We start from the raw sequence: 57,671 nt of genomic DNA on the forward strand, positions 1-57,671 counted from the left end.
TCAGAATCTCACTTCATTTGGAGTAGGGTATTTTACCATCAATCCCTTTTTAAAAGACGGAGGTTTTTTCGACGAAGCTTTTTTGAATGCTCAACCTGCAGCATACGAAACGGATTTTATTCGGCATGTACACTTCGATAGTTCGCTGACAATAATCATCAATGGCAAAAAGAAAACAGGAGTGGTATTAAAACCGGGAGAATAATTTTCTTTTCAATCTTAGATCTTGGTACAGTAATATTTATATGCGAAAAACATGTAGTTTGCTACTGTTTAAGGAAGCTGTAAGTGTGTTAAGTATAGTTAAAATATACACTTTTATGCAGCGTTTTGCTTCTTCACCAATCTATTTCAATGTGTATACGAGATCTCAACTACACAAATTACACTATTTTTTAATTATTAAGAAAGAAAGTTATTATGAAAAGATTTTCCATTTATGTAGTAAGCCTGATGTTGTCAGGCACATTTTTTATTGCTTGTGACGATGATGAAAGCAATGGCAAATTGACTTTTGACAAGAATAGCGTTGAAGTGTTTGTCGGTGAGGAAACTGTTATGAAGGTTAGAGGTGGAGTAGCTCCTTATACAGCGACACCGGCCGATGAGACAATTGCCGAGGCAACAGTAGACGGCGGTGATATAACGATCAAGGGAGTGAAAGAAGGCACGACTACCGTAAAAGTAACGGATAAGAACGGTCTTGAGGCTACCATAGCCGTTGAGGTGAAAGAAGATCCCTATGAGAATGAAAAAGGAGATGCCACCGTGCGGATCAAATGGGATACGTACGAGAAGATAGAAGGCAGGGATGAAGGAATCTTTTTGTTGACCAAAGCAGAAGACAAGACGGTTACTTTTTCCTGGACAAACGAAGAGGAAGTTGAGTCTCTGGTGTTGACGTTTAAGGATACCGAAGATAAAATCGGTGCCGAAGGTAATGAAGAAGAAAGCGCTTCCGGAAAAGAGGATGCAACTCCTGTAGGTAAACTGACGGTAACCGTTGACGGAGAAAGTACCGATTACGATGTAACTTCATTTAGGCTTGTGCAAGCCAAACCGGCCGACGATGAAGAAGGAACTCCGATTACTTATTGGATTGCCTTTACGGCAGACAATAAATCAGGACTTGCTGTTGCTCCGTTGACAGTAGAGACGGAGTAAGCTAAAGTTTTATTTTTTCTTTACCGGTATCTTCTTCCAATGCATGCTATGAAAGAAGATACCGGTTTTTTGGCTCTTTCCGGCGATCCTCATATTGTCTATTCCCTTTTCAATCAAAACAAAAAGTAGCTGAAATTGTTAAAAGGATAGTCGATTCAATTATTCGCAAACAACGCATCTATGAACAAAATTTACCTTACATTGCTCCTTTTGGCCTATGCTGCAGGAGTTTTTTCCCAGAATAACCTTTCGATGAATAAAGACCGTTATGAAGACGAATGGATAAAAGTGGTCGAATTTGAACAAAAATCGCTGCCTCGATCGGCTTCGAAAGTTGTAGATAATATTTTACGCAAGGCGATTGCCGAAAAAAACAGTCCTCAGGTAATTAAAGCGCTCATTCATAAAGGAAAATATGAATTGACTATAGATGCCGAAAACGATACGATTGTATTTGTGAAGCTGAATGAGATGCTTTTAAGGAGTACGGATAACATTGAAAAATCGGTCTTGCATTCCCTATTGGGCGAGCTTTATTTGCAGTATTATCATAAATATCGGCATGAAATTGACCGCCGGACTATTTTAACAGGGTATGTGCCTTCAAATATGAAGGAGTGGACAAGGAATATTTTTTTCGATAAAATTGTTGAGCATCTGAATACTTCGCTTGCCCCTCATGCTGAATTGGAAAGAACGAAAGTGGAAACGTATGCAACCGTGGTAGAGTTGGGAAAAGATTCTCGTCGGTTTTTCCCTTCAATGTACGATTTTTTGACACGGCGTGCCATCGATTTTTTCAAGCAGTTGAGTGGGAATGAAGATTTAAGCATAACGCTGGTAAAGAAGAATATTCAGCAGGAATTGCTATTCGCCCCGGCTGAAGTGTATATAAACTTGCCGTTTGATCCCTCCTCAACCGACTATCATTTATGGACATTGGAAACTTATCGTAAGTTGTTGCGATCGTTGCTGGAGTGCAAGATGGACGAATCTGTGCTGCTTGTCGAGTTGGACAAGCTCGAGCATTTGCGAAATTTGCCGTCGGCCTTTGATAACTATGCCTTACCTGCGTTGGAGAAACTGCTCTCGCGATGGGAAACCAATCCGATGAGTGTGGAGATTATCGATAAAATAGCCGATTTTTACCTGAATACATCCGTTCACACCTTGGCTTATCGTGCTGACGATTCGGTTCAAGTTGCAAAAAACAAGAAGGCATATGAACTTTTAAAAAAAGGGATAGAACAATTTCCCCGGTATGAACGGATAAGTATATTGCAAAACAAGTTGAATGTTCTTACGCATCCTTCACTGGTTGTTGAGGGGAGAAAAACATTTACTCCACGTGGCGAGAAGAAACTGAAAGTAACGTATAGGAACCTTCAGAAAGTAACGGCTAAACTGTATTGTATTACTGCACCTGTTTCATACCGTAGTGATGAGGGATTGATGAAAAATGAAAGAAAGGTGTTTGTTAAAGATATAGTATTTGAGTTGCCTACCCTTGAGCCTTATCGATTTGGGGAAGCGTCGTTTTTTGTCGATATACACGAGTATGGGACGTATAAACTGGAATTCGAGACAGATAAAAAAACGGACGACAAAGCTGCCTGTTATTTCTCGGTTTCGGATTTGTCCTCCTTTTCCCGAGCATTGGATTCGAATAACTATGAGTTTTTCGCGGTAAATAGAGTAACCGGAAAACCGATAAAAAAGGCGCAGATTCATCTTTATTCACTGAAAGGGGATTGGAAAAACCGCTATTATCGGAAAGAGAATGTGCTGATAACCGATAAGTCGGGTAGGGCTTCGTTTAACTTATCGAATAAAAAAGAGGGTAGGGATCTATTTTATCGGGTGGTTTCGGGAAAGGACAGTTGCTCTTTGCTTTCCCCCGTGCCCTATCGGTATGAGCAATATGTATCCGGCGAAAGTAGTCGCGAAACGGTCAATTTGTTTACCGACAGAAACGTGTATCGTCCGGGGCAGACGGTTTTTTTTAAGGTGATCGCTACGCGAACGGATGGGAGAGCTGCTGTTTTGCATCAAAATAAAACGTTAGAAGTTGTTCTTAAGGATGCCAACATGCAGGAAGTGGCAAAACAGCGGTTGAAGACTAATGAATTTGGTTCAGTTGCCGGAGAATTTGTACTTCCACGTCATGTGTTGTCGGGATATTTTCAACTTGTTTATGAAGATCAAGTGGTAGGATTCAGGGTGGAGGAGTATAAACGTCCTACTTTTGAAGTGATCTTCGATAAAATCAGCCAAACCTATGCTTTTGGAGAAGAAATTACGTTGAAAGGCAAAGCCGAAAGTTTTTCGGGAATAAAAATCCGGCAGGCAGGTGTGAATTATCGCATTCTTCGTCGACAGCCTTGGTGGCGATCGTTGGTTAGTTCTTCTGAATATTTCGATGGGGGTACAGTGGTTACCGATGAAAGGGGTGAATTTGAAATACGATTTATTCCCCGCAAGTCGGATGTCGATCCTGTTTTTCCTGCCGTATATACTTTTTCGGTGGAAGCGGTGGTTACCGATATCAATGGTGAAAGTCAGAGGGGAAATTATGATATAGTCGTTGGCGATGTTTCCATGATGTTGGACATCGAGATGACGGAGAAATGGGAGAAGAACGAAGCCCCTCAGATCGTTTTTTCTGCCAAAAATCTCGACGGAAATGAAATTGCGACAAAAGGAACCTATCGGGTTTTTTCCTTGTCGGAAAACGACTCTATTTCCCAACAAGTATTGGAAGGCAATTTTGTAACCGGCGAACAAATGGAGTTGAGGGCGAAACTGGGTCGATTATCTTCGGGAAAATATTGTATTCGGTTATTGGCAGAAGACGATAAGGGAAATACGGTGGAAGCAGAAAAAAAGGTGGTATTGTTTTCTTATGCCGATAAAAAACCGCCTTATAAAACCAATGAATGGTTGGTGGAAAAAAATACCACTTTTGGTGAAGGAGTAAATTCAGAAATTATCCTCGGAGTTTCCGACAAAGATGTCCCTGTTTTGTTTGAAATATGGCAAGGGAACAAGCTGCATAAAAGGGAGTGGGTTACCTTGAGCGAAGAAAACAGGACATTTCGTATTCCTTATCAAGCTCAATTGAAAGATCAGGCGTCGGTTGTTTTTACCTACATAAAAAACGAAAAATTTTATTCTCATCGGGTAGATTTGCAAGTTGAAAAAGAGAAGAAGGAATTGGGGGTAAAACTATCCGTTTTTCGCGATAAGATACGACCCGGCACACAGGAAGAGTGGCGATTGACGGTAACTGATGTGGATGGGAAACCGGCAAGGGCTGAAGTATTGGCTTCCATGTACGATTTCTCGTTGGATAAGATTTATCCGACTACAGCTTGGGAATGGAAAGTATCGGATGGGAGAGAGGCAATGAATAGGGTCCCGCTTATTTACAAGGATGTTTCTTTCGATAACGAATTTGTCACACAATATTTTCCGTTTGATGAAATAAAGATTGTGCCTTTTGTTTTCGATACCTTCAATTGGTTCGGATTCAGTTTGTTTTCGAGAAGTGATTTTATGACCAGGGGATTAACTTCGGATATAAAAGGGAATTTGATGGGAATGGCTTCAACAAAAAAAAGCAGGGGTGACAGCGAGGTGTTTTTTACATCTGCTCCTGAAGTGAATTTTCAATCCGATAGGGTGGCAAAAGGATCAGAGGAGAAAGCGGAGCCAATAGGGGGACAGAGTAAATTGCCCGGTTTCACGGATATTTACCAATCGCGGCGAAATTTCAATGAAGCAGCATTCTTTTTCCCTCAACTGCGGACTGACGACAAAGGCGAGACACAGCTGGCGTTCACGGTTCCCGAAAGTAATACCCGCTGGCGTTTTCGGGTGCTGGCTCACGATAAAAAGTTGAACGTCGGACAAATCGAAGCATTTGCCGTATCGCAGAAAGAGTTGATGGTTACGACCAACATGCCGCGATTTTTTCTTCAAGGTGACAAGACGGGAATCTCGGCAAAAATATCGAATCTTTCAGACCGTGATATCGCCGTGAATGTAAAAATCGAATTTTTCAATCCCATGACCAACGAGGTAATAAGCAACATTGCCGTTCAACAGGAGGTACAAACGTTTTCGCTTGCAAAAGGAGCTTCTTCTGCTGCATCGTGGATGGTTGACGTACCGGCCGATATCGATGTTCTTGGCGTGCGTATAATTGCCGAAAACGAATCGTTCAGCGACAGCGAACAACATGCCATTGCCGTGCTTCCCAATCGTATGCTCGCTACAGAAAGCATGCGCTTGGATGTACAGGCCAATGAAACCAAGGAATTTACAATGGATCGGTTGGCAAATCGTTCTTCCGATACTGCCCGGCCTTATCGTCTCACGTTGGAATTTGCTTCCAATCCGGCCTGGTATGCCATACAGGCGTTGCCGGTAATGAGCAATCCCGAAAGCGATAATGCAGTGAGTTGGTTTGCTTCGTACTATGCCAATACCTTGGGTTATCATATTTCGCAGGCTTATCCTCAAGTTGCTGCCATGATTGAGGTATGGAAAAAACAATCGTTTTCGGAAGAAACTTTTCTCTCGAATCTTCAAAAGAATGAAGAACTGAAAAATGTTTTGCTGGAAGAAACTCCATGGGTGTTGGAAGCTAAAAACGAAGCAGAGCAAAAGGAAAAACTGTCGTTGCTGTTCGATCCCAATCGTTCAAATCTGATCACTCGACAGGCTGTCGATAAACTTCGTGAGTTGCAGACTTCCGAAGGGGGATGGAGTTGGTTTAAAGATTTTCGCTCAAGCCGCAGCATCACGCAATATATTCTTTACGGGTTTAGTCAATTGAAAGAACTGAAGGCTGTCGAGTTTACCGACGATATTCGTACGATGCAGGCTAAAGCCGTTTCGTACATCGATTCCGAAGCGTTGCGAAGTTTCGAACTTTTCAAAAAGCAGGATAAGAATTGGAGAAACATCAAAACTATTTCTACACCCGATTTGGAATATTTATATGTTCGATCAGCGTATACGCAGTATGCATCGAGCAAAGAGGTACAAGAAATGGTCAATTTTTATACGGGGACATTGGTAGATAACTGGACAAAATACGGTTTGTATGAGCGTTCGCTTATTGCCTTACTGATGTCACGCCGGGGCAAGCAGTCTGTGGTGACCGATATCTTGAATTCATTTCGTGAACATGCTACGGTTAACAATGAAATGGGAATGTTTTGGGCAAACGACCGCAGCAATGTATTCATGTCGCAGTCGGCAATTTCGGTACATACGTTTATCATGGATGCATTTCGTATTGGTGGTGCAAAATCCGGTGAAATGGATAACATGAAACGTTGGCTTTTAAAACAGAAGCAAACAGAGATTTGGGAATCTACCCATGCTACAGTCGATGCCATATTCGCACTGCTGAGTACAGGAGGTAACTGGTTTTCTTCTCAGGGAGAAACCGCTATCAAGATAGGTGAAGAGGTTGTTAAATCCGATAATCAAGAACAAGGCACGGGTTATTTCAAAAAATCGTGGAATGGATCGGAAATTAAACCCGAAATGGGGAAAATTCAGATTGTTCATCAGGGGAATACACCTGCATGGGGTGCATTGTATTGGCAGTATTTCGAGGAAATCGATAAGATTGCCAATACCGATGCTTCGCTTGATATTGAAAAAGCATTGTTTATTGAACAAACAGGAGTATCGGGAAAAGAACTTGTTCCTGTTACGGAGAATCACCCTTTAAAAACAGGAGACAAGGTGGTTATCCGGCTTACCGTTCGCACCGACCGTGATATGGAGTTTGTACACTTAAAGGATCTGCGTGCTGCCTGTTTCGAACCGATCGATCAAATTTCGGGTACCTATTGGCAGGGAAAAACACGGTATTATCGGACTTCGAAAGATGCTTCCACACATTTCTACTTTGATCATATGCCTCGTGGTACATATGTTTTCGAATATGGAGTCTTTGTTAACAGAGCAGGCAGTTATTCGAATGGAACAGCAACCATCCAATGCCTGTATGCTCCTGAATTTACCTCGCATACATCGGGAATACGAATTAATGTTAAAGAATAATCGGTGTTTAAACTTATTGGTTATTTTTGTATCATAAAATACAACAAGAAAGAATTTTTTTTAATTAAATAGAGGAATGAAAAAGCGGGGTTTATTGCTTATAGTTGTTATGTTGACAGTTGGATTAGCTTTTGCACAATCCAAACCTGAAGCCAAATTCGACAAAACACAGCACGATTTTGGTTCGATTAAAGAAGAATTGGGGGCGGTAACGACACTATTCGAATTTACCAATGTGGGAGCAAGTCCACTTATTATTCAACGGGTTTCGGCATCTTGTGGATGCACTACACCAAGTTATCCGCGCGAACCTATTTTGCCGGGCAAGAAAGGTGTAATCTCGGTGAAATATTCCACGGTTGCTCGTCTGGGTTCTTTTAATAAAACGATTGCCGTGTACACCAATGTCCCCGATACGGTTTACGTGTTGACTATTAAAGGAAATGTAATTCCAAAGAGACAATAAATTCCTTTTTAAGATTTGGGTAATACAAACCGAATGGCGTATCTTTGCAGACAGATTGTGCTATTCGGTTTTTATGTTTTTATAAAACAAATGCTATGAAACATCCCGAAAATGATCCTGCTTATAAAGGGTTAAATGTGAACAAGGGTATTCCTCAACCACCCAGTATAAATCCGTATTTGAAAAAGAAGGCAAAACGGCGACAATATACGGTTGACGAATATGTTGACGGTATATTGGCCGGGAATATACCGATATTGAGTCAGGCGGTAACGTTAGTAGAAAGTTCAAAACCCGAGCATGAGGAAATGGCTCAAGCCATCATCGAAAAATGTTTGCCGCATTCCGGAAATTCTATTCGGGTAGGCATCACCGGCGTTCCCGGCGCAGGGAAAAGCACTTCTATCGATGCTTTAGGGATGTATTTGATCAATAAAGGGAATAAATTGGCTGTGCTTGCCATTGATCCTTCGAGTGAACGATCGAAAGGGAGCATTTTAGGGGATAAAACCCGCATGGAAAAGCTCTCTGTTCAAAAAAATGCATTTATTCGTCCTTCTCCTGCAGCCGGTTCGTTGGGTGGTGTTGCCCGAAAAACGCGAGAAACCATTATTCTTTGTGAAGCCGCCGGATTTAACTATGTTTTTGTGGAAACGGTTGGAGTAGGGCAATCGGAAACCGCCGTGCATTCAATGGTCGATTTCTTTTTGTTAATCCAGCTTGCCGGTACGGGAGATGAGTTGCAGGGCATTAAACGCGGGATTATGGAAATGGCCGATGGTATCGTTATTAATAAGGCCGATGGAGACAATATTGAGAAAGCCAAAATGGCACAACGACAATTGCAAAATGCACTGCATTTGTTTCCGGTTCCCGAATCGGGATGGACTCCACGCGTACTGACCTATTCGGCTTACTACAATATCGGGATTGAGGAAATTTGGGATATGATTCACGAATACATCGATTTTGTAAAGGGAAATGGCTATTTTGAGCGTCGCCGAAACGAACAGGCCAAATATTGGATGTATGAAACGATTGACGAGCAGTTAAAAAATAATTTCTATCGTAATCCGGTTATCGAAGAGCTTATGCCCCGGCTTGAAAAAGAAGTGCTTTCGGCGCAGAAAACTTCATTTGCCGCAGCTAAAGAAGCGTTGGACATCTATTATGGAATGCAAAAAAGATAAATTTTGGGACAAAAATGATCCCGACTTTTTCTGACGGGTTTCATCGAGCATTTTATTCGTGAAGATTCGCAGTTTTTTAAAATTGTATGTGTGTTTTTTTGAAAGAATGGAGAATTTATTTACTTTTGTGCTTCCATTACATTCTTTGCATTTATAAAGAAATTTACCTAACGGCGCACTCTTCTAACGGTTAGGAATCCTGCTTCTCACGCAGGCAATAGCGGTTCGATTCCGCTGTGCGCTACATTTTTCAATATATTTCCTCTTCTTTGTTTATTTGTTAATTTGATTCTCTTGAAAAAGAAATTTATATCGGTTGTTACTGTATGTTTTAATGCTCAAAGTTTAATAGAAAAAACAATTCAGAGCGTAATTTCTCAAAATTTTATAGAAAAGGAATATGTTATTATTGATGGCGGTTCCACCGATGAAACAAAAACTATCATTCAATCGTATTGTCGGCAAATTGATGTGATAGTTTCAGAACCAGATCAAGGAATATACAATGCCATGAATAAGGCTATTGATCTTGTTTCCGGTGAATGGGTAATTTTCATGAATGCAGGAGACCTTTTTGCAGACAATAAAGTTTTAACAAATATCAGTACATACTTAGATTCAAATATTGATGTGCTTTATGGTAACATATTAGTTGAAAAGGGGGGAAGATTAATAATGAAAGATTCTCCTTCAAATATAAAAAATATTCATCGAATGCCGTTTTGTCATCAAGCTGTTTTTACACGTTTATCTTTGCTTGAAAAATATCATTTCGATGAAAAATATGCGTTATCATCCGATTTTAAATTTTTCAAGCAATTAATTCGTGATGGTGTATCTTTTCGAAAAATTGATATGCCGATAACTGTCTACGATAAAAAAGGATTATCCCATGTACAACGTTCTAAAGGATTGTCCGAGAATATAAAAATAATAAAAGAATTGGATAGTGTATCGGATAAAATGCGTTTTTTGCCTCGTTTATATTTTGTGAAAACATGGAATAATTTAATGTGTGCTTTTAAATAAGTGATCGATAAGCAGTCATAAGTTGATGTGCTATTTTATCGTCAGTGAAATTCTCGGCATGAGCATAACCCGACGAAATCATTTGTTTTTTGAAATCAGCATCGGATAAAACTCTTTCTATAGCGGCTCCTAATTCCTCGGCGTTGTGAGGATCAATATACAGGGAAGACGAACCTCCTGCTTCTTCTAAGCAGTTACCTTTAGAGGTTATTACAGGTACTTTGCAACATAAAGCTTCCAAGACAGGGATACCAAAGCCTTCAAAGAGAGAAGGATAAATAAAAATTTCTGCTTGGGAATATATTGCCGGAAGATCATTTGTTTGGACATTATGAAGGAAAAATACCTGAGAAGAAAGGTGATATCGCCGTGCTGTTTCAATGATTTTTTGTTTATAATCGGTTGGATTTCCAATAATGACGAGGGGGATGGAAAGATGACTGCAATGCATGGCTTCAACAATAAGCGCTGCATTTTTACGTTCTTCGATAGCTCCGACATTGAGTAAAAAATGGGAGGGTAAACTATATTTTTGTCTAACTTTTTCTTTTTCAGATTCTGAAACAGGCTTTCTGAAAATGAAATTGCACCCTTGGTAAATAACGGTTATTTTGTTTTCCTCTATTCCAAAAAATTCGATAAAGTCATTTTTTGTTTGGTTACTTATCGCAATGATTTTATCGGCAACTTTGCAAGCATATTGGTTTTTCTTTGTGAAAATATGGCGATAGGAAGCAGAATAAAATTCGGGGTATCGAAGAAAAATAGCATCATGAACCGTGACTACTGATTTAACATTTGTCTTTTCTATTCCGATAGGCAACTCTTGGCTGAGTCCGTGATAAATATCGATTTTTTCTTTTTTTATCTGACTGCAAATTCCTTTGCTTCTCCAAAGAGAAGGGAAGGTATTCCAAAACCATCCTTCCGGAAGAATTTCATTCATGTTTTTCTGCAAGGGCAACAAAGAGGTGTTTACCTGTTTTGGATTGAATAACACATATCGATTCTCAGGATAATATTCGGAAAGGATGCGTACCGTATCCCGGCTGTAATTACCAAGTCCTCTTGCATTGTGGTATGCTCTCTTGGCGTCGAATCCGATGTTCATTATTCACAAATTGATGAATGTGTCGATTCCCTAGTTTCCCTCTTCCTGCTCCTCAACTTCTTCCATATTATGGAAAACGTTTTGAACATCATCGTCATCTTCAAATTTTTCGAGTAGTTTCTCGATTTGTGCGCGTTGTTCCGGATTTAATGATTTGGTTTCTTTTGGGAAACGTTCAAATTCAGCTGATTGAATTTCAAAACCATTATTTTCAAGATAAGATTGAATGTCGGCATATGATTTAAATTCGCCATAAAGAACAATTTCATTTTCATTTACTTCCACTTCATCTACCCCATAATCGATAAGTTCCAGTTCAAGGTCTTCCAGGGAAATCCCTTCTTTGGGTGCAATTCTGAAAATGCATTTACGGTCGAAAAGAAATTCAACACTGCCTGATGTACCTAATGAACCGCCGTGTTTATTGAAATAGCTCCGGATATTGGCTACTGTGCGTGTAGGATTGTCGGTAGCCGTTTCAATGAGAATAGCCACGCCGTAAGGACCATATCCTTCATAAACCATCTCCTTGTAATCGGAAGCGTCTTTTTCCGAAGCCCTTTTTATTGCCCGTTCGATGTTATCTTTCGGCATATTCTCTTTTTTGGCTTGTTGGATCAAAACCCGCAGACGGGGATTTGTATCGGGATCGGGCCCTCCTGATTTTGCCGCAATCGTGATTTCTTTTCCCAGTTTGGTAAATACGCGAGCCATGTTGCCCCAGCGTCTCAGTTTTCTTTCTTTACGATATTCAAATGCTCTTCCCATACTCTTTCAGTTTTCAGTTTTCAATTGCTAAATTTCCCTATTGGGAAAGGTATTTCATGTGGTGTTATTTATTGGATTTTTGAATTTTCTTTTTTCAATAATTTATATCTAACCTGTTTATCACAAATCAAGGGTGCTAACGTAAAACGGCATTCAACTCTTTTTCAAGATCCATTCTTATTTTTTGCATAATGGCATCAATTTGTTGGTCGGTAAGCGTTTTTTCCTTGTCTTGCAGCACAAAATTTATGGCATACGATTTTGTGCCTTCGGGGAGATTGTTTCCTTCATATACATCGAAAAGGGAAACTTTACTCAGCAGTTTTTTTTCGGATTTGCGCGCTACCTGCTCGATTTGTGCAAAGGTAACCTTTTTATCCACAAGCAATGCCATATCACGGCTCACAGCCGGGAAGCGGGTTATTTCGGAAAAACGGACAACCAGATTTTTTGTTTCTTTCAATAAGGTATCCATATTTATTTCGGCAAAAAAAACATCCGTATCGATGTCGAATATTTTCCGCATTTTTGTTGATACAATTCCCCAGCTGCCAATCCTTTTCCCCTTCTTGCGCATGTTCATTCCTGTGGCAAAAATATCATTTTGGAAGGGCTCATGAATAATTTCATCGGCTATTCCCAGTCTTTTCAGGATATTTTCTATATGAGCTTTTAGTTCGAAAACCGAGCTTTCGGCATCAGGTGCAGCCCAATTTTTGTGGGTGCGTTTGCCGCAAATCCACATTCCCAAATGGGTCTCTTCGGCATAAGGTGCTAGAAGATCGTTTTCATTTTTCTTTTTCGGATCAAAGAAATAGCAGTTTCCGAATTCATAAAAGCGTAAATCGTTGTGTTTGCGGTTACGATTGTAAGCAATACTTTCCAAGCCGCCAAAAAGAAGGGTTTGACGCATTACGCTGAGATCATTGCTTAGTGGATTAATAATGGTAACGCACCGGCTTGCAGGAAAGGTTTCGGTGTTTTCGTAATAGGTTTTTTTTGTGAGTGAATTGTTCATAATCTCATAAAAACCCACAGCTGTGAGCTGATCCGAAATCAATGTTTGTATCTTGTGTTTGCGGTCGACAGCCGTTTGAAAGGAAAGATTTGATTTTAGCGAGCTGCTAAATCCAATATTATCGTAACCATAGATACGCAAAATATCTTCTATCACATCCACTTCGCGAAGTACATCCACACGGTACGTGGGTATGCGCAGTGTTAATTCACTTGCCGTTTCCTGTTCTATTTCTATTTCAAGGCTTTCGAGAATGCTTTTGATCGTTTCTTCCGGAATTTTTTTCCCAATAAGAGAGTCCGCTTTTTCGTATCTTAAAATCACCCGAGGCTTTTCGACGTGATGAGGATATATGTCGCGGATTTCACCTTCTATTTCTCCTCCGGCAAGCTGTTTTACCAACAAAGCAGCGCGCATAAGTGCATAGACCGTATTATTAGGGTCAGTGCCCCGTTCAAACCGGAAAGAAGAATCGGTATTTAATCCATGACGTCGAGCTGTTTTACGTATCCATGTGGGATTAAAATAGGCAGATTCCAAAAAAATATCTTTTGTATTTTCTGTGACTCCCGATTTTAAACCGCCGAAAACGCCGGCAATGCACATTCCCTCTTCTTCATTACAAATCATCAGGTCTTTGTCGCTCAATTCATATTCTTGTCCATCGAGGGCGATAAATTTTGTTTTATCGGGGAGGGTGCGTACAATGATTTTGTTGCCGGTGATGTATGCGGCATCAAAAGCGTGCATGGGTTGTCCTGTTTCATATAAAATATAATTGGTGATGTCAACAATATTGTTGATTGGACGAAGTCCGATAGCCTCCAGTCTGTTTTTCAGCCAATTGGGGCTTTCTTTAACTTCTACACCGCGGATTGTTAAACCCGAGTAGCGGGGGCAGGCTTCCGTATTTTCTACAATGACGTCTATCCCTCCTTCTTTTTTATCGATTTTGAATTCGTCAACCGAAGGTTTTGTAAGTTTATACGGTTTCCCGGCTTGTTTTAAGTAGGCAGCCAGATCGCGTGCCACCCCATAATGGGAAGCAGCATCCGATCGATTGGGTGTAATATCCACTTCGAGCACATAATCGGTTTCTACGTTATAATATTCTTTTGCGGGAATACCGACTTTTGCATCGGGGGGTAGTACGATAATTCCATCGTGTGATGTTCCGATGCCGATTTCATCTTCAGCACAAATCATTCCGAATGACTCTTCACCGCGGATTTTGGATCGTTTAATGGTGATTTCTTCTTCTCCCATATAAAGTTTGGTCCCGATTGTGGCAACTACCACTTTTTGTCCTGCAGCCACATTGGGCGCTCCGCAAACGATTTTTAGCGGTTCGCCGTTTCCAATGTTTACGGTTGTGAGATGTAAATGATCGGAATTGGGATGAGGGATACAGGTCAGTACTTCACCGATAACCAACCCTTCCAATCCGCCTTTAACAGATTGAAATATGTCAACGCTTCCTGTTTCGAGACCGATTGAAGTGAGCGCATCGGCGGTTTCACGGGGTGACAAATCGAATTGCAGATAATCTTTAAGCCAGTTGTATGAAATATTCATGCGATTGATTGTATTTAGCAATATTCACCGGGACGAATTAACGTCATCATGTGAATAATAAATTTCAGCCTTTTTGAAAAAGTGCTCAAAATTACAAAAAAACGGCGGAAATAGGAAAAATAAACCAAAAAACCATATGGAACGCAATTGTCCATATGGTTTGTCTTGGTAAGCTATTATTTTGGGAAGCCCATTCTTCCGAAAGAGCATATCCTGTATCAATATCCTCTGATCGCTTTAATTCCCGGAAGGACTTTGCCCTCGATCATTTCGAGCAATGCACCGCCGCCGGTGGAAACATAGGAGAACTTGTCGGCGAGGCCGAATTTATTGACACAAGCCACTGTGTCTCCTCCTCCGATGAGAGAGAAAGCGCCTTTTTCGGTGGCTTCAACAATAGCTTCGGCAACAGCGCGTGAACCATGATCGAAATTATCGAATTCGAAAACTCCGACAGGCCCGTTCCAAAGAATGGTTCTGGAATTTTTGATGACTTCGGCAAATGCTTTTTCCGACTCGGGACCGATGTCGAGCCCTTGCCATCCATCAGGTATATTATTTACCGGAGCAAAGGCGGTGTTGGCATCGTTGCTGAATTTGTCGGCTATTTTGGCGTCGGTAGCCAGAATAAGATTCACCCCTTTTTGTTTGGCTAGATCTGTGATTTCGCGAGCCAAATCGAGTTTATCATCTTCAACAATAGAATTGCCGATTTTGCCGCCAAAAGCTTTGACAAAGGTATAAGTCATTCCTCCTGCAAGAATGAGGTTGTCCACTTTTTCGAGTAAATTGGTAATGATATCGATTTTTGTGGAAACTTTTGATCCACCCATGATAGCAGTAAAGGGATGCTGTGTTTCGTTCATGACTTTTTCAACAGCATTGATTTCATTTTGCATGAGGTAACCAAATAATTTGTGGTCGGCATCGAAATAATCGGCAATCAATGCAGTGGAAGCGTGAGCGCGGTGAGCTGTGCCGAATGCGTCGTTGACATATACGTCAGCATACGATGCCAGTTTTTTGGCAAATTCTTTTTGTGCCTCTTTTATTGCTTTTTTGGCAGCGGCTATTTCTTCTTCTGTGGCATTTTCAGGCAAATTGCGCGGTTTGCCCTCTTCTTCGGCATAGAATCGGAGATTCTCGAGCAATAATACTTGTCCCGGTCTTAATGCTGCAGCTTTTATGGCGGCCTCTTCGCCTACACAATCACCGGCAAATTCAACATCTACGCCTAGCAGTTCGGAAAGACGGGGAAGAATGTGTTTTAACGAGTATTTATTGTCGGGTCCTTTTGGACGTCCAAGATGCGAACCGATAATTACACTTCCTCCGTCTTGAAGTATTTTTTTTAATGTCGGTATGGCTGCACGGATGCGTGTATCGTCGGTAATGTTGAAATTCTCATCGAGCGGCACATTGAAATCCACGCGGACAAACGCCTTTTTGCCGGCAAAATTAAAAGAATCCATTGTTTGCATAGTCTATATGTTTTAAAAATGTAAATGGTTTATTAATGAAATATAAGCAGAGAAACTATCTGCAAAAGTAACAAAATTATGCGGTTTTTTTACCACGCTTTGAAAGAAACTTTTACGAGTTCTTATTCTTTAATCCTGATTTCATAGGTTATTGGGATGGCTTTTTTGTACATAGCCATCACACCGCAATAGTTTTCGAACGAAAGACTGACTGCTTTTTCGAGTTTTTCCCGGGGAAGATCATTTCCTTCAAATTCGTAAATTACCTTCATCGAGATGTATTGTTTGGGATGTTCCTCGCTCATTTCGGCTTCGATTTGAATATTGAAACCCTTCAATTCGATGCGCATTTTTCTTAAAATCGAAACCACATCCATGCCGGTGCATCCGGCAGCAGCTACCAATACCAATTTTTTAGGCCGTGGTCCTGCATCGTCACCACCGGCTTCTTTAGCCAAATCGACGGTAATGGTATGCCCATCTATGTCGGTATCGAAAATATTATTTTTTCTCCACTTTGTTTTAATCGAATGTTGAGCCATGTTGTTTGTTTTTTTGATGTTATTTCTTCTTGTGGTTTAACAATTTAATAAGGTTTTGGTTCATTACCGGAAAGGGAGGTAAATAAAGTGGAAGGGTGTTTTTTTCGGAGGATTCGGTTTAACGAAGTCTTTGTTCGAAAGATGGATTTTGCCGACCTTTTTATCGCTTCTCCTTCGCTCCTTCTTCGCTATTCCTTCGCTTCAAAGCAGGAACGATAACATCGGATTCGGTGAGGTTAGTGTAAAGCAAACCTGCGTATTTGCTGCATGTAGAGCGGGATCCGGGAGAGAAGTCTGAACGTACTTTTTGCGAGGATGACGCAAACCTGATACAAGAATGGAGCGAGGAAGGAGCGGACTTGGTACGGAGAAGGTACGGACAAGACAGTTTGGAATTACCTCGATTTTCATGTACATTTGTAATGACATTACGGAGATTAGAATGGATAATTTAGATTATGGAGTTATAGGAAACTGTCGCACGGCTGCGTTAGTTTCCAAAGAAGGGAGTATCGACTGGTTTTGTTTGCCCGATTTCGATTCGCCATCTGTATTTTGCAAGTTGCTGGACGAGAAAAAAGGCGGTAATTTTGCTTTTCTTGTTTCAGCCGGATATACCGTTACGCAGCAATATGTGGCTAATACCAATATTTTGGCCACTTTGTATGAATCGGAGGAAGGGGCTTTTGTTGTGTTGGATTATATGCCTCGTTACCGTACTGTTGTGCATAAATATTATCTTCCGCCCGAAATCCATCGTTATATTCGGTTATTAAGAGGTAACCCCAAATTACGTGTACAGTATAGTCCGAAAATGAATTATGCAGCAGAAGAAGTTTGTCACGAAATAGGTGAAAACTATATTAAAACCACTTCGGTGATTAACGAAAAGAATGAGGTTTATCTTTACAGCAGCGTCGATTATGAAACGATAGTAAACGGAGAAGAATTTGTGCTTACGAAGGATGAATTTTTTTTGTTTTCGTATACTCAAAAACTTATTCCTATCGACTTAGAGCGCATACATCTCGATTACGAACGTACAAAAGTTTATTGGCTCAATTGGATCAATCGTTCTCGAAAATACCTCCAATTTGATGGCATGATTAAACGTAGTCTGTTGGTTATCAAATTAATGTCGTATCAGTTGTCGGGAGCGATGATCGCCGCACTGACTACAAGCTTACCCGAAGCGATCGGCGAAAGCCGCAACTGGGATTATCGTTTTTGTTGGCTTAGAGATGCTTCCATGTCGATCAGTACGCTGGTGTATATGGGGCACAAGAATGTGGCGGAGCGATTTATTGGTTTTGTAAAAAGTCTTTTGCGCTCGCGGGACGATACTTTCCAGATCATGTACGGAATTCGTGGTGAACGCGAATTGACGGAAAAAATTCTTCCTCATCTTTCAGGCTACAAAAATTCGTATCCGGTACGTGTCGGTAATGCTGCTTATACGCAGGTACAAAACGATTCACCGGGGTATTTGCTCGATGTCATTTACAAATATTACCTGTATTTTCCGGGTACACTCGATGAAATTGAAGAAATGTGGGAAATTGTGCGGCATATTGCCCGTATTGTGATGAATTCTTGGCATTTACCCGATCATAGCATCTGGGAGTTTCGTTCCAAAAAACTTAACTTCGTTTTTTCAAAAGTGATGAGTTGGGTAGCGTTGGATAGAGCTTCATCCATTGCCGATTTATTGCATAAACAAAATTATGTTGAGGTTTGGAAGAAGGAAGCCGATAAAATCAAAGCCGATATTTTTGAAAAGGGATGGAAAGAAGATATGCAAAGTTTCTCACAGGCCTATGAAAATACGGATTTCGATTCTTCTCTTTTACTGATGGAATTTTACGGTTTTATCGATGCAGAGGATAAACGTTATGTAAAAACCGTAAAAGCAATCAAAGAGAATCTTTTATATAAAGGGTTAATGTACAGGTACAAAACAGCAGATGATTTTGGTGTGCCATCCTCTTCATTTACCGTTTGTAATTTTTGGCTCATTCAAGCCTTGTATGCAATTGGAGAAAAAGAAGAAGCAAAACGGATGTTTGAATCGATTGCTTCATATGCCAATCATGTAGGTCTCTATAGTGAAGATTTCGATTTTGAGACCAAACGTTTGTTGGGCAATTTTCCGCAGGCCTATTCTCATCTTGCCTTTATCAATGCGGCCACGCTCTTTTCCGAAGAACAGGTTCTATCTAAATTTATTCGTCCGTAACGATTTTTTCCTGTGGAATAGATTTGATATCCAATTTTGCAAAAGACCCCGGAAACTTTTCATTGATGAAATCGATCATTTTTTCTCTGATCTCTACGCGTAAATCCCAGTTTTTGGATGAATCGGAACTGCTCACCAATATGCGTATTTCTTTATACCATTCTTTGCTGCCGGTAACCTGAATGTTTTGTACACGTCCGTCCCAATTGGGATTTCCTTCCACGATGGTTTTCAGTTTTTCGCGAAGAGGATCAATGGGAAGATCGTATGCTACATATAAAAACACAGTTCCCATAATGTTGGAATGGTTTCGTGTCCAGTTTTGAATCGGTTTTTGCAGGAAATAATCGATGGGAACGATTAATCGTCTTTCATCCCATATTTTTACTACCACATAGGTGATGTTGATTTCCTCGATGCGGCCCCATTCTCCTTCCACTATCACTACATCATCCAGCCGGATGGGTTGGGTGAATGCGATTTGTACACCGGAGAGCACTTGTCCCACACTTCGTTGTGCCGCAAGTCCGACAATGATTCCAATAACACCTGCCGACGTTAATACGCTGACACCGATGCTGCGTAGCGATTCGATAGACATTAAGGCAATGGCTACAAAAATGACAGTAATGGTAATCAGGGTGATTTTTTCGATCATACTCAGTTGAGTGAGTTTTTTTCGGGCTTCCAGATTATTGGGATCCTCTAAATTGAGTTTATTGCGGAAATAACGAAAACCGGCTCTAACGGTTTGAATTAATAACCATCCTATGGTAAGAATGAGCAATATGTGACTGATTTTTTGCAGGGTTCCGAAAAAATCGGCATCGTCTTTCAAATAGGAACTAAAAATAGAAAGCAGTATGGAAAAAATAAGCCATATGGCAGGTAACTTGAATAAACGGATGATGAAATCATCGATGGGGCTCCGGCTTTTTTGTGCTTTACGTTGAATTTTTCTCGAAATAGAATTGTAGATCAAAACAAGTACAACGAAAATAACTGCGAACGCCAATAGCAAAAAGGCATAGCGGAGGTTGGGATAATGTTCGAAAATTTGTTGGGTCCAATTCATAAACAGGTGCATTTTAATTGGTTATGAAATAAGTTTTTTCAAAAAAGGAAGGACTTTTGATTGCAAGGGTATTCTATATTTGGCGGTAGGTGAAAAGCTACCCACTTTAATGCTGATGCCATCCGGAGGAAGTGCACGAAACATATCTTCGTCGGTGGTATCATCACCTATAGCCATAATAAAATCGTAATTTTTTTGTGAAAGACGGCGTTTTACTTCTGTTCCCTTATTGAATGTGGCCGGTTTTATTTCCAGGATTTTGTTCCCGGGAACAATTTGCAAATTCAATCTTGAGCAAGGCTCAATTAATGCATTCATGAGTTGTTTTTCACGAAGTTCCGCCAACCATGCATCCACTTTGCGATAATGCCACACTAGCGATGTATTTTTAATTTCGAGTGAAGAACGTGGAGTTTTTTCTATGGCATGAAGAAGAATGTTCATGATTCTCTCATCCCATTTTTCTATCTTTTTATAATTTTCGTGCCATACTCCGTTTTCTCGATAAAAAGCCCCATGTTCTGCTGTAAGATCGACATCTATGTCTTTAAACCATTGATCTAGAATTTGGTAATTTCGTCCGCTGTTAATAACAACTGTATTTTTTTTGTCTTCTTTTAAGCGGTTCAGCAAATCGATTAGTTGAGGTGAAGGAACAGCTTCTTCGGGATTTTTTGTAAAAGGAACCAGTGTTCCGTCATAATCGAGCAATAATAAGCGCGATGAAGCGTGGTCATATCTGTTTTTGATTTGGTCGAACTGTTCTTTTTCGATTATTTTGATTAATATTTCTCGGTTTTGTAGTTTAATATATTGTATTTCGTCGATAAAATCATTTGCCCATTTTTTAACGGTTTGTTTTGAAATGCGTTTTTGCATCTTTTTCAAGCGTTCTTTTTTTTCTTCTTCACTCATGGAAAGTGCTTGAAGGATAGCCATTTCAATTTCTTTCGGATTATTTGGATTGATAATGATGGCATCGGAAAGTTCGGTTGCAGCACCGGCCATTTCGCTTAAAATGAGGACCCCCGTATTTTCTTCGCTTTTTGTGGCAAGATACTCTTTAGACACCAAATTCATTCCGTCACGCAACGGGGTTACCAAGGCAATCTCGGCAAGGCTGTACAAAGCTACAAGTTCTCTAAAAGCAAAACTTCGGTAAAAATAGTGAACCGGCGTCCAGCCCGGTTTGGAATAAAGCCCATTGATCTCTCCGATCAACTGGTCGATTTCGGTTTTCAGGTCTGCATATTTATTTACCGTACTCCTTGAAGGTACTACAATCATCATCAGGGATACCTTTTCGTGATATTCCGGATGATTCTTCAGAAATAGGGCAAAACCATTCAGCCGGTGAAGAATACCTTTGCTATAATCCAAACGGTCGACCGAAAGAATAATGGATTGATTTTTCAATTTTTTTTTGAAATTGTTTATTTTCTTTTTTACAGCCGGCTGAGAGGGTGCATTATGATATCGTTCGTAGTTTATTCCCATAGGGAAAGCATCTACATGAACAATCCGGTCTTCGAGATGAATTTCGTCAAGTTGGCAGTTGAGATCGAGTACACGATAAATGGCGCTGAGAAAATGACGCATGTAATCGTGGATGTGAAATCCGATAAGATCGGCACCCAACAATCCGTTGAGCAACTCTTCTCTTTCGGGTAGCACGCGAAAAAGTTCATATGGAGGAAATGGGATATGATGAAAATAGCCGATACTAACCATTGGTCGGTGATCACGGATCATTTTGGGAAGCAGCATCAGATGATAATCGTGTACCCAGACGAGGTCGTCATCTTCGATAAAAGGAAGTGCTGTTTCACAAAACTGCATATTTACCTTTTGGTATGTCTCCCAAAATTTGGTTTTGTATTGAACAAAAGAATAGAAATAGTGGCATAGTGGCCAGATAATGCTGTTGCTGTATCCTTCATAATAATTTTCGATTTGTTCGGCTGACAGGAAAACAGGGTGATAGTTGAATTTTTTTAATCTTTCTGTGATTTTTTCTTTTTCTTCTTCATTATCGGTATATATTCCCGGCCATCCGATCCAATGCTTTTCTATGTTCAATTCCAATGATCCCATTCCGGTTGAGAGACCACCTTCGCTTTGGGTTATGGAAAGCCTATCGTTCTTTTTTTCGATTTTTACAGGAAGCCTGTTTGCTATAATTATTATTTTCATGTTTTACAGCTTGTTTTTTATTCGCATACTTTTTTATAACGTCATATAAAATAAAATGATTATTTTTTATTATAATTTAACAAGTTGAAAATACATATCCTTTTGTTTTGGTTTACCAAACAATTCATTAGTTATCCGCTTGTTGAAAACTGTGAGAGAGTATATTCAAAATATAAAATTGAAAGATTTGTTTGTACTTTCATATTTTTGTAATACTTTCGTATAGCTTTTTGGTAGCTATTTTAATTCGATTAAAATATCGGGCATTCAAATTAACATTTAAAAATACGATTATCCTATTATGGCTAAAGAAAAAAACTATTTGACTTGTGATGGAAATCAGGCGGCAGCGCACATCGCATACATGTTTAGCGAAGTGGCTGCGATATATCCTATCACGCCTTCGTCAACAATGGCTGAGTATGTGGATGAATGGGCTGCTGCAGGACGGAAAAACATTTTCGGACAACCTGTTTTGGTGCAGGAAATGCAATCGGAAGCAGGGGCTGCCGGAGCAGTTCACGGATCATTGCAGTCAGGCGTGTTGACAAGCACATTTACTGCATCTCAGGGACTGTTGTTGATGATACCCAACATGTATAAGATAGCAGGGGAATTGTTACCCGGCGTATTTCATGTATCGGCACGCGCCATTGCTGCTCAGGCTTTGTCTATTTTTGGCGATCATCAGGATGTGATGGCTGCAAGATCTACCGGTTTTGCCCTTTTTGCTACCGGCTCGGTGCAGGAAGTGATGGATTTGGCAGCCGTGGCTCATTTGGCTGCCATTGAAAGCCGCATTCCTTTCGTCCATTTTTTCGATGGTTTCAGAACATCTCATGAGATACAGAAAATCGAAGCCTTAACCAACGATGATTTGGCACCGTTGATCAATTACGAAGCCTTGGATGCTTTCCGTAAACGGGCTATGGGACCGGATGCTCCGGTTATCCGCGGTACGGCTCAAAATGACGATATTTATTTTCAGACGCGCGAGGCAGCCAATCCGTTTTATGAGGCTGTACCCGATATTGTAGAGAAATATTTGGGTAAATTGGCTGAAGTAACCGGTCGTAAATACGGATTATTTGATTATTACGGCGATCCCGAAGCCGATAGGGTGATCATTGCTATGGGTTCTGTTACAGAGACCATTCGAGAAGTAGTGGATCACCTCCGTGCCAAAGGCGAAAAAGTGGGTGTCGTTGCTGTTCATCTGTATCGTCCTTTCAAAGCTGAAGCCTTTCTGTCGGCTATACCAAAAACTGCAAAACGCATTGCCGTGCTCGATCGTACCAAGGAACCGGGAGCGTTGGGTCAGCCGCTCTATATGGACGTGAAGGATTGTTTCTACGGAAAAGAAGATGCTCCGGAAATTGTGGGAGGTATTTATGGACTTTCGTCAAAAGATACCACGCCGGGACAGATCCTTTCGGTATTCGAAAATTTAGCGATGAAAATGCCGAAAAACGATTTTACCATCGGGATTGTGGATGATGTGACATTCAAATCCCTTCCTGTGAAAGAAGAAGTATCGATGGATGAAACCATTTACGAAGCAAAATTTTACGGAATCGGATCGGATGGAACAGTAGGTGCAAATAAGAATACCATTAAGATTATCGGTGAGAATACCAATAAATATGTTCAGGCTTATTTCGCTTACGATTCCAAAAAATCGGGAGGGTTTACCAGCTCTCACCTGCGTTTTGGGGATAAGCCCATCCGTTCTACTTATCTGGTAAATACGCCCAATTTTGTGGCGTGTCATGTTCCCGCTTACCTTACTCTTTATGATGTAACCCGGGGATTGAAAGAAGGAGGAACATTCTTGCTGAATTCGTTGTGGAGTAAGGAGGAGGTTGGCAATCATCTCCCGGATCATATTAAAAAGTATTTTGCTCAAAAACACATTAACTTTTACATTATCAATGCCACTAAGATTGCCGATGAAATTGGTTTGGGCAATCGCACCAATACTATTCTTCAATCGGCATTTTTCAAGATATCCAATGTCATTCCCTATGATCTGGCTATTGATCAGATGAAAAAATTCATCGTGAAAACATACGGAAGAAAGGGAGAGGATATCGTGAAAATGAACTTTGCTGCGGTAGATAGAGGCGGTGAAGTGGAAAAAGTGGAAATTCCTGCCGAATGGGCTACTATTGAAGTTGTCGAGGAGACTCAAGATGATGCCCCTGAGTTTATTCGGAAAATTGTTCGTCCCATGAATGCCCAACGCGGCTATGATTTACCGGTGTCGGTATTCAAAGGTCGTGAAGACGGGAGTTGGGAACCGGGTACGGCTGCTTACGAAAAACGTGGGGTGGCTGTTTTTGTTCCGCAATGGAATCCCGAAAACTGTATCCAGTGTAATGAATGTGCCTATGTGTGTCCTCATGCAACCATCCGTCCTTTTGTACTCGATGAAAACGAGCAGAAAGGATTGGGCGAGAATGTAGAAATATTGAAAGCGCAAGGCAGACAATTTGCCGGAATGGGTTTCCGCATTCAGGTAGATGTGCTCGACTGTTTGGGGTGCGGCAATTGTGCCGATATTTGTCCGGGTAAAAAAGGTCAGAAAGCGCTCACGATGGAACCCATCACCACCCAATACGAAAACCAGAAGAATTGGGATTATATGATGAAAAAGGTGACCAACAAGGCGCATTTGGTTGATGTGAAGCTCAATGTGAAGAATTCGCAATTTGCACAACCTTTGTTCGAATTTTCGGGTGCATGTGCAGGTTGCGGCGAGACTCCTTATATTAAGCTGATCACTCAGTTGTATGGCGATCGGATGATGATAGCGAATGCAACGGGTTGTTCTTCCATTTATGGAGCATCTGCCCCATCAACCCCTTATACCGTTAATGATGATGGAAGAGGACCTACATGGGCAAACTCGTTGTTTGAAGACAATGCAGAGTTTGGATTTGGTTTTGTTTTGGCAAATTCGGTCATGCGTAACCGTATCGAACACCTGATGACAAAGGGTATTGAAACCAACGATTTTTCGGATGAGGAAAAAACGTTGTTCCGGGAATGGATCGACAATAAGAACGACGGCGACAAATCGAAAGAGATCACAGCCAAATTGATACCGTTGTTAAAAAAGAATGCAAGTTCTGTTGCAGCCGAGATTCTTTCGCTGGAACGTTATCTCATCAAACGCTCTATTTGGGCATTCGGAGGTGACGGTTGGGCATACGACATTGGTTTCGGCGGGCTCGATCATGTATTGGCCATGGGGCAGGATATCAATATCCTTGTGCTGGATACTGAAGTATATTCCAATACAGGGGGGCAATCCTCCAAATCGACACCCCTTGCTGCAGTGGCAAAATTTGCCGCGGCGGGCAAACGCGTACGCAAGAAAGATTTAGGCATGATTGCAGCCACTTATGGTTATGTTTACGTTGCTCAGGTAGCTATGGGAGCCAATAAAAGTCATTTTCTTAAGGTGGTGAAAGAAGCTGAAGCGTATAACGGACCATCGCTTATCATAGCCTATTCGCCTTGCATCAGTCATGGTTTGAAAGGTGGAATGGGATATTCTCAAGCCGAAGAAAAAGCTGCGGTAGAATGCGGATATTGGCATTTGTGGCGATATAATCCTCAGCTTGAGGCAGAAGGAAAGAATCCGTTTATACTTGACAGTAAAGAACCCGACTGGAGCAAGTTTGATGATTTCCTTCACCGTGAAGTTCGTTATACTTCGTTGGAAAAGACGTTCCCTGCAGAAGCCAAGAAACTTTTTGAAGCGGCTAAAGAGAATGCCATGTGGCGTTATCGTACCTACAAACGTATGGCCGAGGTCGATTTCTCTGCTTCCGGAGATAAAGAACAAGTTTCCGGTGTTTCGGAAGTTGATGAATAAATCGGTTGGTGTTTTGATGTCTTTCTCATTGCAACGTAGAGCTTCGGCGAAACAGAGCAATGAGAAAGAAAACATCACAAGTTTTTAAATGAATAGTAACGGATGATTGAGCAGTTCGAAGTAGCTTTACCATCTTTTCGAAGAGGTTGCCATTTGATAACCTCTCTAATCGAGCAACATTTACCTCCTCTTCCTCAGAAGGGGTTGCTTCATATTTTGGTAAAACATACTTCTGCAGGCATTACGTTAAATGAAAATGCAGACCCTTCGGTACGTACCGATTTCGAAACATTTCTAAATAAACTGGTTCCCGAAAACGATCCACTTTATATCCATACTTACGAAGGTAGTGACGACATTTCCGCTCACTTGAAATCATCCCTGATTGGTGCAGAAATTACCATTCCCATTACCAATCATCGGCTTAATCTTGGAACGTGGCAAGGTATCTATTTTTGCGAATTTCGCAATTATGGCGGGAGCCGCAGACTGGTAATCACCATTTTTAGTTAACTTTATTTTCCCTGACGCCACCGACGGAGAATATTTTCCCGTTTACTGAAAATGCCATTCTGTTTTGTTCGTAAATCTTCCACTATGTAGAACAGATTGGGGTCGAATTCGCCCAAGGCTTTTTCGAGGTTTTTCATTTCTTTTCGTTCTACCACAGTTTCTACAATATCCACTTCAGCAACCGATCCTTTGGCAGGTATCATCGTTGCTCCGTATCCCATCTCTTTCAAAAGTTTTACTAAGTTGGTTCCGTTTTTACCGGTGTAAATCCGACATAGAATGACGCCATATGCTATTCGCTGTTCCAATAAAATTCCGACATAGTTGCCGGTTGCATAACCTGCTGCATACGACAAATAGGATACAAGATCGTTAGCACGAACAAGAATTTGTGAAATGACGACAACCCAGATAAATACTTCGAAAAATCCAATAATAGGAGCTTTTAATTTTGCACCTTTCGAAACGAAAATGATGCGCATTGTTCCCAGGGTTACATCGATAATGCGGCCGAAAAAAATCATGAGGGGTAGCAGCCACGGATATAGGTCTAAAAAGTCAAACATAATTTTGAGATTGTTAATTATACAGTTGTTGATTGTTAGTTGTTGGTTATCGATTGTTTTGTTGCAGGTTTTGATTATCAATTAGTTCATGTATTACACACAGGAATCGGTTTTTTCTGCTATTTGTTTTAAATAATCGATAAAACTTAAAATATCGTTTTCGGTCGTATCCCAAGAGCAAACCAAACGCATCTCATTGCGGGTTTCATCCCAATCGTAGAAAAAGTAGCGTTCGCGCAATTTATCGGTAATGGATTTGGGAAGAATAAAGAAAACGCTGTTCGATTGCACTTTCTGTGTGATTTGCACGTCTTTGATTTTGCTCATTTCGTTGGCTAATCGTTGGGCAGCAGCATTTGACTTCCGTGCATTTTCCAGCCAGATGTTCTCATTGAAATAGGAAATAAACTGAGCGGAAATAAACCGCATTTTGGAATAAAGCTGGGTAGTTTGTTTACGATAATAGTGGAGATTTTCGGCGAGTTCTTTTCGCAGAGGAACAACGACTTCACCCATCATTAAGCCGTTTTTTGTACCGCCAATGGTGAAAATATCAACGCCGCAATCGATGGTCATTTCTTTTAACGAAAGATCGAGGTAGGCACAGGCATTTGACAGGCGGGTGCCATCCATAAAAAGATACATTCCGTATCGATGAGCCAAATCAGCCAATGCCTTAATTTCTTTCGGCGTATAGGCCGTTCCGAGTTCAGTGGTTTGTGAAATAGCAATCACTTTAGGTTGGGAATGGTGTTCGAACCCAAAACCGTGCAGCAAGGGTTGAACTAATTCGGGTGTAAGTTTGCCATCGGGTGTGGCAATTTCTTTCAGCGAAGCTCCGGTGGATTTAACAGGAGCGCCACACTCATCCACCGCAATATGAGCGGTAGAGGGACAAAGAATGCTATGAAAAGGTAACGTGCAAGCCTGTAGCGCAACCACATTGGCTCCGGTTCCGTTAAAAACGAACAACGGTTTGACGTCTTCTTTTTTAAGTAGTTTTTTTATTTCTTCTTCGGCTTTGCGTGTCCACTCGTCATCACCATATCCGATAGCATGATCGACATTAGCTTCTTTTATGGCTTGCAAAATGCGTGGATGTATACCCGAATTGTTGTCGCTTCCAAAACTTCTCATCTTTTTTATTCTAAATTTGCCAATAAAAATTTACGTATTTCATTCTTAGTCATTCCTCTGCGCCGAGCATAATCTTCGAGTTGTTCATCCGAAACAGGACCTACTGCAAAATATCGGGATTGCGGATGTGCGAAGAAAAATCCACTAACCGATGCGTTGGGATACATCACTCCGTTTTCTGTCAGCGTGACACCTATTTCGTTGGAGCAGAGCATATCGTGCAGCAAGAAATTTATCGATTGGTCGGGAATGGAGGGATAGCCCACTGCCGGACGAATGCCCTGATATTTCACCGAAAACAATTCGGGAATGGTTAGTTTTTCATGGGGTGCATAGCCCCAATATTCTTTTCTCACTTTTTCGTGCAACCATTCTGTAGCGGCTTCTGCAAGGCGATCGAGTACCGATTTCATGAGTAATACCGTGTATTCATCTCCTTCCTTTTGATATTTTTGCAACAGGTATTCAGTTCCTGCTCCTGCCGTGACAGCGAAAATACCGGCATAATCCTTCTTGCCCGAGGATCGCGGTGCAATAAAATCACTAAGACAAAGATACTCATTTTTATCGTTTTTTCTTTGTTGGCGCAAGAAAGGAAAAGCTTTTTCATTGATAAAGACCGTATCGTTTTCGCTAAAGGCTTCGTATAAACCGAATACGGCCTTAACATATTCGGCATCCAGATCGATAAATTTGTGAAGCAAATCCATCGCATCGTCATAGAGACGAGAAGCTTCTTGGGCTTTTTGGATATCTTCGTTCTTAAATGTTGCCAACCATTGAGCACGGCAGTGACCACACATACCGATGTTGGTGATGCTTGCAAATTTTGCTGACAACTTCCAACTGTGAAAGAAAAATTTCCAATCGATATAGGGAATAATATCCTCTATTTTTATTACGGGTAATGCCATTCTTCCTACTATTTTAGGAACATAGGGCGTAAAATTATCCCAATCGATGCGGAATGCATTTTTACGGGCTTCTTTCAGAGGAACAAGCTCTGTTTTTCTATCGGAGTAGTCTTTTCGAAGCACCGAGTATTCATTGCGAATTTTTTCGATATAGTCGTTTTTAGTTATAGGGCTTAATAAACGGGCTACTGTTGACGGACTTTGCGAAGCATCTTTGACGTAGATAACGGCTCCGTTTTCGTATTTCGGAGCAATTTTGAGTGCAGTATGCAGTTTTGATGTGGTAGCTCCGCCAATAAGTAGCGGGATATGAAAACCGGCTTTTCCCATTTCTTCGGCTACGATGCTCATTTCTTCAAGCGATGGTGTAATAAGGCCGCTTAGACCAACGATGTCGGGTTGCTCGTTACGGACGGCTTCGATGATTTTTTCGGGTGGAACCATTACCCCAAGATCAATTATTTCGTAATTGTTGCACGAAAGGATGATAGAAACAATATTCTTGCCGATGTCGTGAACGTCGCCCTTAACCGTAGCCAGGAGTATTTTTCCCGCTTTTTGAGATGCTCCGGCCGCTTTTTCAGCCTCGATGGTAGGTTGAAGAATGGATACTGCTTTTTTCATTGTGCGGGCGGCTTTTACCACCTGCGGAAGAAACATTTTCCCTTCCCCGAACAAGTCGCCCACTTTATTCATGCCTGCCATTAAAGGTTTGTCGATGATATCGATGGCGCGTGGGTAATGGCTTAAGGCTTCAGCAAGGTCTTCTTCCAGGTAAGTATCGATACCTTTCACCAAGGCATGTATCAGCCGCTCCTCCACCGGGAGATTGCGCCATGCTTCGGTTTTAATGGTTTCGGTTTCGGATGTTTTCTCCCTTTTTAATCTTTCGGCTAATTCCATCAGCCGTTCCACTGCATCATCACGGCGATTGAGCACAACATCTTCTACCAACGTTTTCACCTCTTCCGGTATTTCTTCATAGATAACCGATTGTGCAGGATTTACGATTCCCATATCCAAGCCCGCTTTAATGGCATGATAGAGGAAAACGGAATGCATGACTTCACGGATGTAGTCGTTGCCTCGGAAAGCAAAAGAAAGGTTGCTCACTCCGCCGCTGACTTTGGCATAAGGCAGGTTGGCTTTGATCCATTTTACGGTTTCGATGAAATCGCCAGCATAGTTGCGATGCTCTTCCATGCCGGTGGCAATAGCCAGCACGTTAGGGTCGAAGATGATATCTTCCGGTTTAAAACCATTGTAGGTAAGCAGACGATATGCTCGTTCACAAATTTCGATGCGACGTTCAAAACTGTCGGCTTGGCCTTTTTCGTCAAAAGCCATTATTACAGCTGCTGCTCCATAGGCCTGTATTTTTTTTGCCGTCTTCAAAAATTCTTCTTCTCCGTTTTTTAAAGAAATGGAATTCACGATGGATTTGCCTTGCGTACATTTCAAACCGGCCTCAAGTACTTCCCATTTCGATGAGTCGATCATCAGTGGAACCTTTGCCACATCGGGGTCCGATGCCATCAGGTTGAGAAAATTCGTCATTTCCTGTTGACTGTCGAGCAAAGCATCGTCCATATTGATATCGAGTATCTGTGCACCGTCATCCACTTGCTTACGAGCGATGTTGAGGGCTTCCTCATAATTTTTTTCGCGAATCAATCGTAGGAACTTGCGTGATCCGGCCACATTGCACCGCTCGCCGATGACGACAAAATTTGTTTCGGGCGAAACCACAAATTCTTCGAGCCCCGAAAGATAAAGGTGTCGGGGTCGGGGTGACGGTCGATGGGATGTTTTGTTTTTTGCGAGATCGACATATTGGGCGATGTGGGCGGGCGTGGTTCCGCAACATCCTCCTACGATATTTACCAGACCTTCGTCTATAAATTTTTTGACGGAGGCAGCCATTTTTTCGGGAGTTTCATCGTATTCGCCTAATTGGTTAGGCAATCCCGCATTAGGAAAAGCAACAACAAAAAAAGGAGAGATGCGAGCTACCTCTTTCAGGTATGGAAACATTTCTTCCGGACCGAAAGAGCAATTCAGTCCGAGGGCCAATGGTTCGGCATGACTTACCGACGTAATGAAAGCTTCAAGAGTTTGCCCGGATAAGGTACGACCGGCTTTGTCGGACAGGGAAACCGAAATTACCAGTGGCATTTCTTTTCCCGTTTCTTCTGCTATTTCTTTTGCTGCAAAAATTGCAGCTTTGGCATTGAGTGTGTCGAAGATGGTTTCGATGAAAAGCATATCCACGCCGCCTTCTATTAAAGCTTCCATCTGCTCTTTGTAGGCTGCTTTCATTTGGTCGAAGGTTACGCCCCGATACATCGGGTTTTCCACATCAGGACTCATGGAGGAAGTTTTGTTGGTCGGTCCCACGGAACCGGCAACAAAGCGGGGTTTGTCGGGTGTTTTTTTTGAAAACTCATCGGCAATTTTGCGTGCCAGTCGTGCCGAAGCGAGGTTCATTTCCCTTACCAGACCTTCCATTTTGTAATCCTGCATGGAAATGGCATTGGCGTTAAACGTATTGGTTTCGATAATATCGGATCCTGCTTGGAGATAGGCGCGATGGATTTTCTCAATTACGTTGGGTTTGGTGAGCGAGAGTAGATCGTTGTTCCCTTTGAGCAACACGGGGGAATTCTCGAACCGTTCGCCCCGAAAATCAGCTTCGGTCAGCTTGTAACGCTGAATCATTGTTCCCATCGCTCCATCGAGAATAAGGATACGCGATTGCAATATTTCGTTGAAATTCATCTTATCTTTGTTCTTCAATTTTCAGGTTTACAGTCGGGTATAGCCATTTGACTTTTAATCGGAGATGTAATCTTCTCAGCCATACCACGATTGCAGCAGCAGTGAAGCGTACACCCAGAATCCACCAGATAGATACACCCAGTGCTACGAATAGTAAATTATCTTCAATAATAGAATGCGAAAGGGCCAGGTGATAGTTTAACAATCCGGCATCGGATTTTGTTACTTTTCCTTCATTCATTTGTTCCATCATCAGTGCTCCCCCGTAAGACAGACCTACAATGTACCCGATAAGCCAGAGAAAACCGGTGTTGGTCGGCAAACCGAAAAATTTCAATACGGGTGCGATTATTTTTGTTAGTTTTTCGATCAGATGATATTCATCGAGAATTTTATACAAAATATTCAGTGAACTGACAATCACAAGGATGAGCAAGGCGATTTGCAACGAACTTTTCAACCAGAGAATAAGGACATCGCCAATGGAATTCATCGCTACAGCATTGCTTTGGGCAAATATGGGCATACCCATGTCTTGGGGTAAAATAAGGTTGAGGATAACGGCGACCATAATGCTCATGAAAATCCGCAAGGTAACCATTGACCAGAATGATGTGCCGGTTTTGGCCTGAATGGCACATTCTACGGGGAGGTTGTGCGAAATTTGACACATCAGGGCAAGAATGGTTAATTCGCGAAGTGTAAGCGACATGGAGGTAATAATCGCTAACGGCGCATACAGAGGAAGAAAAATGCTGGTGATAAAAATGATGGCCGTACTTCCCGGTAATCCCAGATAAACAAATGCAGGATTAAGTAAATCGGCAATATAAGCAAGGATACCGTAGTAATCCAGGAATCTGACAACCAGAGATATGGGAAGGATGATTTTAAGCAGCCAGATGGAAGTGTGTCCCGATTTTTTTAAACTTGGGAGAACGGCCTCTTTATAGAAATTCATATTTTTATGCTTACTTACCGGTTTAATTAGGATGTTGTTTTATTACCCGTTTCAAAAGAAAAACAATTAGTATTTTTTAAATGCACGTTCCATGGAACGTTTGTCTTCTTTTTCTTTGATAGACTGACGTTTGTCGTACTGTTTTTTACCTCTTGCCACGGCAATGTTGAGCTTTGCCAACCCTTTTTCGTTAATGAATAATCGGGTAGGAATGATGGTGAATCCGGGTTCTTTTGTATACCGCATAAGTTTACGCAGTTCATTTTTGTTGAGCAACAGTTTACGGTCGCGTCGCACATTATGGTTATTATATGTGCCGTAAAAATATTCGGCAATATACATGTTTCGTACCCAAAGTTCTCCTTTTTCAAATATGCAATAGGTGTCTGCGAGACTGGCTTTACCTTGACGTATCGATTTGATTTCCGTTCCTGTCAGGACAATTCCGGCAGTATATGTTTCGACCAGTTCGTAATCGAAGGTGGCACGTTTGTTTTTTATGTTGACAGTTGCCTGTTTCATTGTCGTTACTTAATAAGAAAATTCATTATTGCATTAATAATCAATGGGATGAACAATATCAAAATGGTAGAAGCAATAGTAAATTTTTTCTTTTTGTTTTCCGCTATTTCGAAGAAAACGCCTGCTCCGATATATACAATATATGCCGTATAGACTGAAAGAAGCCATAGGATAAAAAAATCCGAAAAGAACGGCATAATGATGTATAAACTGTATATTACAACTGATGAATATCCTATAAAACGGCGGAACGTGAAGAGTTGTTTTTGAAGATCATATCGGAATGAAATTTCGTTTACTATATGTGCAGTAACAAGATATCCTCCATAGAGCGTAATAATATTGACTATTGTGGTTTTTAATGCCAGTTCAACATTTCCATCTCGTGTGAACCAGAGCCCACCGATAAATGAAGTCAGTGCAATAATACCGAAAACAGGATGAAGGAATTTGTTTAAAAAGTCCTGCTGATTCTCATCTTCCATTTTAATGACCTTCCATGCACGTTGAGGCGAAGCAATCAGATGAATGATAGTAAGGAAAATTTCTTTAAACATTACCTTTTTGATTTTGAAGTGCAAAGGTAATGATTTCTTGTGGATTTATTGGTTAAGTAGTTCAAAAGTGCTTGTTTCAAGCAGGCTTTTTTGAATTATTTCTTTTAATGGATCTTTTATGCTTTTGCAATTAAAAAGTAGTAATTTTGCCGAGATTTCTTTGGTAAAGAAAATTTGACTTATTAATTTCTGCAATTTGCAACAAAAACGGGCTAAATTTGCGAGAAAGGAATTATTTTTTCCGGTTATAAATTGAAAATTATCATGTAAATTTATTTTAAGGATGAAAAAACATATTCCCAATGCGTTTACCATGATGAATCTTTTTTCGGGATGCATTGCCCTTTCAATGGCTTTTTCCGGAAGTTTTTCAGGTGTTGTAATTTGGGTGTTGATTGCGGCTGTGTTCGATTTTTTCGACGGATTTGCCGCGCGCCTTTTGGGTGTAACCTCCCCTCTAGGCAAAGAACTCGATTCGTTGGCAGATATAGTGAGTTTCGGTGTAGCACCTGCTTCGGCCGTGTTTATTTTGTTGCGCAATTTTTCCGTTTACCCTCCTTATTTGACGGATGTTTCTCCTTATATTCCTTTCATGGCCTATCTGATCCCGGTTTTCTCGGCACTGCGCCTTGGGAAATTCAATTTGGATGAAAAACAGACTGCTTCTTTTCTTGGATTGCCTACTCCTGCCAATGCCTTGTTCTGGATTAGTTATTGTTATGGTGTCCAACACATTGCACCTGTGAACGTAGGGTTGCTTTATTTAACTTTGGGACTTATTCTTGTTTTGTCGTTGTTGATGGTTTCGAATATTCCCATGTTTTCCTTCAAAATTAAAACAGGAAAAATCAAAGGGAACGAAAGACAGATTTTGCTTGTTGGTTTTATGATTGTCTTTATTGTTTTGTGGGGTATTTTGGGTATTGCAGCCGGTATATTGGCGTATATTGTTATTTCATTGGTGAGCACGTGGAGGTAAAGAGGGTGAACAGGTATTTTTTCCCGGGTAACGATAGGATTTAAAAGTAATCCGAGATAATCATTTAACGATAATTAACTTTAACTTGATAAAAAAGAAAGCTGTTGCTCGTAACATCAAGGGGATACGTTCGCTTCATGCTTGCATTAAAGCAAGGAAAAAAACACCCGATTCCATAGGCTTCGGCCAATATAAACCTATCTTTTTGCAGCATAAACGGCAAAATATTCAAGCGGACTTGGTGCAGCCTTGGTACGGACTTGGTACGGACTTGGTGTATCTAGGGAAATTGGTGTAGAATAATTATTTTTGGTCAAACGAAAATCTGTAGTATTCTCGGCGGAACACGAAAAATAAATCGCAATGCGTAATGTAAATCAATAGTAATTGATTGCAACGAAAGTTAAATGACGAAAAGTGTTAAAAACAAAATTCTTTATAGTGTTTAAAAAAAAATTGTGATATTTGTTTTTGTAAAATATCTTTTTTTGATCAGTTATTGGGAATGAAAAACATCAACGACGAAGAACGGTTCATTTTTGCTCGGATGGCAGAAGGCGATAAAGAAGCTTTTCGTTTCTTTTTCGAAAAATATTATGCCGATCTGTGCAACTTCGTCAATATCTACCTGAATGATCCTGCTATGGCCGAGGATATTATTCAGGATGTATATGTGTATTTCTGGTCCCAAAAAGAAGAAATCCATATCGAAACATCGATAAAATCGTATTTGCTGAAAGCATCGAAAAACAAAAGTCTGAATTACCTGAGAAACGAAAAGAACCGTTTGGCAATCCATGAAAAACTGGCGAATGAATCCGCCACTTCTTGCGAAATTCCGGAAGAAAGGGAAGATGATTTTCGTAAACAAGCAATCCTAGAAAAGGCAGTGGCGAGTTTGCCCGAGAAATGTCGCGAAATTTATATTCTGTGCAAAGAAAAAAAACTCACTTATAAGGAAATTTCCAACGAGTTAGGTATTTCGACAAAGACAGTGGAAAATCAAATGGGAATTGCGTTAAAAAAATTGAGAGAATTTTTGAAACCTTATTATGATGACCTTTTTATTCTTTTCTTGATGGTTGTTGTCTGTTAGGACGCGGGAAATGTTTTCTGCTTCCTGTTTTTTGTTTTTTCCTTTTTTTCTATTCATTTGATGCCATTCTCTTTTTCCCCTTTCTTTCTGACGATTTCTCCACAACGCACGATTTTCATGTCATTCGTTTTTTGCATTGCACATTTAATGGCATTTTTCACGGCGAATAGGTTAAATACAAAAAAAAATTGGAAAATTTTTAGGGGTATTCGCTGAGTTGTGTGCCTTATATGTAGAAGACAGTTAAAAGGATGGAACGAAGGATACCGTGGAATATTATTGCAAAAAGTTTCAAAGGCGAAGCGAATCAAGAGGAACTCGATGAACTGACTGCATGGTTGGATGTAGATGAGACCAACAGCGAAGTTTATGGGGAAATTTTTCGGGTATATGAGTCGACTTCTTTTCTTCCTCCCTATTTTGAGCCGGATCAAAAGAAAGCGTGGGCATCCATCAATAAACGAATAAAGAATAGAAACGGGGTTAAGCATTTCGTTTCGAGATTTCATTATGCTGCTGCTGTTCTTGTAATTGTATTGCTGGGCGTTGCCTTTTTCACGCTCTATACTTCTCATCTCGATCAGTTGAGCAGACAATATACCGAAATTATTGCGCCGGCAGGTCAAAAAACCAAAGTTGTGTTACCCGACGGTTCGACGGTTTGGCTCAATTCGGGATCTGTTCTTAAATATAATGGCGCTTTTAATATAAAGGATCGTGAAGTTCTGTTGGCTGAAGGCGAGGCTTTTTTTGATGTAGCCAAGAACAAAGCGAAACGGTTTCGGGTCAACATTGGGAATCTTTTTGTCGATGTGCACGGGACGTCGTTTAATGTAAAAAACTACAAGGAGGATAATATACAGGAGATAACCGTTAGTGAAGGAAGGGTTGCGATAACTGATAAAAAAAAGGAATTGGGGTTGCTTACCCGGGGGGACCGGGCGGTATTGGACAAAAAGACACGACGGCTTTCTTTTGGCAGTGGGGATCCCGAAGCGATAAGTTCGTGGAGAAACGACGAATTGAAATTCGATAATACGCCGTTAAGTGAAGTAGTGAAGTATTTGGAGCGGTGGTATGGGGTGAATATTGAGGTTGAGCCGTCATCTGTTTCGGAAAAGCATCATTATACTTTCCGGATAAAAACGGAATCGCTGACCGAAATCCTCGAAAAGATGAAAGTGATCACGCCCATTATATATGAAATTGACGGGAAAGAGGTAAAAATCAAGTATACACACTAAAATCAATGACGAATGAAAAAGACGAATTTTGAAAGACAAAAAAATACAGACTTTCTTGCAGGAAAGTCTGTACAGATGTAATTAGTATGTTTCACCGCAGCCGTTTCGTTGGTAAACAAATTGTCATTTGTGCTTAACCTGAATGAAATGCTGCAAAAATCAACGTTACAAAGGTATGAAAAAAAACGAGAAAAAGAAGGGAGAACACATTTTTTCTCCCGTATGTAAAGTACTGCTGGCTTTTATACTCATCAGTGGGGTGGGAATTATATGCAGTAATGCAGATGAGAGTCATGCGCAGGAGACAAGATTAACTTTTTCGGTGAAAAACACAACCCTGAAAGGTGTCTTTGACCGTATCGAGAAAAGCACGGGTTTTTCGTTCATGTACGAAAACAATGTGATTGATGTGAATTCGAAAGTCGATTTCGAAGCGAAAAACGAAAGCATTGAAAGTATTCTGGATCGCTTGTTGAGTGATGAAGTTTCGTATCGCATAGTCGGTAAACACATTCTGTTATTCCGTAGCGAAAAACAACCGGCAGAGAAAGCGTCGGCTGTCGTAGACGTTCAGCAGCAGCAGCGCACCGTTACCGGTAAAGTAACCGACTCAAAAGGGGACCCCTTGCCGGGTACAACCGTAATGGTTAAGGGTACTACAATCGGTACAATAACGGATGCAGACGGCAACTATTCATTAAGTAACGTTCCAGAGGACGCCACATTGGTCTTCTCCTTTGTCGGGATGGAAACCCAAGAGATTAACATCGGCAACCGCACCAGAATCGATGTTACCTTGCAGGAAGAAGCAGTAGCATTAGAGGAAGTTGTAGCTATCGGGTATGGTACTCGTTTAAAAAAGGATTTAACAGGAGCAGTATCCCAAATTAGTTCAGAAGAAATCATTAAACAGAATGCTATAACACCCGAATTGGCCATGCAGGGAAGAATACCGGGTGTTTATATCAGCAATCCGGGGAGCAATCCGACAGCTCGTCCGACAGTTAGCATCAGGGGAGTAAGTACACTCGGATATAACGATCCATTGTATGTGATTGATGGGGTACCCATGTCAGAAGGGTACGCTTCAGCAGGTGATGCACGTGCACAGGACATCAGAAGTCCGATAAATGTACTTTCCATGATTAACCCAAACGACATCGAGTCTATCTCGGTGTTAAAAGACGCGTCTGCAACTGCTATCTATGGTGTTAGAGCATCTAATGGGGTTATTTTGATCACCACCAAGCGAGGGAAAGAGGGTAAGCCTCGTGTTGAAATGAGTGCCCGTTACGGTATTCAGAATAATTTTAAACGTTACGATATGGCTTCTATCCAGGAATATGTGGATTGGAGCCTTGAAGCTGCAGAAGCTAATCCTGCCTATGTGCCTGAATGGCATTATACCCTTTTTGATGAAACTTCACCCAATTATCTGGGAAACAGCCGCGATTATACAGAAGATTGGGTGAAAGCTGCCCTGGTGGAGAATGCGCCCGTTCAGGATTACAATATTTCCGTTTCCGGGGGAAATCAAACTTCTACCTATGCTGTCGGTGCCGGTTATTCCAATCAGCAGAATGCTTTTTTTAGAGATGAATTTGACCGTTATAACCTATTTGCCAATTCCGATCATCAATTGACGAAATGGTTGAAAATCGGAGAATCTTATCGATTTGTTTATACTCAAACTGATATGGATGGAGGAGCTGATTTGACGACGGCTTTTCGTGCTCCATGGCAGCCCATTTATGATCCTGAAGGTCCTTATGGTTATGCTCCAACGGGTAGAACAATTGATGGCGTTTTCCGATCATATGGTTATGGCATGGCAACCCGAAGCCATTTTCTTGCCCGTGCCGAATTGATGACCACCAAATTTGATCTTATGCGAAATTTAGGTAGTGTTTATGCTGAAATAAGCCCTTTTGATGGATTACGTATAAAAGGAACGGTAAGTTTCGATTACTACACGAACATTAAGGAAAATTACTATGAAATGGATAGGGGGCTTTTTGAAAATGATAGGGGTATCCCTTATCCGGAATCGACCGGAAACTTTTATAGCAGGAGAGTACTTGATAACATCAATATCGTAAAAGAGTTTTTGGTGGGTTACAACAACAGTTTCGGGAAGCATAATGTGGATTTCATATTCAATGTTATGGACCAACGGGTAAAATGGAATTTTACTCAAATGAGTATAGATAAAGAATCGCCGATAACCAGTTGGGATCAGAGACGAATAGAAGAAGGATGGGATCCTGAAAACAAAGGGGCACTTTACGAACGTAATCGTTCAGGACTTCAAGGATATATGGGTCGTTTAAGCTATAATTTCAACAGCAAGTATTATTTGGATGTTACCGTAAGGCGTGATGGATCTTCGAAATTTGGACCTGGTTATAAATGGGGTACTTTTCCTTCTTTTGCCGGAGCATGGCGCATTTCTTCCGAACCGTTTATGGAAAACCTGGAATGGCTTGACGATTTAAAAATTCGCGTCGGATGGGGTGAAACCGGAAATCAGGAAACACGAGACTATGCATTTCTCTCATTGGTTAATATGAACCCGAAAGCGGCTTTCGGAAGTAGTGGAAAACCTGGTGAAGGCATAATTTATCCTGCAGCGGCACTGGGTGATTTTCCCGTTAAGGATTTGAGTTGGGAAACGGTAACTACGACCAATGTCGGTTTTGATGCTGTTATGTTGGGGAATAGGCTAACTTTTACTGCCGAGTATTACAATCGTTTTACCGACGGTATTCTCCAAACTATTAGTATCCCACGGCTTATCGGTGTTCTCAACAGTCCGGTAGTCAATCTTGCCCAGGTTGAAAACAAAGGATTCGAATTTCAAGCGTCCTATACCGACAAAGTTGGTGAATTGGGGTATTCTGTATCGGCGAACCTTACTACTGTTAAAAATACCGTAAAAAAACTTTACGAGGGGCAACCGGTGACAAATGGCAATGTGCGCATTGAAGAAGGATATTCCATGAATTATATTTATGGTTATAAAACTGACGGTTTATTTCAAACAGAACAGGAAGTAGCGAATTATCAGTCCAAGATTAAAGATCCCGGCCGAGATGCACAAAAAGCACCGGGAGATGTGATTTTTGTCGATCTTTATGGTGCACCGACAGAGGATGACCCGGAGATAGCATTTAAAAGTTATAAACCCGACGGACAAATTGACAGCTACGATCAAACGTACTTGGGAAAAACGATTCCCGGTTTTTATTATGGTGTCGGTTTCGATTTAAGTTATAAAAACTTGGACGCTACTTTAAATTTTGCAGGAGTGGGTGATGTTCAAAAAATCAATACGCTAGGTAAACAAAGTATTGGTGGTTTCGGAGAAAATTTTTTGGCTGTCTATCATGACAGGTGGACGCCTGAAAATACTTCCACTTCGATTCCGCGAGCAGTACAGAATGATCCTTCTGGGAATAACAGAATATCGGACCGTCATGTTGAAAGTGGGGCTTTTCTTCGTTTTCAGAATTTCCAGATAGGTTATAATTTTAGAGGGAAAATACTTAACGCGTTAGGTTTAAGTAATTTGCGCTGTTATTTGGCCGGGAATAATCTTTTTGTTATCTCGCCTTATGATGACCTTGATCCGGAAAATATTACCACTCCAGTTACTTTTAGTATTGGTGTCAATTTAAGCTTTTAATTTCAAAATAGAACAAAAATGAAAAATAGGAAAGTATTATATTATATTTTGCTTATCTTTACTTTGACTCAATATTCGTGTAGTGAAGATACGGTTAATCTTTTACCTGTTGGGGATACGGAAGCTACCTATTTCCAAAATGAATCTCAAATGGATGCAGGTATAATGGGTATTTATCAAAAGCTGGGTTTCTTTTACAGGTTCGGAGGAAGTCAAAACGGCAATACGGCTCCGGTTTGGCATTTACCAAGTGATGATTTGACGACCCCTTCAACTAATGCTCTTGAAAATTTTTCAGGGCTTAATGGAAGCAATTGGCAGGTGACATTGTTCTATACGTATGCATACCAGTTGATTAACAGGGCTAATTACATGCTCGAAAAAATTGAAGAAAATGCTGATTTTGCTTACAAAAAACAGCCTGAACTGAAGAATCATCACAAGGGAGAAGCCCTTTTCCTGCGAGCTTATATGTATCTGCAGCTTTGGAATGTTTTTGGAACAGCTCCCTTGGTTACCACAAGAATTACCGAAATCTCCGATGGGTATCTTCCCAATTCGGAAGAAACGGAATTGCTGGATCAGGCGATCGTGGATCTTGCAGAAGCTGCACAATTGCTTCCTGACAGTTGGTCCCCAGAGATGAAGGGACGGGTAACCAAAAATTCGGCACGCGGATTACGTGGAAAATGTTTGGTATTCAGAGGAAGTGTGAATAAAACTACTGAAGATTTTACAAAGGCAATTTCTGATTTCAATGCAATTCAGAGTATTAGTCTCACTCCGAAATACAGCCAGAATTTTGATGTAAATTTTGAAAATAATCTAGAGTCACTTTTTGAGTACCAGGCAAACAGTAGTCCTAGTGATGTTAATCCGTTTTTGGATAATGACAATTTTGCAGTTATCGGTGAAATAGGGGCCTATTATGGTTATTTTTCCCAGAAACCTTCATGGATCGGAAATTCTTATTACACTGCAACAGCTTCCATTAAAAATGCTTACGAAGAAGGTGATTTCAGAAGAACCTATAATATGGATTTAACTTCGGGTGTGAATCTGAATGTTAAAAAATATATTCGAAATACAGCCTATGCAACAGGATGGGGTGGTCAGGATTATGAGCTTAGTGTGAATAATCCGAGAATCTTGCGGTATGCCGATGTTTTGCTTCTTAAGGCGGAAGCTATTGTTCGTTCCAATGCGAATTTATCGGAAGCCATAGGTTTGATTAATCAAATTCGGGAGCGTGCCCGTAATTCAGGGGATGAATATTCCGATGTTCCGGCAGATCGAAATGTAAACGAAACTGAGAGACAGAAAGTACTGGAATGGATTTTTGAAGAACGCCGTCTCGAATTGGCTTTTGAGGAAGGTCATCGTTGGTGGGATTTGCGCCGCCGACATATCGCCGGAGAAATAGATCTTAAAAATTTGGATTTCCATTCGCTTGATCCCAATTTCAGGTTTGAGGACTATAATGTGAATTTCCCGTTGCCTGAGCAGGAAGTGGTGGAAAATCCGAATATGAATCAAAATGAAGGTTATTGATTCTTCGCTTAATGATCTTAATGATAAAGAGATCCTCTCGAATGAGGGGCTCTTTATCATTAATTTTTTTGAATTTATTCTTTATCTGTAAAAGATTAAGATGAAGATATTTAGGTGACGGACGATTACAGAGATGATGTTCGTCTACCGCATCCTATTTTGAACGTTGTGTTCTCCATTGAATTCTATGAATCTAATTTTACCCATTTAAATTTCAGTAAAAAATGAATCTAACACGAAGAAGTTTTATTAAAAAATCGACCATGGCTGCTTCGGCGATGGGGACAATTACAATTCTTCCTCGACGCGTATGGTCGGCTTCCGTTGCCCCATCGGATAAAGTGAACGTGGCATTGATAGGATGTAACAATATGGGTTTCGGCATTTTGGGACATCACCTCGATACCCAAATGGTAAATTGTGTTGCTCTTTGCGATGTAGATAAAAATGTGCTGAACGCTAAGGCTCAAGAAGTGAAAAATCGTTATGGCCAACAGCCTGTTTTATATGGCGATTATCGACAAGTTCTCGAGCGAAATGATGTGGATGCCGTGATCATCGGCACTCCAGATCATTGGCATTGTTTGATAATGGTTGACGCTTGTCAGGCAGGAAAGGATGTGTATGTAGAAAAACCGATGGCCAATACTATCGGCGAGTGCAATATTATGGTGAAAGCCGCAAAAAAGTACCAACGTGTGGTGCAGGTAGGTCAGCAACAGCGTGACAGTAAAGTTTTTAAGGACGTAATGAATCTGATAAAAAGTGGTGAAATAGGGAAGTTGCGCAAGGTGAACATTTGGGCTAATTTTAATTATGGGTTGGGAGCCATTCCTCGACCTGACAGCGAGGTACCGCCGGGGGTGGATTATGATATGTGGCTTGGACCGGCTCCAAAACGGCAGTTTAATCCCAACCGTTTTCATGGAAGTTGGAGACATTTTTGGGATTATGGAGGAGGGCTAATGTCCGATTGGGGAGTACATCTTATTGATATGGGTCTTTGGATAACTGATCTGGTCGAAGGACCCGAAAAAGTAATCACTTATGCTGCGAATCTTTGCCCCAAAACCATGCATCGTGATACCTTCGACACTATGAACGTTATTTTTCCGAAAAAAGATTATGTCATCACCTGGGATATGACAGCCGGCATTCAGCAAGGACCTTTTGATTCGTCGTATGGCGTACAGTTTATTGGAGATAATGCCACGATTTGTGCCGATCGTCTGAAATACCGTTTATATCCCGAATGGGATGAAGAAAAGAAAACGCCCAAGGCAAAAGCGGTTTCGTATGACAAGGGGAGTGAATCCCATCGCCAGCATGTGGACAATTTTCTGCATTGCGTGAAAAGTCGTGAGACCCCTTCTTGTCCTCCTGAGGTGGGGAGGGCAGCTGCATTGCATGCTCATATTTCGAATATTGCTGGACGTGTAGAACAAACAGTCCTTGAGTGGGATGATGTCAACAATCGGTTTATCAATTGCGAAAGGGCCAATGAATTGATATTTCCCGAGTATCGCAAGCCGTGGCATTTACCCGAAATTTAGAGACAGCAAAAACAAGACAAGACTAAAACAAAAGAGAATGGGAAGTAGGAGGAATTTTATAAAGAAAGGCATGGTGATGGCTACGGGATTATTATTTGCAGACCATGCGATCCCAATGAATTTTGTAAGCAACAGTAAACTTAGAAAGATTGGCTTTATTGCCGGAATTGTCGATAAGGAGATGAAAGCCGATTGGAAGGGAACGTTGAAGAAGGCGGTAGCATTTGGCTTTTCAGAAATAGAAGGAGGCGACGAGTATGCTCCTTCGTCTAAAGAGTTTGTCGATTATTGTAATGAAATCGGTTTAAAACCTGTGGCTTCGGGTATTGATTTTACGGCTACAGCAGATCAACTTCAGGCAGAATTTGACCGCATAAATGTATTAGGAGTAAAGTATGTCGTAATTTACTGGCCATGGCTTACAGGAGGGCCATTTACTTTAGAGGACTGCAAAAAATCGGCCAGGGTGCTCAATGAAGTGGGTGCCCAAGCGAAAGCAAACGGGCTGTCGTTGTTATGGCATAATCATAATTTGGAATTTCATGCCATGGAAAAAGGACTGCCTTTCGATTACTTGATGAAGAATACCGATCCTCAGCTTGTTCAGTGCGAAATGGATATTTATTGGGTAAAAAAAGGAGGAGGAGATCCTCTCCAAGTGTTGAGGAAATATGCCGGGAGAATTTCAGTTTTGCATGTGAAAGACATGGCTCCAGATGGTGATTTTATTTGTCCCGGCAGAGGAATTATCGATTTTGTACCCATTTTCAGAGAAGCTGAAAAGCAGGGGATCAAACACTATATGGTTGAGCGCGATAATGAACCCGAAGGAATAGGCTGTCTGGAGTCGAGTGCGGAATTTTTAAAAAACATTTCTTTCTAAGCGTTTTTAGACGGTTTTGATGCAAAGTATTGACAATCGTTTTTTATTGCCATGTTGTAAAAATTAATTTACCTATTTAAAATTGAAAGAATAATGAAAGCGCTTTTTATCATTTTCATTTTTTGTTTTCAGTTGTTGATGAGCCCAACGATGAAGGCTCAAACCACATTTGGGGAAGGAGCAGGAGAATATCAAGAATTATTTAACCGTATAAAGGAGCGTCTTCTCGATTCCGACGAGTCACGAAAAGTTACGTTGGGAGGTAAAGAACGAAGCCAGTTTGTCCCTTGGATACGAGACAATACCCATGTGGTCAAAGCCATGAAATACTTTGTCTCGGATATAAGCAGTTTTTGGGAACTTTTTATGGAAAGACAAACTAAAGAAGGGCTCTATTACGATTACTATATGCCTATTACAGCACCGGAAAATCACCGGATGAATCTTTTCGATCATCGCTACTGGAAAATTTTTTCCGGTGAAAAGACCCAAATGCATCGGTTGCCGGTGGAAGCCGACTTGGAATATTTGTTGGTAGAAGGTGCTTGGTATATTTGGCAGGCTGAGGGAGATAATGAATACCTGCATCGATGGATGAATAATTTGGAGAAAGGATTGTATTATTCGATGAACGATCCGTTAAGATGGTCGAAAAAATATCAGCTGATTAAACGTGGATATACATTGGATACATGGGACTTTATGCAGCTGCCGACAACGCGTGAAGAATATACAAGGGCAGGAGGTGATGTTCAGGACGGCATTTTTAATATTAATGAGAACACCCCCATGGGAATTATGCATGGCGACAACAGTGGATTATATGCAGCATGCAACCAGTTGTCAAGAATGTATGAATCGATGAATGAACCGGAAAAAGCCGAAATATGGGCTAAGCAAGCCGAGATAATTCGTATTCGAACGAATAAGCTTTGTTGGAACGGAAAATTTTATGTCCATTTTGTTCCCGACGATCCTATGCCATCTTACCTTCACATGGACCAGAAAAATACGTTGAGCCTTTCCAATCCCTATGATATTAATCGTGGTTTGCCTACCCACGATATGGCAGTTTCTATAATTAAAACGTATCAATCGCTGAAAGAGAAAAATGTATTGAACAGTTTTGCCGAATGGTTTGGAATATATCCTCCTGTTGAACCTCATTTTGCCGATTATCAACCGGGCTCTTATATGAACGGTGGAGTGAACACTATTGTTGCAGGAGAATTGGCAAAAGCTGCGTTTCAGCATGGCATGGAAAGTTATGGGGTAGATATTTTAAATCGACTGTTAGATTTAGTTCGAAAGCATCATGGCGACTTGCCGGTTGCATATCGTCCTGACGGTACTGTCGATGCAGGAATACCGGATAATTGGGGACAGGCGGCAGTAATGAGTGCATTAATTGAAGGATTGGCAGGTGTAGTGGATAGGGGTCAATTGTTTCAATCGGTTGAACTTTCACCGCGCTGGTTAGTTGCAGGAAAGGATGATGTTAAAATTACAATTCATTATCCGGCAAGTGATAAAAAGGTCAACTATCACTATCTACAAAAGAAAAATCAAAACAGAATGCAATTAACTGTGAGCGGTGATCCGTTGAATTATAAAGTAAGATTGTTCTTACCCGTCGGCAAAAGCCCTTCAAAGGTTACCGTGGATAATAAATCGGCATCGATAAAAACTGAAAAGGTAGAATCCAGCACTTATGTTGTTGTTGAACATATCCCTGAAGGGGAACATGTCATAATGGTTGAGTACAAATAAGCGTTACGAGGTGAACCGTTCGAAAGTAGTTTGTCAATTGTGGCAAGTCTCTACTTCCGGGAGGTGGTATTTTGGGTTTACATACCAAGAACGGTGGAAAAAGAGTTATTCATCTACGGAATGGAAAAACAGTGGAATTAAATATGCCTCCTCAAAACACTATAATCCTTGATAATGAAACTGGCAATATTTTGTTGCAGTAAATATTATTTTTTTAAACGTAAACAAAATGAAAAATCAGTATAAAGTTGGAATATTACTTATTGGAACATGTTTTTTAATTTGATGATTTATTTTGAAAATGGGACAAACAAAAGTGTTATTTTTTACTGTTGGTTTTTTTGTGGGATTTTCCAATCTTGCTGATGCCCAATTTGCTGAAACACCGCCCAATATTGTTTTTATACTTACTGACGATTTGGGATGGACTGACCTGAGATGTTACGGAAATAAGTTTAACGAAACTCCTCACATCGACAAATTGGCAGAGAGAGGCATCTGTTTCACGCAAGCTTATGCAGCCTGTCCGGTTTGCTCACCCACGCGGGCTTCCATTTTAACCGGAAAGTATCCGGCCCGGCTTCATCTTACAAATTTCCTAATAGGTAACCGTACTGACCCGGAATCTCCTGTTTTACCTCCTTCCGGCTGGAAAACCATGCTGGATGCCCGGGAAGTTACGCTTCCCGAATTGTTGAAAACCAAAGGCTACACTTCGGCCATGGTGGGAAAATGGCACCTGGGCAACCATGATTCTGTAACTTCGTGGAATCAGGGATTTGATTTTACACGGATGATTGGCAAAAACGGCCTCGATTATTACAACTATTCTATTTTTATCGATTCGTATCAGAATGAATTTATCGATGACGGCACAAATTACCTGACAGATAAACTCACGGAATACGGGGTGGAATTTATACGAAAAAATAAAGATCAACCTTTTTTTCTTTATATGGCATATTCTGCTCCCCATGTATTTATTGTTCCACGAGGTGATAAAATGCGTAAATATTTTTTCAAATACGAACAATCGAAACCCGAAAAATTTAATCCCTATTACGCAGCCATGGTTGAAAGTATTGACGACGGAGTGGGTCGAATCATGAAAACACTGGAGGAAAATGGTTTGCTTGGAAATACGCTTGTGATTTTTACCTCCGATAACGGAGGTCTGGGCATTGATGAATTGGGCCCGACACCCACCAACCTGGCGCCTTTGCGAAAATGGAAAGGCCACATCTACGAAGGCGGAACACGTGTGCCGGCCATTTTTAGCTGGCCCGGGAAACTTCAGGCCGGGAAGGTTTCAGAAAATTATTTCAGCAGTATCGACTACCTACCCACATTTTGCGAACTGACGGGGATTTCTGATATTCCTGAAAATGTGGATGGGAAAAGCATCGTGCCGCTTTTATTAAAGCCTGAAAAAAAGGAGGATTACGAAAGACCGCTTTTTTGGCACTACCCGCATTTCTCAAACCAGTTGGGCCGCCCGGCCGGATCGGTACGGATGGGTGATTTCAAACTGGTAGAATTGTATGAAACCGGTACACTTGAATTGTACAACCTGAAAGAGGACATTTCGGAATCGAACAATCTTTCTGAAAAAATGAAGGATAAAACAACCGAAATGTATAAATTGCTTGCTGACTGGCGAAAAAGTGTGAATGCTCAAATGCCGGTTCCAAATCCTGATTATCAACCACCAAGTAATTGAGGGAATGGATGATATGAACGAAATTGAAATTCAATTTATAAAAAGCCTGGGTACGGCAGTTATAACAGGTGTAACATTTCTTTCTGTTTCGTCGTGTAACGAAAAGCAGGAAAAAACGCGTCTGCCCAACATCATTTACATCATGGCCGATGACCTCGGGTACAATGATTTGGGCTGTTACGGAGCCCCGCGGATTCAAACGCCCAATATCGACCGGATGGCTGCCGACGGAATCTGCTTTACCCAACACTATGCAGGTACGTCGGTGTGTGCTCCTTCCCGATCGTCGCTGATGACTGGCCAGCACACCGGAAATCCACACGTGAGTGGCAATATGCAGTGGGAACCTTACGGCAAGTTTCCACTTCCAGAAAACACCACTACCGTGGCATTTCTGCTAAAAGAGACTGGTTACAAAACCACTCTGATTGGCAAATGGGGACTCGGGGTTGAAGGCACTTCCGGTGATCCCCTTAAACAGGGTTTTGACTCCTATTACGGATATCTTTGCCAGGTTCTGGCTCACAACCACGCACCTGAATATTTGATGGAAAACGGTGAAAAAGTGTATCTTGACAATAAAGTGGTATGGACCGATACCTCACACTGGACCAAAGGACTGGGAAGTTATTCCATTGAAATCAATCAGTTTTCGCAGGAACTGTTTACCAAAAGGGCATTGAAATTTATAGAAGAAAACCGAAACGATCCGTTTTTCCTCTACTTTTCTGTTATCATTCCACACGATAACGGAGAAGCACCGGAAGGAAAACGGTATTCCGACATCCCGTCATTTGAACCTTATGATGATAAAGACTGGACAGAGAGCGAAAAAGGTTATGCTGCCATGATTACTTATCTTGACAAAGATGTGGAAATAATTCTGGATAAGCTGAAAGAGCTTGGCATTGACGAAAATACTCTGGTGATATTTACCAGCGACAACGGTGGTGATTCTCCCGGTTCGTTTTATACAGAAAGCAACCAGCCGTTTCGTGGGCACAAACGCGATTTGTACGAAGGAGGTATCCGTGTTCCGTTTATTGCCCGCGGGACCGGGAAAATTGAACCCGGCACCCAAACCGGCCATGTATCGGCATTTTGGGATTTCATGCCAACTGTGTGTGAACTGGCAGGCATTGAAATACCTGATATTACCGATGGAATTTCTTACCTGCCAGCCATGTTGGGACAACCTCAGCAAAAGCACGACCATCTTTATTTCGAGTTTCACGAGCAGGGTGGAAAACAAGCTGTAATAAAAGAGAATTGGGAACTTATTCGCTTCGATGTGAAAAATCCGGAGAAAACCCGGGTGGAGTTGTACAACCTTGAAATTGATATCGGCGAGCAAAACAACCTGACAGAGCAGATGCCCGAAAAGGTGGCCGAACTGCTTCCGCTTTTTAGTCAAGATCACACGGAAAGCCCGTGGTTTACATTCATACCTTAAAAAAATAGTTGAAAATGAAAAATTGTTTTTTTATTGAAGTGACAAGATTTTTTAGTGTTGCAGGAATGTTTTTACTGCTGAACTCATCCTGCACGAACCCTCAAATTAAACCGGTTAATCCAAATGCCACAACCGAAGCCCGCGAATTGCTGCTATATCTTTATTCAATAAGCGGTGAAAAAATTCTATCGGGACAACACAATTATCCCCACGAATTGACCCGCTCAACCGATTCCATTGTTGCAATCACGGGAAAAACACCTGTGGTTTGGGGCACCGATCTATCTCACATGAGTGAAGCCCTGTTTGAAGAAGCTCGGCGCCAATATCAGAATGGCTCGATAATTACACTTATGTACCATCAGGTGAAACCGTTTCATCACGACAGTCTTGGATTTTCAAGAAGTGTAAAGGGAATGGTAACCGACGAAGAATGGGAACAAATTGTCACTCCCGGTACCCCTTACCATGTTATGTGGCTGGAAAAAATCGACCAGCGCGCGGAATTTTTGAAGAAGTTCAGGGATGCCGGAATTCCTGTGCTTTGGAGACCTTATCATGAAATGAACGGAATGTGGTTTTGGTATGGGAATCGTCCCGGAGAAAAAGGGATACAGAAATTGTGGAAAATGATGTATGACAGGTATGTAAATTATCATCATCTGAATAATTTGATTTGGGTGTGGAACGCAAATGCACCTCGTGATTGGGAAAATGATGAGGCATATGCATACGAACTTTTTTATCCCGGTAATGAATATGTTGACGTCCTTGCAGCCGATATTTACAAAAATGATTACAAGCAGTCACATCATGATCAGTTGCTGGAGTTGGGAAAAGGAAAAGTTATTGCGCTGGGAGAGGTTGGGGTATTACCTACCCCTGAAATTTTGGGGCAGCAGCCAAAATGGACATGGTTCATGTGCTGGGCTCATTTTCCGTGGACGCACAACACAAAAGAACAAGTTCGGGAATTATATAACAGCCCGCGGGTAATCACAAAAGAAAAATAAAATTTAATCAAAAAAGCAGCATAAATGTTTACACTGATACGAAAAAGCAACGGCAATAAAATCAAAAATTTGTTATCTGTTTTACTGATTTACACTTCGATTTCGGTCTTTGCTCAACCCGACCCATGGATTTCCTACCCAACGGCCAACCAAACTGCTTTCGGCGTTTATCATTTCCGAAAATCGTTCGATTTGGAGAAAGTGCCTGAAAAGCTGATAATCCATGTTTCGGCCGATAACCGCTACAATTTGTTTGTGAACGGGCATCGCGTTTGTTACGGCCCTGCCAAAGGCGATTTGCAAACCTACAAATACGATGTCATCGACATTGCACCTTTCCTGAAACCCGGTGAAAACCTGCTGGCTGCGCTGGTTTACAATGGCGGCAAAGATCGGCCACTGGCTTTTATTACTGTGCAAACTGCTTTTATGCTTCGGACTGAAAACGAAGAATTCAGTTTTTTGAATACCCATAATGGCTGGAAGACATATAAAAACCCGGCTTACAAAGTGATTTCATATGACGAAATGTTATTCAATGAGCGTTGGTTTTATGGTTTTTATGCCTGCGGGGGAGGCGACGAGGTTTTTGCCGAAAAGTATCCGTGGGGCTGGGAAACGACCGGTTTCGACGACAATAACTGGCTGGCTGCTGAATCGTTGGAATTCGACAAACAACCTCCTTGGAATCTTGTTCCACGCAACATTCCTTTTATGGCCGGCCACCTGGTTTATCCTTCCAAAATTAGAAAAATAACCGGTATCGGTATTCCCACCGGAGAATGGAATGGTCAAACTTCATTAATTGTGCCTCCTCATACCAAAGCGGAAATTTTAGTCGATTTTGAAGTCCTGACCATGGGTTATCCCGAACTGACTGTAACCGGAGGTGCAGGCAGCCGAATCCAAATAAAATATGCCGAATCCCTTTATAAAAAAGTAAACCTGAAAGCCCACCGCGATTCGGTGAATAACCTGAATATGTTTGGTGTGTGGGATATTTTTCATCCTGACGGTAAAAAACGGACATTCCGTCCGTTATGGAAGCGCTGTTTCCGGTACGTGCAGTTTAACGTTGAAACCAAAAACGAACCGTTGGATATCAGTTCATACATTCTGGAATATTCAGGTTATCCATATAGGGACATGGCAACTTTCGAAAGTGATAACGAACGTTTGAACAAAATTTTCGAGATTTGCCAACGTACATTGCAAATGTGCTCAGGTGAAACCTATTACGATACGCCATATTATGAGCAACTAAGTTATGGTGGCGATAATCGCCCCATTGCTGCTATTTCAATTTATAATTCTACTGATGACAGGTTGTTGCGTGAAGTGTTGCGCCTGTATCCGCAATCGGAAAACAAAGAAACCGGCTTGTTCAAGTCGGCGTACCCTTCACGTTTCGACTTTGATATGGGAACATGGTCGATGGCCTGGATACAAACCCTTCACGATTACTATTTTATGCGAGGTGATTCGGCTTTCGTGGCGCAGTTTTACGATAAAATTGAAGGAGTTTTAAAGTTTTTTGAACGCCACCTCGATGAGCGTACCGGGTTAATTGGCACAGTGAAAAACCAGAATTTTATCGACTGGAGCATTACCCAAGGGAGTATTCCCAGGCCAAATGAAAAACGGGAAATGCAGCAGTCGGCGCTCCTTACACTTTACTTTGCCCACACCCTCGATTGCACCTCAAAGCTTTACCGGGAAATCAGTCAGGAAGACTGTGCCAGTCACTGGGAACAACTTTCCCATGGAATAAAAGTGGCGGTATATACTAGTTGCTGGGATAGTAAAAAACAACTGTTTAAAGATTATGCCGACCGGGAAATATTTTCGCAGCACACAAACATTATGGCCATTTTATGCGATTTGGTGCCACCTTCCGAACAAGCGGATTTACTGCACCGCATTTTAAATTTTAAAGGTTTCGAAGAGATAGCCAGTCCTATTTTTCCTTTTTCCTGTTTAAAGCGATGGAAAAAACCGAAAACGAACACCTTTTCCTCGATAATCTTGATTTCTGGTATCATTTTCTCGACCGTGGACACACTATCTGTGGCGAAACGGGTTTTGCCTCGCACGACCGCTCCGACTGCCATGCCTGGAGCGCCCACCCGGCTTATTACTTGTTAAGTTCGGTATGTGGTATAAAACCGGCAGACATCGGATTCAATGCCGTTAAAATCAAACCGCATTTGGGCAAACTGGAAGAAGTAAAAGCCGAAATGCCTCATCCAAAAGGACGAATTGAAGTGGAATATAAAAAGGTAAAGAGAGGTTTACGAACAAGGATAATTTTACCTGACGAAATAACCGGAATTTTTGAATGGAATGGGACTATAAAAATACTGAATGGTGGAGAAAATGAATTTACTTTATAACTGAATACTTGGAATTATTTTTCTATGTAACAAAAAATCGTAATCGAATGAAAATAATTACTCACTACTCCTTATTGTTTACCGGTTTGTTTCCTACGCTGCTTTCCTGGAATATGCCTGCAAAAGCACAATCCTTATCCGGGAAGATTAAGGAAAAGAGGCCGAATATCTTGTGGATATCGACGGAAGATCTCAGTCCGCATTTGGGTTGTTATGGCGACAAAATTGCACAAACTCCCCATTTAGACAGGTTAGCAGAACAGGGTATGCGTTTTACCCGTGTTTTTACGACGGCAGCTATCAGTGCACCCTGTCGTGCGGGAATTATAACGGGGATGTATCAAACCTCTATTGGATGCATGCATATGCGTACCACGAGTTACCGTCGTTCGGTGGAAAATCCTCTTGCCTTTACGGCTGTTCCTCCACATTATGTCAAGGCGTTTACCGAGTATTTGCGTACAGCCGGTTATTATTGCACCAACAACAGCAAGACCGATTATCAGTTTGCCACAGACCCTGTTCCCGAAAGCATCTGGGATGAATGCAGTAAAACGGCCCATTACAAAAACAGACCCGACAAAAATCAACCTTTTTTTGCCGTTTTCAATTATACGGGAACACATGAAAGTCAAAACTGGGATATCGATCGGGTAAAGACCGATCCGGCTAAAGTGAAGGTTCCACCTTATTATCCCGATACGGAAATCGTACGTCGTAATATAGCAAAGATGTACGATAACGTTGCCCGTCTGGATTCGGTGGTAGGAGTGCTTTTGGCGGAATTGGGAAAGGAGGGATTGGCAGAAAATACCATTGTTTTTTTCTGGGGAGATCATGGGGACGGACTTCCACGATGCAAACGATGGTTGTACGATTCCGGCCTCAATATTCCCTTGATTATCCGATGGCCGGGTCAACTTACGCCGGGATCGGTGAATGATGAGATGATCAGTTCCATCGATTTTGGTCCTACGGTTCTTTCGTTGGCAGGAGTCGAGATACCAGCCCATATGCAGGGACGTCCTTTTTTGGGCGCACGTGCTGCCCAACCGAGAGAATATGTTTTTGCTGCCCGTGATCGGGTAGACGAGTCGTACGATATGATTCGTTCGGTACGGAGTAAGGATTTTTTGTACATCCGTAATTTTTATCCCAATGAACCGTTTACTATTTGGGTGCCGTATTTGAACAGGATGCCCATTATGCAAGAAGTAATGCGGCTTGATGCCGAAAATAAACTGAATGCCGATCAGAAAAAATGGATGGCTGAGAGACGACCGCCTGAAGAATTGTATGATGTTCAAAAAGATCCTTTTCAGTTGCATAATCTGGCAGAGGATCCGGCATATAAAGACATTCTTTTGCAAATGCGATCTCAATTGGATAAGTGGACAATTGAAACCGGAGATATGGGTCATGTAAACGAATCGGAAATGATCGAACAAATGTGGCCGGGAGGGGAACAACCGGTAACGGATAAGCCCTATTTTATTGTAAATGCGGGGGAGGACAGGGGATCGAAAAATTACCGGACAGGTGGAACGTTTTCGGCGCCGATGACGGTATCTTTTTACTGTCCCACCCAAGGGGCTTCCATTGTCTATACCTTGGAAACGGGAGATAAACCGGCATGGAAGTTATACAACGGACCATTACCTCTATCAAAGGGTACTCATACAATCCGCATAAAGGCTGTTCGTTACGGATACAAAGGGAGTGACGAGGTTACAGGACAATTAGTCGTCAAGTAGATGGTATGCCTTACAAAGCAGTTTTTGTATAAATGGGCGAAGCGAAAATGTACGATAAAAAGTTTCTATCGCATTTGCGTCCAGCCAAAGGTTGTATGTTTTTGACAAGATAGATAATTATTATGGCTATTATGTCCGGCTTTAAAAAATATTCAGTGATGAAATTAAATGCGAATGTTATCATGTACAATTTTTTAGTTAGAATGAAAAGAAGTGAAGTTACAGAATTTTTGAAGATATTTTTATTGTTCTTCTTAACTTTCTTAGTTTTGTTTTCTTGTTCTTCGAATAATTTTACAATAGAACCGGTTTCATTTGAAAAACCATGGGATTCACCATACAGAGTAAGTACAACATATAAACATCAACTTGTTAATGAAAAAGGGAATTTTCTTTATATTCTCAATAAAACGGCTTGGGCATATTTTTTATGTGAATATCCTGATAAAGTTCTTGAAAATGCAAAAAAACATGGTGCAAACGTAATAAGGGTTTGTTTAGAAGGTACTCCTTATGAGGATAATTTGCATTATGATTTATGGCCTTGGGGTGGAACGAGAAATAGTCCCGATTATTCTACTTTTAATTTGCCATATTGGCAACAAGTTGAGGAACGAATAAAATTGGCGGGAGAGCATGGAATTGGATTCGATATGGTGTTATATTTTGATTTAAAGCCAACAATTGATGACTTGGCAATTCAAAAGAAATATTGTGATGTGGTTTTAAAAAGATTATCGAAATATTGCAATATATTGACATGGGAGATAATGAATGAAGAAATATCAAACGAATTATTTCAAGATTCAATTGCCACTTATATCAAAAATAATGATCCATACAAACATCCGATAATTTCTTCCGACGCGACTACTGACGATGCACTTTGGCCACATAAAGAATGGATGGATATGGCAATTGTTCATACATGTACGGGGAACCAACCGGATTATGATTTGGAAAATTGGTATTTAAACATTGCGAAGAATATCCGACAATATGGGAAACCTGCATTTAATAACGAATCCGGTAGAGAAAAAAGACACAAAAATGATGACCCGATTCAAAGGAGAAAACAAGGTTGGTTGTTTTCAAATGCAGGATGTTTTTGGACGTGGCACTCGTTGGATGGTTGTGAGGGAATTAATGATACAACTTATGTTGCGGATGGTTGGCAGTATTTAAAGCCAATGAAAAGTTATTATGAATCTATACCCTTTTGGAAATTGGAACCAAATTATACTGTATGTATTTTAAAAGAAAGCGACTTGATTTTTTCAACCATGTCTTCCCCTGAAAGAGATGTATCCGTAATGTATTGTTGTACAAAACAAACTCATCAGGTGGTTGAAAATGAAAAAGTTTATCTGAGAATAAAAAGAGGTCTATATAAACTAAGGTTTATAAAGCCGGAAAATTTAGAATTAATCGCTCAAACGGAATTTGTGTCGGAAGGGTTAAAAAATCAATATGAAATTAAATTACCAACATTTATGGATGATTTAATTATTGAGATTATTGTTAAAAGGGTCGATGAGAAAACTTTAATTGAAGGAACGTTGTAAGCAGGATAAATATTCTTATTGGAATAAATTAAATTTATTTTTTTAAACAGATGAAAGTTAGATATAAAATTGGGGTAATATTTTTTGTGCTTGGCCTTTTAATTTTTTCTTTTATAAAATGGGAAAGGTCAATTTCATGGAATGATACGAAAGATTGGTTTCCTTTTATGCCTACCAATACGTCTGATGGCGGAATTATAGGAATGCGGTCGTGGCTCGATGCCCCGGCAGGAAAATATGGATTCATCCGAAACGAGGGAGATAAACTTGTTTTTGAAAACGGAAAAGAAATTAAATTATGGGGAACCAATATTTGTAGTCGGTTGCCTTTTGTTGAAGCTGAGAAAGCTGACAGTTTCGCTGATTTTCTTTCAAAGTATGGCATAAATGCCGTACGGTTTCACAAATTTTCGTGGTACGCTTATCACAATAATAAATCTACCGAATTTGACCCTGAAAAATTTGAGCGTTTCGATTATTTTCAGCATGTATTGCGGGAAAAAGGTATTTATTATGGGTGGTCTCATATTTACGGACATAGGGTAATGCCGGGTGACAGTAGCCGTTTGCTGGCTTATTCCGAAATAAAAAATCTCACATATCCGTGGTCACATCTGAACGGTTCTACTTCCTCACTGGTGAATTTTGCTCCTGATCTTCAGCAGCTGAGCATTGATTTGACGGTAAATATGCTTAACCATGTCAATCCTCATACCGGTTTGCGTTACGCCGATGATCCTGCATTAGCTTTTATCGAATTTCAAAATGAAGACAATATTTTTTGGGGGGCCATTGGGCAATCACTTGAACAAGCTCCTACTTATCGGGCTCTTCTTTGTCGACAATTTTCTCAATGGCTGAGAAACAAATATGGAAGCCAAACCAAATTGAAAAAAGCTTGGGGTGCCGAAAACATTCCGGCAGGAGAAACGATTGAAAAAGAAAATATTTTTCCTCAGCCGAATCATGTGTTGTTTAGTCAGGGATATGAGCGTGCTTTAAGGGAGAATCGTCCGATAAATACCCATATTCTCGATAAAATGCAGTTTTTGTATGAGAAGCAGTTGGAATTTTATAAAAAATTTGAAGAAGCCGTTCGTAAAACCGGTTATAAAGGTGTTTTGATCGGTTCATGCTGGCAAGCAGGATCCGGTATATCACATTTCTATAATCTTCATGCCGATTATGAGGTAGGTATGATTGACCGGCATAATTATTTTGGTGGTGGAGAAAGTGGGCATCAAATAGC

39 protein-coding genes and 1 tRNA gene (2 of these 40 cut by a window edge) are annotated in these 57,671 nt (G+C 41.0%); 27 read left to right on the forward strand and 13 right to left on the reverse strand.

The features are described from left to right. The 7 genes from OLM34_RS07065 to OLM34_RS07095 form a co-directional block, all read left to right on the forward strand. Window positions 1–205 carry the end of a PEP/pyruvate-binding domain-containing protein gene (locus OLM34_RS07065; RefSeq protein WP_264406213.1) on the forward strand. 2,780 nt of this gene lie to the left of the window's left edge, so the window shows 205 of its 2,985 coding nt (coding positions 2,781–2,985); its start codon lies off the left edge, out of view; the stop codon is at window positions 203–205. A 215-nt stretch (window positions 206–420) separates the two neighbouring features. Next, window positions 421–1,164, forward strand: coding sequence for a pilus assembly protein N-terminal domain-containing protein (locus OLM34_RS07070; RefSeq protein ID WP_264406214.1), 744 nt, complete (start codon window positions 421–423; stop codon window positions 1,162–1,164). A 180-nt stretch (window positions 1,165–1,344) separates the two neighbouring features. Next, window positions 1,345–7,248, forward strand: coding sequence for an alpha-2-macroglobulin family protein (locus tag OLM34_RS07075; protein WP_264406215.1), 5,904 nt, complete (start codon window positions 1,345–1,347; stop codon window positions 7,246–7,248). Between the two features lie 76 nt (window positions 7,249–7,324). Beyond that, window positions 7,325–7,714: a DUF1573 domain-containing protein gene (locus OLM34_RS07080; protein WP_264406216.1), complete on the forward strand. Its 390-nt coding sequence runs from the start codon at window positions 7,325–7,327 to the stop codon at window positions 7,712–7,714. 95 nt (window positions 7,715–7,809) lie between these two features. Beyond that, window positions 7,810–8,904, forward strand: a complete 1,095-nt coding sequence (gene meaB / locus OLM34_RS07085) for a methylmalonyl Co-A mutase-associated GTPase MeaB (protein ID WP_264406217.1) — start codon at window positions 7,810–7,812, stop codon at window positions 8,902–8,904. 172 nt (window positions 8,905–9,076) lie between these two features. Next, window positions 9,077–9,148: transfer RNA gene (locus OLM34_RS07090), tRNA-Glu, on the forward strand. A gap of 50 nt (window positions 9,149–9,198) precedes the next feature. Continuing rightward, window positions 9,199–9,933, forward strand: a complete 735-nt coding sequence (locus OLM34_RS07095; protein ID WP_264406218.1) for a glycosyltransferase family 2 protein — start codon at window positions 9,199–9,201, stop codon at window positions 9,931–9,933. Here OLM34_RS07095 and OLM34_RS07100 read toward each other — a convergent pair. The 5 genes from OLM34_RS07100 to OLM34_RS07120 form a co-directional block, all read right to left on the reverse strand. After that, window positions 9,926–11,044 (reverse strand): glycosyltransferase family 4 protein, encoded by a 1,119-nt coding sequence (locus OLM34_RS07100; protein ID WP_264406220.1) that lies wholly within the window; start codon window positions 11,042–11,044, stop codon window positions 9,926–9,928. The two genes, OLM34_RS07095 and OLM34_RS07100, sit on opposite strands and share 8 nt — an antisense overlap. Before the next feature lie 30 nt (window positions 11,045–11,074). After that, the gene (locus OLM34_RS07105; protein WP_264406221.1) at window positions 11,075–11,812 is read right to left on the reverse strand and encodes a YebC/PmpR family DNA-binding transcriptional regulator; all 738 of its coding nucleotides are present in this window, start codon (window positions 11,810–11,812) and stop codon (window positions 11,075–11,077) included. 136 nt (window positions 11,813–11,948) lie between these two features. Then, entirely contained in the window at window positions 11,949–14,405 is a 2,457-nt protein-coding gene (gene pheT / locus OLM34_RS07110) for a phenylalanine--tRNA ligase subunit beta (RefSeq protein WP_264406223.1), read from the reverse strand. Between the two features lie 218 nt (window positions 14,406–14,623). After that, a complete protein-coding gene (locus OLM34_RS07115; protein ID WP_264406224.1) occupies window positions 14,624–15,886 on the reverse strand; it encodes a phosphoglycerate kinase in 1,263 nt (420 codons plus the stop codon). Between the two features lie 122 nt (window positions 15,887–16,008). Further along, entirely contained in the window at window positions 16,009–16,428 is a 420-nt protein-coding gene (locus OLM34_RS07120) for an OsmC family protein (protein WP_264406225.1), read from the reverse strand. A gap of 442 nt (window positions 16,429–16,870) precedes the next feature. On the opposite strand from OLM34_RS07120, the gene OLM34_RS07125 reads away from it, so the two are divergent. Beyond that, complete coding sequence (locus tag OLM34_RS07125; protein ID WP_264406226.1) at window positions 16,871–18,664, forward strand: glycoside hydrolase family 15 protein; 1,794 nt, start codon at window positions 16,871–16,873, stop codon at window positions 18,662–18,664. Here the strand turns inward: OLM34_RS07125 and OLM34_RS07130 are convergent. Then, window positions 18,651–19,739: a mechanosensitive ion channel family protein gene (locus tag OLM34_RS07130; RefSeq protein WP_264406227.1), complete on the reverse strand. Its 1,089-nt coding sequence runs from the start codon at window positions 19,737–19,739 to the stop codon at window positions 18,651–18,653. The two genes, OLM34_RS07125 and OLM34_RS07130, sit on opposite strands and share 14 nt — an antisense overlap. A gap of 21 nt (window positions 19,740–19,760) precedes the next feature. Then, entirely contained in the window at window positions 19,761–21,932 is a 2,172-nt protein-coding gene (locus OLM34_RS07135) for a bifunctional alpha,alpha-trehalose-phosphate synthase (UDP-forming)/trehalose-phosphatase (RefSeq protein WP_264406229.1), read from the reverse strand. A gap of 301 nt (window positions 21,933–22,233) precedes the next feature. Between OLM34_RS07135 and nifJ the strand changes: the two genes are divergently transcribed. Together nifJ and OLM34_RS07145 are read left to right on the forward strand one after the other, a co-directional pair. After that, window positions 22,234–25,815: a pyruvate:ferredoxin (flavodoxin) oxidoreductase gene (gene nifJ, locus OLM34_RS07140; protein ID WP_264406230.1), complete on the forward strand. Its 3,582-nt coding sequence runs from the start codon at window positions 22,234–22,236 to the stop codon at window positions 25,813–25,815. A gap of 102 nt (window positions 25,816–25,917) precedes the next feature. Then, window positions 25,918–26,328 carry a secondary thiamine-phosphate synthase enzyme YjbQ gene (locus OLM34_RS07145; protein ID WP_264406232.1) on the forward strand — a complete coding sequence of 137 codons (411 nt, stop codon included), beginning with the start codon at window positions 25,918–25,920 and terminating at the stop codon, window positions 26,326–26,328. Between the two features lie 2 nt (window positions 26,329–26,330). Here the strand turns inward: OLM34_RS07145 and OLM34_RS07150 are convergent, their stop codons facing one another. The 6 genes from OLM34_RS07150 to OLM34_RS07175 form a co-directional block, all read right to left on the reverse strand. Then, a complete protein-coding gene (locus tag OLM34_RS07150; protein WP_264406234.1) occupies window positions 26,331–26,894 on the reverse strand; it encodes a DUF2179 domain-containing protein in 564 nt (187 codons plus the stop codon). A 93-nt stretch (window positions 26,895–26,987) separates the two neighbouring features. Beyond that, window positions 26,988–28,031 carry a threonine aldolase family protein gene (locus tag OLM34_RS07155; RefSeq protein ID WP_264406236.1) on the reverse strand — a complete coding sequence of 348 codons (1,044 nt, stop codon included), beginning with the start codon at window positions 28,029–28,031 and terminating at the stop codon, window positions 26,988–26,990. Window positions 28,032–28,036: 5 nt separating this feature from the next. Continuing rightward, window positions 28,037–31,723 (reverse strand): methionine synthase, encoded by a 3,687-nt coding sequence (metH, locus tag OLM34_RS07160; protein ID WP_264406237.1) that lies wholly within the window; start codon window positions 31,721–31,723, stop codon window positions 28,037–28,039. A gap of 1 nt (window position 31,724) precedes the next feature. Beyond that, complete coding sequence (locus tag OLM34_RS07165; RefSeq protein WP_264406238.1) at window positions 31,725–32,684, reverse strand: nucleoside recognition domain-containing protein; 960 nt, start codon at window positions 32,682–32,684, stop codon at window positions 31,725–31,727. Between the two features lie 66 nt (window positions 32,685–32,750). After that, window positions 32,751–33,206: an SsrA-binding protein SmpB gene (gene smpB, locus OLM34_RS07170; RefSeq protein WP_264406240.1), complete on the reverse strand. Its 456-nt coding sequence runs from the start codon at window positions 33,204–33,206 to the stop codon at window positions 32,751–32,753. Window positions 33,207–33,211: 5 nt separating this feature from the next. Beyond that, window positions 33,212–33,763 (reverse strand): YIP1 family protein, encoded by a 552-nt coding sequence (locus OLM34_RS07175; RefSeq protein ID WP_264406242.1) that lies wholly within the window; start codon window positions 33,761–33,763, stop codon window positions 33,212–33,214. Window positions 33,764–34,046: 283 nt separating this feature from the next. Here OLM34_RS07175 and pssA point away from each other — a divergent pair, with 283 nt between their 5' ends. The 17 genes from pssA to OLM34_RS07260 all read left to right on the forward strand — a co-directional run. Further along, complete coding sequence (pssA, locus tag OLM34_RS07180) at window positions 34,047–34,742, forward strand: CDP-diacylglycerol--serine O-phosphatidyltransferase (protein WP_264406244.1); 696 nt, start codon at window positions 34,047–34,049, stop codon at window positions 34,740–34,742. Between the two features lie 85 nt (window positions 34,743–34,827). Beyond that, complete coding sequence (locus OLM34_RS07185; RefSeq protein ID WP_264406245.1) at window positions 34,828–35,040, forward strand: hypothetical protein; 213 nt, start codon at window positions 34,828–34,830, stop codon at window positions 35,038–35,040. Between the two features lie 207 nt (window positions 35,041–35,247). Then, window positions 35,248–35,838, forward strand: a complete 591-nt coding sequence (locus OLM34_RS07190) for an RNA polymerase sigma-70 factor (protein WP_264406247.1) — start codon at window positions 35,248–35,250, stop codon at window positions 35,836–35,838. Window positions 35,839–36,089: 251 nt separating this feature from the next. Beyond that, a complete protein-coding gene (locus OLM34_RS07195) occupies window positions 36,090–37,082 on the forward strand; it encodes a FecR family protein (protein WP_264406249.1) in 993 nt (330 codons plus the stop codon). A 175-nt stretch (window positions 37,083–37,257) separates the two neighbouring features. Next, the gene (locus tag OLM34_RS07200) at window positions 37,258–40,767 is read left to right on the forward strand and encodes a TonB-dependent receptor (RefSeq protein ID WP_264406251.1); all 3,510 of its coding nucleotides are present in this window, start codon (window positions 37,258–37,260) and stop codon (window positions 40,765–40,767) included. 18 nt (window positions 40,768–40,785) lie between these two features. After that, window positions 40,786–42,318: a RagB/SusD family nutrient uptake outer membrane protein gene (locus OLM34_RS07205; protein ID WP_264406253.1), complete on the forward strand. Its 1,533-nt coding sequence runs from the start codon at window positions 40,786–40,788 to the stop codon at window positions 42,316–42,318. 224 nt (window positions 42,319–42,542) lie between these two features. Next, window positions 42,543–43,871 (forward strand): Gfo/Idh/MocA family oxidoreductase, encoded by a 1,329-nt coding sequence (locus OLM34_RS07210; protein ID WP_264406254.1) that lies wholly within the window; start codon window positions 42,543–42,545, stop codon window positions 43,869–43,871. A 37-nt stretch (window positions 43,872–43,908) separates the two neighbouring features. Then, a complete protein-coding gene (locus OLM34_RS07215; protein WP_264406255.1) occupies window positions 43,909–44,754 on the forward strand; it encodes a sugar phosphate isomerase/epimerase family protein in 846 nt (281 codons plus the stop codon). A 93-nt stretch (window positions 44,755–44,847) separates the two neighbouring features. Continuing rightward, window positions 44,848–46,524 (forward strand): glucosidase family protein, encoded by a 1,677-nt coding sequence (locus OLM34_RS07220; protein WP_264406257.1) that lies wholly within the window; start codon window positions 44,848–44,850, stop codon window positions 46,522–46,524. Between the two features lie 301 nt (window positions 46,525–46,825). Further along, window positions 46,826–48,244, forward strand: a complete 1,419-nt coding sequence (locus OLM34_RS07225) for a sulfatase (protein WP_264406258.1) — start codon at window positions 46,826–46,828, stop codon at window positions 48,242–48,244. A gap of 13 nt (window positions 48,245–48,257) precedes the next feature. Further along, window positions 48,258–49,697 (forward strand): arylsulfatase, encoded by a 1,440-nt coding sequence (locus OLM34_RS07230; RefSeq protein WP_264406259.1) that lies wholly within the window; start codon window positions 48,258–48,260, stop codon window positions 49,695–49,697. 14 nt (window positions 49,698–49,711) lie between these two features. After that, window positions 49,712–50,710 (forward strand): glycoside hydrolase family 26 protein, encoded by a 999-nt coding sequence (locus tag OLM34_RS07235; RefSeq protein ID WP_264406260.1) that lies wholly within the window; start codon window positions 49,712–49,714, stop codon window positions 50,708–50,710. A 24-nt stretch (window positions 50,711–50,734) separates the two neighbouring features. Further along, window positions 50,735–52,855: a family 78 glycoside hydrolase catalytic domain gene (locus OLM34_RS07240; protein ID WP_264406262.1), complete on the forward strand. Its 2,121-nt coding sequence runs from the start codon at window positions 50,735–50,737 to the stop codon at window positions 52,853–52,855. Further along, window positions 52,849–53,103, forward strand: coding sequence for an alpha-L-rhamnosidase C-terminal domain-containing protein (locus tag OLM34_RS07245; protein WP_264406263.1), 255 nt, complete (start codon window positions 52,849–52,851; stop codon window positions 53,101–53,103). The genes OLM34_RS07240 and OLM34_RS07245 overlap by 7 nt, the downstream gene beginning before the upstream one ends. Window positions 53,104–53,150: 47 nt before the next feature. Next, window positions 53,151–54,857: a sulfatase-like hydrolase/transferase gene (locus tag OLM34_RS07250; protein WP_264406264.1), complete on the forward strand. Its 1,707-nt coding sequence runs from the start codon at window positions 53,151–53,153 to the stop codon at window positions 54,855–54,857. A 158-nt stretch (window positions 54,858–55,015) separates the two neighbouring features. Beyond that, a complete protein-coding gene (locus OLM34_RS07255; protein WP_264406265.1) occupies window positions 55,016–56,422 on the forward strand; it encodes an apiosidase-like domain-containing protein in 1,407 nt (468 codons plus the stop codon). 50 nt (window positions 56,423–56,472) lie between these two features. Beyond that, window positions 56,473–57,671, forward strand: partial view of a beta-galactosidase gene (locus OLM34_RS07260; protein ID WP_264406266.1) — the 5' portion only. The gene runs 1,045 nt beyond the window's last position; 1,199 of the gene's 2,244 nt are visible here — the first part of the coding sequence; the start codon lies at window positions 56,473–56,475; its stop codon lies off the right edge, out of view.

Origin of the sequence: Anaerorudis cellulosivorans, from assembly GCF_025943985.1 — a bacterium.
Lineage (GTDB): Bacteria > Bacteroidota > Bacteroidia > Bacteroidales > Dysgonomonadaceae > Anaerorudis > Anaerorudis cellulosivorans.

Excerpts from the sequence above, each read along its gene's own strand:
- OLM34_RS07195 (WP_264406249.1), top strand. The coding sequence starts at position 36,090 with ATGGAACGAAGGATACCGTGGAATATTATTGCAAAAAGTTTCAAAGGC.
- metH (WP_264406237.1), bottom strand. The coding sequence starts at position 31,723 with ATGAATTTCAACGAAATATTGCAATCGCGTATCCTTATTCTCGATGGA.
- OLM34_RS07145 (WP_264406232.1), top strand. The coding sequence starts at position 25,918 with ATGATTGAGCAGTTCGAAGTAGCTTTACCATCTTTTCGAAGAGGTTGC.
- OLM34_RS07210 (WP_264406254.1), top strand. The coding sequence starts at position 42,543 with ATGAATCTAACACGAAGAAGTTTTATTAAAAAATCGACCATGGCTGCT.
- OLM34_RS07155 (WP_264406236.1), bottom strand. The coding sequence starts at position 28,031 with ATGAGAAGTTTTGGAAGCGACAACAATTCGGGTATACATCCACGCATT.
- pheT (WP_264406223.1), bottom strand. The coding sequence starts at position 14,405 with ATGAATATTTCATACAACTGGCTTAAAGATTATCTGCAATTCGATTTG.
- OLM34_RS07125 (WP_264406226.1), top strand. The coding sequence starts at position 16,871 with ATGGATAATTTAGATTATGGAGTTATAGGAAACTGTCGCACGGCTGCG.
- OLM34_RS07235 (WP_264406260.1), top strand. The coding sequence starts at position 49,712 with ATGAAAAATTGTTTTTTTATTGAAGTGACAAGATTTTTTAGTGTTGCA.
- OLM34_RS07230 (WP_264406259.1), top strand. The coding sequence starts at position 48,258 with ATGAACGAAATTGAAATTCAATTTATAAAAAGCCTGGGTACGGCAGTT.
- OLM34_RS07190 (WP_264406247.1), top strand. The coding sequence starts at position 35,248 with ATGAAAAACATCAACGACGAAGAACGGTTCATTTTTGCTCGGATGGCA.
- OLM34_RS07200 (WP_264406251.1), top strand. The coding sequence starts at position 37,258 with ATGAAAAAAAACGAGAAAAAGAAGGGAGAACACATTTTTTCTCCCGTA.
- meaB (WP_264406217.1), top strand. The coding sequence starts at position 7,810 with ATGAAACATCCCGAAAATGATCCTGCTTATAAAGGGTTAAATGTGAAC.
- OLM34_RS07105 (WP_264406221.1), bottom strand. The coding sequence starts at position 11,812 with ATGGGAAGAGCATTTGAATATCGTAAAGAAAGAAAACTGAGACGCTGG.
- OLM34_RS07165 (WP_264406238.1), bottom strand. The coding sequence starts at position 32,684 with ATGAATTTCTATAAAGAGGCCGTTCTCCCAAGTTTAAAAAAATCGGGA.
- OLM34_RS07250 (WP_264406264.1), top strand. The coding sequence starts at position 53,151 with ATGAAAATAATTACTCACTACTCCTTATTGTTTACCGGTTTGTTTCCT.
- OLM34_RS07150 (WP_264406234.1), bottom strand. The coding sequence starts at position 26,894 with ATGTTTGACTTTTTAGACCTATATCCGTGGCTGCTACCCCTCATGATT.
- OLM34_RS07215 (WP_264406255.1), top strand. The coding sequence starts at position 43,909 with ATGGGAAGTAGGAGGAATTTTATAAAGAAAGGCATGGTGATGGCTACG.
- OLM34_RS07135 (WP_264406229.1), bottom strand. The coding sequence starts at position 21,932 with ATGAAAATAATAATTATAGCAAACAGGCTTCCTGTAAAAATCGAAAAA.
- nifJ (WP_264406230.1), top strand. The coding sequence starts at position 22,234 with ATGGCTAAAGAAAAAAACTATTTGACTTGTGATGGAAATCAGGCGGCA.
- OLM34_RS07175 (WP_264406242.1), bottom strand. The coding sequence starts at position 33,763 with ATGTTTAAAGAAATTTTCCTTACTATCATTCATCTGATTGCTTCGCCT.
- OLM34_RS07220 (WP_264406257.1), top strand. The coding sequence starts at position 44,848 with ATGAAAGCGCTTTTTATCATTTTCATTTTTTGTTTTCAGTTGTTGATG.
- smpB (WP_264406240.1), bottom strand. The coding sequence starts at position 33,206 with ATGAAACAGGCAACTGTCAACATAAAAAACAAACGTGCCACCTTCGAT.
- OLM34_RS07255 (WP_264406265.1), top strand. The coding sequence starts at position 55,016 with ATGAAATTAAATGCGAATGTTATCATGTACAATTTTTTAGTTAGAATG.
- OLM34_RS07130 (WP_264406227.1), bottom strand. The coding sequence starts at position 19,739 with ATGAATTGGACCCAACAAATTTTCGAACATTATCCCAACCTCCGCTAT.
- pssA (WP_264406244.1), top strand. The coding sequence starts at position 34,047 with ATGAAAAAACATATTCCCAATGCGTTTACCATGATGAATCTTTTTTCG.
- OLM34_RS07070 (WP_264406214.1), top strand. The coding sequence starts at position 421 with ATGAAAAGATTTTCCATTTATGTAGTAAGCCTGATGTTGTCAGGCACA.
- OLM34_RS07225 (WP_264406258.1), top strand. The coding sequence starts at position 46,826 with ATGGGACAAACAAAAGTGTTATTTTTTACTGTTGGTTTTTTTGTGGGA.
- OLM34_RS07075 (WP_264406215.1), top strand. The coding sequence starts at position 1,345 with ATGAACAAAATTTACCTTACATTGCTCCTTTTGGCCTATGCTGCAGGA.
- OLM34_RS07205 (WP_264406253.1), top strand. The coding sequence starts at position 40,786 with ATGAAAAATAGGAAAGTATTATATTATATTTTGCTTATCTTTACTTTG.
- OLM34_RS07100 (WP_264406220.1), bottom strand. The coding sequence starts at position 11,044 with ATGAACATCGGATTCGACGCCAAGAGAGCATACCACAATGCAAGAGGA.
- OLM34_RS07080 (WP_264406216.1), top strand. The coding sequence starts at position 7,325 with ATGAAAAAGCGGGGTTTATTGCTTATAGTTGTTATGTTGACAGTTGGA.
- OLM34_RS07240 (WP_264406262.1), top strand. The coding sequence starts at position 50,735 with ATGTTTACACTGATACGAAAAAGCAACGGCAATAAAATCAAAAATTTG.
- OLM34_RS07120 (WP_264406225.1), bottom strand. The coding sequence starts at position 16,428 with ATGGCTCAACATTCGATTAAAACAAAGTGGAGAAAAAATAATATTTTC.
- OLM34_RS07115 (WP_264406224.1), bottom strand. The coding sequence starts at position 15,886 with ATGCAAACAATGGATTCTTTTAATTTTGCCGGCAAAAAGGCGTTTGTC.